Source organism: Streptomyces celluloflavus (genome assembly GCA_000720995.1).
Lineage (GTDB): Bacteria > Actinomycetota > Actinomycetes > Streptomycetales > Streptomycetaceae > Streptomyces > Streptomyces celluloflavus.
In genome coordinates this window covers 1-57671 of record JOEL01000030.1, presented here as the reverse complement: position 1 = coordinate 57671, position 57671 = coordinate 1, and the positions used below count along the sequence as shown (strand labels likewise).

Below are 57671 nucleotides of genomic sequence, written 5' to 3'. Positions count from 1 at the left end.
GGTCGTCCTGGACGGGCTTGAGCGGCGCCGTCGCCCCGAACGGCGCGGCCGTCACCCGCATGGCCAGGACCTCGCGCAGCACGGCGGGAGCCGGGGCCTGCCCGCCGGCGGACCCGGCGGACGGGGCCGGTGCGGCCCGCCGCCACGCCGGGTACAGCCCGTCGGCCACCCGCGGATCCAGCGCGGCCAGCAACTGCGCACCGAGATCGGAACCCGCCCCGAAGAGCCGCGCCGGATCGCGGGAGAGCGCCCGCGAACCGGCCGGCGGGCGTACGGCGCGGGTGCGCAGGGCGGGGAGCAGGGCGGCCAGCGCCCGGACGGCGGCGGGGGTCCGGTCGGTACGGGGCGCGGGCCGGAAGGTGTCACCGACGGCGGGCGCCGCTTGTGTTGGGGCCGGAGCCGACGGGGCGCCCGGCGGCTCCGCGGCCGGTTCCCCCGACAGCTTCCCCGCCCGCGCCGCCAGCTCGCCGACCACCGCCGCCAGCTCCTCGAACCAGGCGGCGACCCGCGCGTACCCGGCGGCCAGCGCCTGCGCCTCCACCAGCCGCTCATGCGGCCCGGCCAGCCGCCCGACGAACTGCTCCGGGGTCGTGATGCCGGCCAGGTCCGCCCGCAGCGGCGCCAGCACCTGGACCTCGAAATCGGCGATGAACCCGCTGATCGGGCGCGGGTTCGGGTTCCGCGGGGAGGGCGGCGGCGGATAGCCCGGATCGTCCGGATCACCGGCGTCGGCCGGTTCGGTGATCCACACCCGCAACTCCGCCACCAGCTCCGTCAACGACGCCGGAGCCGACGCCGGCAGCCCGAGCCCCGTCACCTCCGCCGTACGGTCCGGCCGCACCGAGGCCACCGGGAGCAGCACCCGCTGCGCCCCGAAGTCGAACAGCAGCCGGTCGCCGACCGTGAGCCCCGTCTGCGCGCCCTCGACCAGCAGCTCCGGGCGGCTGCCGAGGTCGTCCGCGGTGAGCAGCGCGGGCCGCCGGCGCCGGACCGCCAGTTCGTTCCACGCCCACCGGGCCGTCAGGTCCTCGGTGGTCTCGAAGGTCTGCGACTCCTCGTCCGGACCCGCCGGCACGCTGTGGCTGCGCGCCCCGCGCGGGATCACCACCGGCAGATCGGCGGCGCGCGGATCGCGGTCCAGGGTGTACGCGAGCGAGGTGTCGGCGGCGACGCCCGGCCGCGGCCGGTGCCCCACCAGCCGCCCCAGCAGCGCCAGCGACCGGTGTTCGTTCGCCGTCCGCAGATACCCCTCCTCGGCGATCCGCTCGCTGTGGAACGTCAGCAGATCGCCCAGCACGGCCCAGGAGTCCAGCAGCCCGATCGACGGATCGTCCGGGGTGCGGACGGTCAGCCCGCGCAGCGCCGGGTAGGCGGGCGAGGCGAGCCGGTCGAGCATCGCGGCCAGGAAGGTGCCGTACGTGCCGACGCGGTAGTCGAGGGCGGTGCGGCCGGGCGGGTTGTGGGGCGGGGCGGGGGCGCGGCGCTCGTCCTGCCCCCCGTCGCACCCGCGGCCCCGACCGCCGTTCACCGTGTCGTGCTCCGTCATCGCCCACCCCCGAGTCCGATGACCAGCCGGCCGTTCTCGGGCCGGTCCGGATCGTTGTCGCACCGGGCGATCTCCAGCGGTCCGAGCCGCAGCACACCCGCCTCCAGTTCCCCTTGGTCCTCATGGAACAGCCTGCGCAGCCGGGTCACCGCCACGCTCCGTACGCCCGGCACCGCCGCGGCCACCGCGACGAGGCGGCTCAGCCGGACCGGCTCCCCGAAGGTCAGCGCGTCCGGATGGAAGAAGCCGAGCCGCCCGCCGGGGAGCGCCCGGCTGCCGAGCAACCGGGTCAACTCGGCCAGGATCTGCCCGTGTTGATGGCCGGGCACCGCGCAGACCTCCAGCGCGATGTCCAGCGGCACCAGCCGGGCCGGCCCCACGACCAGGTCGTGCCCGATCCTGCGGTACCCCTCCAGCGCGTACGCCACCGAGTCCAGCAGCGCGGGGGAGGGCTCCTCGGTCCCGTACGCGTCGATGGCGACCTGCGCCTCCTGCGCGCTGCCGGTCCACCGGATGTCCGCCGCCGCCCGCTGGACGCCGGGGAGCCCGGCCGCCAGTGCCGCGTAGTCGTCCGCCGTGACGGCCCGCAGCCGGGTCCGCCGGAGCGCGAGCGGCGCCAACTGCCGTACCTGCTCGACCGGTTCGGGTTCGGTGCCGCCCACGGCGGGCAGCGGATTGCGTACGCCCGCCACCGGCATCGGGCCGTCGGCGTCCGACTCCTCGGGGGCGCGGCGCAGGACGAGGTGGTTGATGGCCTCGGCGCCCACATTGCCCGCACTGCCGCCGCCGAGCCGGTAGCGCGGCCGGAGCCGGGCACCGGGCGCGGGACGGGCCCCGTACCGCCCGTCACCGAAACGCAGCGCGAGCCGGCCGTCGTCCGTCAGCTCCCCGACGAAGTGCCGGTCGCGGCCGCCGCTGGCGAGGAGGTCGCGGCGGGGGGTCCAGGTGACGGGTGTGCGGTGGTGGTGGGGGCGTACGGCCGGGGTAGCGGCGGTGTCGGCAGCCGTGTCCGCGTCCGCATCCGCCTTTGGTGCTGCCTCCGCCGCCACTTCCGTACTCGCCTCCGTCAGGCGTACGGCCGGGAGGGCCTGGCGCGGGTCCTGGCGGACGGCGGCGGCCGGGCCGTGCAGCACCGGCTCCGCCGGGTCCAGACCGGTCGCGTACGCGGGCCCCCACGTATGCGCGATCTCCCACGCCGTACGCCCGTCCAGCACCGTGCCCGCCCGTGCCCGCGCGCCCAGCACCGCCAGCCGCCGCAGCTTCGCCGCCAGCAGCCGGGGGCTGCGGTGCAGCAACTCCCGCAGCGCGCGCACCGGATGGCGGCGCAGCTCCAGCCGCTCCAGCACCTTCAGCCCGAACAGGACGGTCAGCTCGTCGATCTCGGCCTCCCCGAGCCCGTCGTGCTCCCGGGCGTCGCGCCACAGCTCCACCAGCCGCCCCCGCACCCGCTCCGGGATCGCCGCCAGCCGCTCCGCCTGCCCGGCCGCGAGGAACCGCGGCTCCGGGAACGGCACGCTCTGGACGACGGGGGAGCGGTGCAGTACGGGGCGGAAGCGCGGCACGATGCCCGGATAGACGGACTGCGCGAGCAGCGTGCGCAACGCCGCCGCCTGGGCATACGCCGTACCCGGCACCACCTTCTCGGTCCGCCGCCCGGCCGACTCCAGGCCGAGACCGGCCCGTACGGTGGCCTCCTCGCCGACGACGGTGAACAGCTCGCGGATGTCGTCGGGGGTGAGCGCCTGATGGGCGCCGGTCTTCTCGATGAGGCCGACGACGGCCCGCGCGGTGGCGTTGCCGCCGTCCTTCACATCGCCGCAGCCGAAGGCGGGCGGGCCGCAGGAGCCCAGGACGGCGGGGACGGGCGGGACGGTGACGGTCTCCCCCTCCGCACCCTCCCCGTCCGGGTCCCCGAACGTCAGCGAGCGCCCGTGATCCACCAGCACGACATTGCCGCGCGCCACGCTCACGTCCTCGACGGGCGCACAGTCCGGACCGCCCAGGGTGGACAGCACCAGCGGGAACGTCAGCGCGTCCGCCGGCGCCCAGGTCACCTCCAGCAGCGGCTGGTCGTCGAGCCGGTCGACGGATGGGGTGACGGACAGCAGCCGGACCGGCTGCCGGTGCGCCGGGTCCTGATCCCCGGGCGTACCCGTCCGCGCCCCCTTGACCTCCTCGAAGAGCAGCAGATCGCCGGGGGCGAGCCGGAGCGCACGTGTTCCGCGGCCCTCGTCCGTCCACTCGTCGCGCAGCGTCGCACCGGTGGCGCCCCTGGGCAGGACGCAGACCTCGCCGCCCCAGGTCCACAGCCGGATGGCATTGTGCTCGGGCCGCAGGACGAGGGGCCCGTCGGCGACCGGTTCGAAGACCTCCACCGCACCGCGCTCGTCCAGCACCGCCAGATCCCGGTCGTCGATGACGGTTCCGATCCCGGGGCGGTCGCGCGGTCCGTACGTCCCGGTGTCGACGGCGGCGAAACGGAAGTCACCGGGGAGCAGCGGCAACTCCTCGACGACGTTCACGGACACGAACGCCCGCGCGTTGCAGCCGTCGTGCATCGGGTAGTCGATGAGCCGCACATGCCGCCGTACGGACACCCGCCGCCGGGCCGTGTCGAGATATGCCTCGGTCGCCACCGCGTCCTGCTGATAGCTGATCTGGTCGGCGGTGTACGCGAGCAGCTCGACCAGCGTCACGCCCAGGTCGGCGGGGTTGCGCTCGGTCCAGTCGGGGGTGGCCAGCCGGAGCCGGTCCAGTACGAGCTGGCGCAGGGTGTCGTAGTCGCGCGCGGTGTAGTCGATGACCGGCGCCGGATCGACGGCGTCCGGGCAGTCGTCGGCCGGGGCGCCGTCCACACAGTCGAACGGACTCGGACAGTCCGCCGGGAAGAAGAACTCCTGGCCGAAGTACCGCTGGTCGAAGCCCTCGTACGGCTCGCTGCCGGGGCGCCCGTACGGGTCGGTTCCGACGAGGGAGAGCCGGTAGCGGGAGGTGTCACCGGTCCGGTCCAGCCGGACGAACAGCCGGTCGTCGAGTTCCGGATCCTCCTCCCGCTCGACGGATATCTCCAGCGCCGTCAGCCCCGATACCCGCCGCCCGCCGTCGATCCGGACGTTCTCCGGACGCAGCCCGTGCGGCGCCTTCCCGAGAAAGGTGACCGTCAAGGTCACCCCGTCGTCCGCGACCTCGACCTCGTCCACGCCGTTGAGCCGCGCCGCCCGGATACGTCCCCGGCGGCCGTCATCCGTCCGGCACGCCAACTCGCCTGTCGTGCCCTCCCGTTGCGTCATGCCTCGCCCCGCCCCTCGAACACTTCGTCACGCCGGCTCGCGGTGGCACGCACCACATAGCGCAGATACACCCGTACGACGTTCTCCTCGCTCACCACGTCCAGCGATTCGACCTCCATCAGATCGCCCAGCCACCGCTGCAACGAGGCTTGGACGGACAGCTCGACGGCCGAGGCCAGTTCCGGGCTGTTCGGCGTGAAGACGAGATCCAGCAGCCCGCAGCCGAAGTCCGGCCGCATCACCCGCTCGCCGGGACTCGTGAACAGCAACTGCTCGATCAGATCCCGGACATGCGCGTCGGTACCGGCCTGCGCGGTCCGCCCGCGCCGGTCGATCCGATAGGGAAACGCCATATCGGTACGGACGTGATGCCGTGTGGCCCTCATCGGTGGGACACCCCCTGGTGGCCGTGGTGGCTCTGGTGGGCCTGGTGGCCGTCGTGGTGGTGATGGCTGTGGTCGCTGCGATCGCCCTGGTGCACCTGATGGCTCCGGTGGACGGAGGCCACGACCGGCGGGCCCTGTGGCACCAGCCCGGCGTTGAAACACATCGCCGCGGTGGTGTCCAGCAGTACCGGCACCCCGTCGATCCGTACGGCGTCGGCCGCCCGGTCCGGCAGCCAGCGCAGGCTGGTGCACGGCTGCGGCCGGCCATCGACGACCTGCGGGCACCCGCTGATCGTGAAGAGGTCCGCGGTGGTGGCCACCGGCGCGCCGTCGATCCGTACACCGTCCGATCCGCCGGCCGCGGTGGATAACGCGCGCCCTCCGTGCGGGCAGCTGATCACCGCACCTCCATGGACGAGATTTCCGGTCGCCACGTAGCACTCACTCCCCGCTCCGGTTATCGCTTCTTGGGCACGGTCAACCGGCCATCATTCACGTCGACTTGATCGCCTCTCAGCGAAATCGACGCACCGAGCCCATTGTTGATGTGGACACCCGTCGCATCGATCTTCACGTACGCGCCGCCCGGCGCCTCCAGCAGAATTCCGTTGCTGGGCACATCCGACATCACGATCTTGTGTTTCCCGGGCGTCTGTATCACGACGGGATGCGCCGTCGCGGGATCGGTCCGGGCATCCTCCGGCAGTTCCTCGCGCTGTCCGTACCAACACCCGGTCCATACCGGGAAACTGGGATCCCCCTGCTCGAATTCCACCCAGACACCCGCCCCGACGGACGGCACCACCACCTGTCCCGCCTGCTCTCCGGTGAACGGAAAACAGGGCAGCGCCCAGGTGGAGGTCTCATCCCCCAGCACATCCGGAACCTGAACTCTCAGCCGCCCGACGCCCATCGGGTCGTCATTGGCCGCCACCCGGCCGCGGAACTTGCCGAGAAAGCGGTTGTTCGATGCAGCAGCCATGCGCGGCTTCTCTCCTTATGGAACTCGTGGTCCCTATGGTCCTGTGGACCTCTGCTCGCGTGTGTTGCGTCGCGCTTGTGTGACGGCCCTCCGCGTACGAGCGGTGTGGGGTTATGGCTCCGCGGTGGGGGATTACGGCCGCACGGTGCCGCTGCGGGCGATCAGGCCCTCCCTCGACAGCGTGAAATTCTGCTGGTACGAACCGGGCCGCAGATTATGCGTCACCGTCTTCACGTAATAGTCACCGTCATACGTGACCCCGGCGCCCCGAACCCCCACCAACTCCCGTGGCCGCAGCACATATCCGTGCCGGGTGACATCCAGCGACCCGGAGCCCGAAATGGCATCGGCGCTCGTGGCGGCCCGCCCCAGGGCCTCCGCCTTCGCCAGCCCCGCATCCTTCTTCGCCGTCCCGCTCAGCGTCCGCCGCTTGAGCGCCGGCGAACCCCGCAATCCGAGCGGCGGCCGCAGCGGACTGATATCGGGCGGCGCCAGCAACGGAGCCTGCCGCGTCACCGGATCCTGCACCCGGGCCTGTGGTTCCTCCCGTGCCGTCCCGTCATAGGCGAACGTCAGCTGATCCACGGTCGAGTTCGCGTCCATATTCACGTTCAGGGCGTGCTGCCGCTGCCCGAGCCGCTGCTCCGGTCCCCAGAAAGCCGTCGACCTGCCCGGTACCGGACCCGGATCGAGATAGAACGTGTAACCGTTCGCCCGCGCCAGGTCATTCACATACTGGAGATCGGTCCCGGTCTGGTAATCGACCCGTACCTGCTCCCGTGGCGGCTGCGGGATCTGCTCCCGGATGATCCGGGCATCGATCCCGTAGTCGGCGTACTTCCCGAGAATCCGCTCCACCCGCTGCGAGGGCGCCAGATTGGGATACCGGTCCGTCCGCTCCTCCAGATCCATCAGCAGCGTCAGATCCTCCCCGGTCACCGTCAGCGTCGTCTGCCCCGGCTGATTGCTGGTCCCCACCTCATGGCGCACGATCACCCCGTCCAGCAGCACCACCGGCGTCCCCTGGACCGCCACCGTGAGGATCACCCGCGTCTTGGGATCGAAATACCCCTCGGGCAGCAACCGCTGCACGATGGCGCCCTTCTTCGTCAGGTCGAACGCGAGCTGAAATCCGCTCCGTTCACCCGCCGTACTCGTGATCTGCGCCGAGAGCAACGCCTCCACCACGTCCTGCGGGACCAGCCGCGCGAGCTTCGGCCCCAGATACAGCGAGAGATGAATCGGCCCCCGCCCGACCGGCTGGTCGTCACCCATTCCGCACCCCCGGTCCACCCGGTCCGCCAGGGAATCCACCCGCCAAGGGAACGGTTATCTCCGCGCCCGGCTCGTCCGTCAACTCCCGTGGATCCAGCACCGGATTGGCGTCCGCGATCCGCCACCACTGCCCCGGATCCCCGAAGTACCGCTGCCCGAGCTGATCCGGCCGCTCACCACCGCTCACCACATGCGGCACGCTCTCCTCGCCGGCGTCCCCCAGCGGCGGCAGCAACCGCCGCTTCGCATAACGCACTTCGGTACCGTCCGCCGCCCGGTACACCCCGATCCCGATCCCCGCGTACCGACTGCTCCGCGGATACGGATGCGCCCCGGGTACCTCGTCCAACGCCCGCTCATACGGCTCGATCACGTCTCAGATCCCCCTCCCCAGCCCCAGCTGCGCGAAAGTCCCGCCCCGCGCCTTCCGCGCCAACTGCTCCTTCTGCGCGAGATGCGCGAGATAGAGCTCGGCCCCCGGATGCCCCACCGGCAGATCACTCACCGTCAGCACCTTCATCCCGATACTCAACGAGGCCCGTATCGGATTGAGATTGACGTCGAACGCCGACTCGTTGACGGACAACTCCGTCAGCCGAACCGGTATGACCCGCTTACTGCCCCAGGTGAAGAGCGTGAGCGGCGTCTCGATGGGACTGATCTCGATGGTCCCTTTCTTGCTCAGCCTCGTCGCCGCCCGCAACTGGGCGGTGGTCGGCTGCACCAGCATCTCCAGCACCGCCAACTCCGGATGAATCCCGTCCGGCGCCGCTACGTCGAGCTGATCGGTGGCATCGATCTCCGCGGTGAACTTCCACGTCTCCTGCGCGGGCCCCTTGAGCCGCAACGCCTCATTCCGGTCCCCATTCCCGCTCCCCCCACCACCACTGTCCCCCTCACCCCCAGCCGCCTGCGGCGCCACGGACCGCTCCAGCGCATCCGGATTGAACTGCAGCACGATGACGCGCTGGGGGATACCGAGGTTGGGGTCGACGACCACTAATCCGGAGCGGATGGGTTTGGGGATGTCGGCGTAGCGGGTCATAGGCGGGCCTCCAGCCGTTCGCGCAGTTCCCTGTAGTCGTGCTGTGGGAAGATCTCGGGAAAGACTTCCAACATCCCGCGCAAATATCTGACCGTCTCGTCGAAGTCGCCACGGCGCAGGGAGATGTCCGTGTACAGATACTGCCAGCCGTATGTGCCCTTTGTGAGAAGCAGGGCATCGAGATACTGGCAGTAGGTGATGTCCATCTTGATGTATCCAGGTGGGTGCGGATTGTTTCCAATGTCCGCGATTGCGCTGTACCAGATCTCTAGTGTCGTGACGCCGGGATGAATCCTGATATATGTCAACTTGCCAGATCCGGAACGCGGCGTGTGATCAATGACCCGTAGTTCCGACAAGAACTGAAGCTGGAACTCTGTGGGGTCTGGGACCGTTGCGGGGCCGCCTTCCACCTGACTCAGTACGTCATGAAAGTGGAGGAGGTTGAACTCGCCGTAGAATTTTGACCGGCCTCCCTTCGAGGATGTTTCCCACTGCGCCCCGAGGTCGGTGAACCGTAGAGCGCAGCTCAAGAGCTCCGGGTCGATTTCGACATCCGCCCAGTTGTCGCTATAGCGTTGCACCGGGGGTAGCGATTCGAGCGTTTGCCCCAAATGCTCAGAACTCCCGCAAGTGGCCCGGAGGAGCGGGCTCGACCGGATCTCTTCCAGTGATTCAGCGTGTCGCTGCTCATTTGGAGCGAGGTTTCGCATGGCTATCAGCTTTCGTCGGTGTACCAGAAATCCTGCTGCCGCTAGAAGGTGAAGTATCCGTGGATTGCGCGCTGCTTCAGCCTTCTCATGGTCGCCTCGAAATTATTTAGCGACTTCCCTCCCTTCGACCTGTATCCCGCCAGCTTCGTTCTCATTTCCGCGAAGTCCTTGAATGTCCTCTCCTTCAGGACTGCGTTCACGTACATGGCTCCCGCCCTGTCGAGAGCCTTCCTCACTTCACCTCTGGGGGCGGTGTTGATGTTGACCGGGGGCGTGAGGGGGCCGACGAAGGACGGCGCCGGTGGAGGGTTGAAGTCCTTTACCGCACGCATCTGTGCAGGTTCCTTCATCCAGTCAGAGCGATTCTGCCCCGTGCCGCGACCTCTCCTTTTGTACATGCCCCAAGTGACTGTCAGCTGCTCAGGGAAGCCCTCTGGATACGTGTTTCCATGCGGGTACGCGATGCTACTCGGGCCTTTGTAGCGCTTCAGTGACGCCGTGTACCAACCTGGAATTGGTGGATTGTTCGTGGCGTTCTGTCCGAATGCATTCGCGGCATGCTTCTCGATGGTGTGGTAGAAGGGGGCATTGTCGGAGTTTCTGGCAGGCACGAAATTTGACGTTGCTGCAGCACCTCCCACCTCTCTCGGTATGAGGTGCATCCGGTCCCACTGCGGGATGCCCGGAGTCAACTTGTACCTCGTTAGGTAGTACCAGCCCTCGGTGTATTGCCCGCTAGGCTCCTGCCCGTATTCCCGTGCATATTCTGGATTGATGTACTTGGCATTAATTGTCGCTGCCGGTCGGATTCCGTTCTGTGGGCCTGGGGAAATTTCTGGGCGTGGAAGTTGTTGCTTCCGCAGGTAGTCGATGAGGTTCTGTGAGAATCCTCTGATGACGGGACGACTGGGGTTGAGTGTTGCGCGGATGCCGAACTCACTCCCACCTTCCTTGTCCAGGCGGGTCAGCCGGTACCATGCCCGCAGCTCGGAAAGAAGCCCCCGGAGCTCCTGATCGTTGATCCCGGGTTCCAGCCGCCCCTTCAGGATGGGCTGGAGTCGGGCGACGATTTCGTTCAGCCGGGCGTCCTTCGAGTCCTTCTTGTCCTCGTCCTTCTTTTTCCTGTCCTTCTTGTCCTGCTTCTCCTTGGCCGGGTCCTTGCCCTTCGGGTGCCCTTCCTTGGGCTTTTCGTGTCCCGGCTTCTTCGGGCCTTTGCCCTCGTCGTTGTGCTTGGGTTTCTTGGGGTCGTGCTCCTCGTTCGGCTTGTGCTTGGGGTTCTTGGGGTCTTCGCCCGGGTGTTTGTCCTTGGGCTTGTGGGGCTGGTCGCCTTCCTTGCCGGGCTTGGGTTTGGCCGGGGTGCCCTTGTCGTCCTTGTGGGTGGGTTTGCCGGGGCCCTTGTCCTCGTCCTTGGGCTTGTTCGGACCCTTCTCGTCGTCCTTGGGTTTGGTGGTGGGGTTCTCCCCGTCCTTGGGCTTGTTCGGGGAGTCTTCCTTCGGCTTGGGCTTTGGTTCCGGTTCGGGCTTGGGGCGGGGCTTGGGTTCCGGCTTGGGGCGGGGGGACGGGGTCGGGCGGGTGTCCGGCTTGTCGTCGGTGTTGGGCTTGGGTTTGCCGTTTTTGTCGTTGCCGGTGGGGTGTTTGGCGGGGGCGTGCTCGGGGCTGGGCTTGGCGGGGCCCGGTTCCTTGTCGGGGTGGCCGTGCGAGGCGGGCTTGGTGAGGTCGGGGTTTTCGCCGGGGCGGGGCTTGGTGGTCGCCGGGCGGGTGGCCGGGGCGCCGGGGGCCTTCGGGGCGGGTTCCTTGGACGGTTCCTGGTGACGGGGCTTCCTGTCGCCGCCCCGGCCTCCTGAGTCCTCGCCGGCCGCGCCCTTCCTGCCGCCGCCCCGGTCCTCCTTGCCGAAGCTCTTCCCGAGCCGGGCGGCGACACCCTTGAGCCGTTGGCCCACCTTGGCGACGTACTTGCCGATGCCGCTGAGCAGCCACTGGTAGAGGACTTCGAGAAGCGCGACCACACCGGACGCGACGGCCTTGGCGAAGAGGATGCCGGCGCCGCCGGCGCGGACGGACTTCAGCCAGTCCAGGACCATGGTCAGCGCGCGCAGGATCGCGCTCAGGGCGCCCCACGCCGTACGGATGGCGTCGATGACCGCCATCACCCACCCCGCGCCCGGGATCAGCTTGGCGACGACCTTGGTCATCACCAGATCGCCGATGATGACGGGAAGTTGGGGGAGTACCGCGTCCCAGGCTTCCTTGACGATGTCGTCGAGTTTGAAGCCGCCGTTGAGGAGCTTTTCGATGACGGCCTTGGGGACGCCGATGATCTCCTGGATCTTGTCCTTGAACCACTGCTTGACGGCCGAGGAGACCTCCGCGAACAGATGGTTCTTCGCGCCGTCCACCGCCGAGTTCTTGGCGCCGCTCAGCCAGCCGCCCGGGTCGGAGAGGAAGTCGACCGCGATGAGCATCCAGTCGCCGAGCGCGCTCAGCAGCTTGGAGGCGAAGTCCAGGACCGCCTTCACCGCGTCCATGACCGCCTTGACCGCGGCCTGAAGCAGCTGCTTGAGGATGTCCAGAATGCCGCTCAGCAGCTTGCCGATGGCGGTCAGCAGATCGGTGATGGCCTGCTTCAGCATGGCGGCGAGTTTGTTGACGAGGGCGATCGCGGCGGAGATGAGGTCCGTGATCAGCTTTCTGATCCGGCGGGCCAGTTCGAGGACCGCCCGCACCATCGACTTGGCGAATTCGATCAGGTCGTTGATGAGGCTCTTGATCGCGTCGATGACGGCTTTGCGTGCCTCGCGGATCCAGCGCTCGACCGTCTCCTTGAAGTGCTTGATGAAGCCGACGACCGCCTGCCGCGCCCTCTTGATGACGCCGACGATCGCATTCTTGATCTCGATGACCTTCTGTTTGATCCAGTCGAAAGCCTTGCTGATCCAGTTGCCCGACTCGTTGACACTGTCGTCGCGCTTCTTGTTGGCGTCGTCCTCGGCCTTGGTGTTCTCGTCCTGGATCTTCTTGTCGCCGCTCTCCTTCTCCGTCGTGACGTCCTTGTCGGTGTTCTCCTCCTTGTCCTTGACGTCCTTCCGGACCTTCTCGTGCCGCTCGGTCTTCTTGGTGCCGAGCTTCTGGAGTTCCTCGTCCTGCTCCTTGCGCCAGTCGGAGCGCTGGCCGGTGACATCGGCCATCGCCTTCTCACGCTCGCCCGCCTGGCTCTTGGTGTTGGCCGAGACCTCGGTGTCCACCTGTTTCTTGTGCTTCTCCTGCGCGTCGCGGAAGTCCCGGTCCTTCTTCTGGCGGCCCTCGGACATGCTCTTTCGGCCGTCGCCGAACGCGGCCTGGAACTGCGGCTCGCGCTCGTGCTCCGCCACCTCGGACGCGGCCTCCGGCGGTACGGCCCCGGTCGCCGCCTGCGCCTGCGGCGCACCGCCCTGGCCGCCCTGCTGCCCCGGCACCTTCGCGGCCATCCGCTCCTTGGGCGCGTCCGGATAGACCTGGTCCTCACCCATCGGGCGGCCGGCGTCGTCCCGGCCCGTCGCGACGGTCTCCTGGCCCTTGGTGTCGACGGCCGCGCCCTGTTCGTCGGCCTTTTCGCCGGCGGCGCCCTGCATCTGCACGCCCGGCGCCTGGCCCGCCTGGGCCTTCTTGAGCGCCTCGTCCTGTGTCGGCAGCCCCGCGAACTTGGCGGCCAGCTTCTGCTTGTCGACCTTGATGCCGATCCAGTTCGCGACCGTGGCGAGGCCGAACCCTAGGGCCATCTTGAAGGTCTGCCAGCCGCCCGGCTCCTCGGCCTTCTCCGCCTCGATCGGGCCCTCGGGCTCCTTGGCGCCCGTGACCTCGGCCTTCTTCTCCTCGGGAGCCTCCGACCGCTGCGCCGGGTCCTGGTCGTACTGCGCAGGGTCGCCGGCCTTCGGCTTCCCCTGGAGGGTCTGCGGCGCACCTGCCGGACGCTGCATCGAGGGCGGCGCCGCGGCGAGCGCCTTGTGGTCGTCGCCGACCGTACGGTCCACCGCGCCGCCCACCCCGGCCATGGCCTCAAGTGCCTTGTGCGGCTTGAGCTTTGCGGCCGTGGACAGTCCGGCCTCCGGCGATACGTTCGAGAGGTTCGGGGCCGGCCCGGAGTCCTTCTGGCTCTTCTTGACCGGGACAGCCGCACTGCCGCCGCCACCGCCACCTCCCGCTCCCCGGGGGGCGGGAGCCGGCGGGGCTGCCGCGGCCCGGTGCTCCGGTGCGGTCTGCGCGGCGGGCGCCCCGGGCGCGGCGGCGTCAGGAGCCGTACCACCCTGCTGCGCAGGGGCAGGCGCCGACGCCTTGTCCGCCGCCCCCTCCGTACGGGGCTCCGCCCCGCCCTTCGCCGTACTCCCGCCCGACGGCGCTCGCCGCGCCCCCGCCGCCGCGTCACCGCTCGCCCCGCTGGAGGTGTCCGCGTTGGATCCGCCGGAGACATGGCTGTCCCGGGCCGGTGAGGACGCCTGTGTGCCTGCCGCCGACGAGGACGCTTGGGCGCTCGCCGGCACCGCACCGTTGCCCGCCGGAGCGGCCTCGGCCGACTTCCCGCCTGTAGCGGTCGCACTACCAGTCGCACCACCCGCCGCGGACGTACCGCCGGCGGCCTGCTGAGAGCCCTTCTCCTGCCCGCCCCCCGATGCCTCGCCACCGGCCGGAGTGCCCTGTTCCTCCTTGGCCGCCTGCTCCCCGGGCCCGCCGCCGCTCCCCGCGGCGCCCGGTGCCTCCGCCACCTGGACCTGCGCGGCGACGGGTCCGGCCGCCGGGTCGGCGCCGCTCTTCGGGTCCTTCGGTGCCGCGCCCGGCCCCATCCGCGCCGCGGCGGTCCGATCCGGCGCCAGTGCGTCGTCCGGCCCGCCTCCGGGGCCGTCCGCTTCGTACACGTCGTCCGACGGCCCCGTATCGGCGGGCCCGTCGGCGTCGGCCGTGTCCTCCTCGGGCCCGGCCTCCGCCGCGTCCTCGGCATCCTCCGCGTCCCGCTCGGCCTGCACCTTGTCCGCCCGGGTCGGCGGGGGAGCGGGGAACGACGGGAGCGCCGCAGCGGCGGACGAGGCGGGATCCAGCGTGTCCGCGGTCGGTACGGCGGACACATCGAGGTCCTGTGCGGGCAGATAGTCGTCCGGCTGGAGCGTGACGTCCCAGGCGCTCGGCTCCCCACCCCCGACCTCCACCTCCGATGTGCTGCCGGCCCCGAACGGATCCTCGTCGGGCGCCTCCTCCGGACCGTCGAGATCCTGGCTGCGTACGCCGTCCAGCGTGCTGACCGCCCCGGGCGGCTGCGTACCGGGGCCCGCCGCCATCGGCGAGCCCACGGGCTTGTCCTGCCCACGCCTGTCCTCGGGGCGCAACTGCTGCCCCGCCACCAGCGGATCGACCGCCCCCGGGCGGTTCTTGGCGGCGGACTCCTCCTTCCCCGCGACCGGGGTGCTCTGCTCGTCGGCGCCTTCCTTGCCCTCTTGGGCGCCGGCGTCCTTCTTCTCACCACCCTGCTGTCCGCCCGCGGACGGCCCGGCCGCCGACTTCCCGTCCGAGGACTGGCTGCCCGGGGACTGCCCGTCCGAGGACTTCGCACCCCCGGCCGCGCCCTGATCCGCGGCCTGACCTCCCGAAGCCGATGACGAAGCCGATGACGAAGCCGAGGAAGGACCCGAGGAAGGACCCGACGACGGCCCCGACGACGGCCCCGAAGACTGCTGCCGCGCCCCGCCGCCCGGCGCCCCGGCCTGCGTCCCCGTGCCCTCCGGCCCGCCCCCACCCTGCGGAGTGCTCCCGTCCTCCCGGGTCCCCCCGTTCCGCGGCGTACTCCCGACGGCACCCTCCGCCTCCGGCCGGTCCCTCTCCGGCCCCGGCGCCACCGGCGGCCGCTGCTCCTCCTCCCGGCGCTCCTCGGCCGCCCGCCGCTCGCTCTCGCGCGTGAACCGCAACTCCTCGGCCGGATCCGCCTCGACGGCCGGCGCGTCGAGCGAGTTCTGCTCCACGTCGTCATCGGCCTCGATCTCCGCGACGAGGTCGAGCACCCGCTCGTGCTCCGAACTGAGCAGCCTGCTCTCCAGGCGATCGAGGACCGTGTCCTGCAACTCCTCGGGTAGACGGGCGAGTTGCATACGGGTGCGCTTCGACCGGTCCTCCGGATCCCCCCGAAGCGACCGCACCACCCCGTTTGCCAGCCGGTCCACCAGCGTGGCCGGATCCACCAGCTCCGCCCGGCGCCGGTCCGCGTCCACCGTGGCGTACCGCAGCCACCCCGGTGTCGACTGCCCCGGTGCGACCTCTGCCGCCGGGTCCTCCTCGCGTACGGCCCCGAGCATTGCGGCCCGTACGGACTCCTGCGCCGCCGTCTCCGCCTCCCGTTCGACGGACTCCTGCGGCAGGCTGACCGCGCCCAGGTCGCGGCCCGCGCGCAGGGCGCCCAGGCCGTGCGGGTTCTGGACGGTGTGCAGCAGTTCGTGCGCCAGCAGCCGCTGGCCGTCCGCCGTCCCCGGCCGGTAGGTGCCCTCGCGGAAGAAGATGTCCCGGCCGACGGCGAAGGCGTCCGCGCCCATCAGTTCGGCCAGTTGCCCGGAGTCCCGGTCGGTGTGCAGGCGGACCTGGCTGAAGTCGTGGCCGAGCTGCTCCTCCAGCTCCCGGCGGACGCTCAGGTCCAGCGGCTGTCCGGCGCCGCTGACGATGTTCTTCGGCTCGGGCGCCCGTGACCCGGCGCGCTCCTTGCGCTTGCGGCGCTTCTCGCCGCGGGCCGCCCGGTCGTCCCGGGCCGAGGACTGCGTCGTACTCATCGGACCTCACCCCGCCCCGCGAGCCCCGCGTGGACGGCGCGGGCCAGCGCCTCGCCGATCCGTACGGGAGAGGTGGTGGCGGGCAGCGGCGGCAGCCCGGCCAGCCCGTCCAGCGTGACGCCCGCCCCGTCGGCCCCCAGCGGCGCACCGCGCTCCCGTACGAGCCGGGTCAACTCGCCCTGGAACGCGGCCGATACGCGCTCCGGATCGATACGGGAATCGAAGCCGTCGAGGACCAGTTCGCCGATGTCGATACGGAAGGTCTGCGAGGCGGGCGTCGGGCCCTGCGTCCGCCCGCGCCCGTTCGCCGCAGCCTCGCGCGCCGCTTTCCCGGCAGCGCTCCCGGCTCCGCTCCCAGCCTGGTTTCCGGCCTCGTTCAGACCCATCCGTGGACCTCCGACGGCGTCAAGGAGCGTTCCAGCTTCAGGTATTCGGTGCGGGCGGCGGCCAGCATGTGGCGCATCTGGAGGTGGTCGCCCTCTTCGGCGGCGAGGAAGGCCCCGGAGAGGGCGATATTGCGGATCGAGCCGCCGGCGACGGTGAGTTGGGCGAGCAGCGCCGGATCGATGCCCTTCATGGGGGCCCGCGCGGGCAGCACCCGGCGCCAGATCTCCGACCGTTCCCGCTCGCCCGGGAAGGGGAAGTCGACGACGAAGCGGATCCGGCGCATGAAGGCGGAGTCCAGGGCCTTCTTCATGTTGGTGGTGAGGACGGCCAGGCCGCGGTACGCCTCCATGCGCATCAGGAGGTAGCTGACCTCCAGGTTGGCGTAGCGGTCGTGGCTGTCCTTGACCTCGCTGCGCTTGCCGAAGAGGGCGTCCGCCTCGTCGAAGAGGAGCAGTGCGCCGCCCCGTTCGGCCGCGTCGAAGACCTTGCTGAGGTTCTTCTCGGTCTCGCCGATGTATTTGCTGACGACCTGGGAGAGATCGATGATGAAGAGGTCCAGGCCCAGTTCCTTGGCCATGACCTCGGCGGCCAGCGTCTTGCCGGTGCCGGAACCGCCGGCGAAGAGCGCGGTGACACCGAGGCCGCTGCGGAGCGTCTCGGCGAAGCCCCAGTCCCGGTAGACGGTGCTGCGCTGCCGTACGTGCGCGACGACCTCCTGGAGGATGCGCAGCTGGCGGTCGGCGAGTACGAGGTCGTCCCAGCCGGCCCGCGGCTCGATTCGGCGGCCCAGCTCGTCCAGGCCCATCCGCGCCTCGGTGAGCCCCGCCTGCCAGGCGAGTCCGGCGGCGTCCGGGGTCCCGGCGGACGGCAGATCGCGGCGCACGGTGGCGGCGGCGGACCGTACGACATGCGGTGGGAGCTGGAACTGGGCCACCAAGGACGCGAGTTGGCGGGTGGACAGGCCGGGGACGCCGGCGAAGGCGGTCGTCCACAGGCCCAGCTGTTCCTCGTCGGAGAGTTTCGGCACGGTGACGCGTTCACCGCGCGGCCGGCCGGTCCGGCGGGGTTCCGGGGCGGAGACGACCAGGGGGACGGCCGCGCCCGCGATGAAGGCGTCCGCGGCGGCGTGCTGCTCGCGGTCCAGCTCGCCGGCCTCGATCAGCAGGGCGGCGGGGAGCAGGATCGCCTCGCGCTGCCAGAGGCGGGCGAGCCGGTCGCGGTCCGCGGCGTCGGCCGGTATGTCCTCGGCGGCCATGGAGTACAGGCCGAGCCCCGAACGGCGGGCCGCGGCCGCGGCGATATCGGCGCGGGTGCGGAGATCGCCGCCGACCAGCTCGACGCGTAACGGGGCGTCCGGGCCGGCGCCCGCCCAGCCCGCCGCGACGCGGTGCGCGGCCACCTCGTACGACGGCGGGAGGGTCTCGGGGGCGGTGGTGCGGCGCAGCAGGCCGTGCAGCCTGGCATCCAGGTACGGCGAGCCGACGAGGAAGTGCAGGATCCGCTCGTCGAGGCGTAACCGGGTGGTGGTGAGCCGGGTCTCGTCCGCCAGCTCGATCAGCCGCCAGCGGCGCAGCGGGGCGACGGGGGTGAGGGCGGTCCAGTGCGGTTCGCCGAGGGCGGCCAGGGCGAGGGAGAAGGTGGGGTACGCGCGGGCGGGGTCGCCGGCGGCGGTGGCGCAGCGGGCGTCGGCGGTCGGGTCCAGCTCGGCGGCGGCGGTCAGCAGGACGATGTCGCGCTCGAAGGGGGTCAGACCGAAACAGGTGGTGAGGGTGTCGAGGGTGGGGGGTGTGGGGGCGGCCGGGGTGCGGTGCAGCTTGTTCGCGCCCGTCGGCTCATCCGCCTCCGTGGACTCGCCGGTGCCTGTCGGCTCGTACGCACCGGTCGCCTCGTCCGCGCTCCCCGTCGGCTCGCCCGCGCCGGCCGGCGCCTTCCTGCGGGCGCGCGCGGCATGGGCGTCCAGGCGCGCCAGTACGGACCGTACGGCCGCCGCCAGTGCCGCGCCGTCCGCGTCGCCGGCCGCCCCGCCCGGCGGCCTGCCGTCGCCGCTGCCCATGTCCTTCGCCGCCCCCGTTCCCCGCACCGGGCCTCAGCGCTCCTTGCCGTCGTCGGTACGGCTCGAACCGGCCGAACCGCCCGAACTGCCAGACCCCCGCGAACTGTCGGATCCCCGCGAACCGGCCGAACTGCCCGAACCGCCCGACCCCCGCGAACCGTCGGATCCGCCCGACCCGCGCGAACCGCCCGCCTCGTCGGTACCGACCGCCTTACGGGTACGCGTACGGGGACGCGGGCGGGAGCGGGCGCCGGAACCTTCGCTCGCGGCGCCGGACGCGGCCGGTTCACCGCCCGCGGCCACCTTCTTCACCGTCCGCTTCGCGCCCCTCCTCACGGCGCCTGCCGAAGCGTCCGTACCTGCCGAAGCGTCCGTACCTGCCGAAGCCTCCGCCGACGCCGACCCGTCCGTACCCGCCGAAGCCCCCGCACCCGCCGAACCGTCCGCCGACGCCGCCGCCTCCGCGCCCACCGCGCCCTCCGCACCCCCCACCAGAGGAATCACGGGCGCCACCTCCGGCACCACCGTCACCTCCGGCCGCCGTACCGGCCTGGCCGGCACCGGCTTCTGGTGTCCGTCGAGCAGCACCAGCGACGCCTGGTACACCACCGACAGCGCATACGGCGTGTTGTTGAGCATCCCCCAGAGCTTCGAGGTCTCGTCGACGTCCATCTGCGTCGGGGTGAAGCGCACCTTCTGGGGCGACTCGGCGAGATCGCTGCCCGCCAGATAGGGCCGCCGGGCCGCCTCCTCGATCAGGTCCTGCGGCAGCACCGGTATCTCGTGCAGTGTGCGGACCACGCTGCCGATCAGCCGCTGCCCGACCAGCTCCGTCTCCTCGCCGTACGCGCTGATCAGGAAGTTCAGGTCGACCGCCGCCGCGGACCGCTTCAGCAGGGTGCCGTCCGAGGCCCGGGTGACCAGATCGCTGTTGCCCATCGAGGAGTTGTGCGTGACCTGGTAGAGGAAGACCGTGATCGTCGGGTCGGTCGGCGGATCGGACGGCGGTTTACGGGTCTCCACCGAGACGGCCATGTCGATCTCGGGGTGGAGGTTGTGCTCGATCAGCAGCGCAAGGGCCTGGGTGACCGTCGCGACGGCGAGTGCGTTGCTCATGACGTCAGTTCCTCTTCTCGTCGCGGGAGAGGTACTCCGCGAGGCTCAGCGACGGCCCCCGGCGTTCCGTACGCGTCGGCCGCCCGCCCGCCGCGGGCCGTTCCGGGCCCGCCGCGCTGACCTCCAGCCGCCCGATCTGGATGTGCACCACCCGCTCGGCCGGACGCTGCCCCCGCCGCCCGGCAGCCGTGGCCCGCGCGGCGCCGCGGGCCGCCGGCGCCTCGTCCGTACGCGGCCGGAGCGCCGGGGTGACGGCGCGCGGCCCCGCGTCCGGGCCGGGCCGGACAGGCGCGGACGCCGCCGTGGGCGCGGGCCCGTCCCCGTCGGCGGGCCGCGTCCGCAGCGGTGGACGGACGGCACCACGCGCGGCGGGCCGAGTCCCGGCCGCCGGTAATACGGCAGGCGTCAACAGCACTTCTGCGTACGGTGGTTGAGGCGATACGACATCGGGTTCGTCGCGCGCCGGTGCCTCGCCGCGCAGCACGGTCTCCCGCTCGCTCGTCCTGACCTCCCGCTCGTACCGCACCTGTGGACCGGCGGGCGGTGAGGTCCGCGCCGCCGCGCCCGGGTACGGCGGCTCCGGTCCGTCCGGTGGTACCGCCGGGCCCGGCAGCGCCGTCACCCGCTCGAACGGGCCCGGCAGCCGTGGCCGTACGAGCGCGCGCCGGCCCCCCGCGGCCCCCGGAAGTCCGTCCGGGGGCGCCGGGGCGTGCCGCGCCAGCAGGCGGCCGAAGTAGTCGTCGGGTTCGTCAGGCATCCGCGCACAGCTCCAGGTAGTAGCGGCGCCGCTGCGGGCTCAGGGCCAGGATCTCGGGCTCGCTCCAGCCGTAGGCAGAGGCGAGCAGATGGACGTCCAGGAGCACCTCGCGTGCCCACGCGTCCAGTTCGGTCCACAGGTACGCGGCGATGTCCAGCTCCGCCGAGGTGGCCGCGCCGCACTCCGGGCAGGCGATGGCCAGCGTCAACTCGGCGCCGGGGTCGGCCGCTTCGGCCGCCTCGGCGAACCGCTTCAGCACCCGGCCCGGGAGCCGCCGGACCTCGGCCGCCGTCGCCACCCGGCCGCCCCGTACCGCCGAGACCACGCACCGCGCCGCCAACAGCCGCCGGGCGTCCGTGGCGTCCGTGGCGTCCGTGACGGCCGTGGCTTCCGTGGCGACGGCCGCGAGATCCGCGGCGCCGGGCAGCCGGAACTCCACCACCCAGTCCCCTTCCGTCACCCGTAGCCCGCCCTCGGGCACCACCGGACGCACGGCGCCCAGCTCCCCGGCGTCCAGGTCGAACTCCATCGCCGCCCCGCACTCCGCGTCCGCGCAGTCGAGCGTGACCTGCATCCGGTCGCCGAACAGCGCCCGGCGCAGCGCGAAGAGATCGGCCGCCCGCTCCCCGAGCGGTACCGACAGCAGCGCGTCGGTGTCCGCCCCGGGGCGGGCCGCCCGGTGCAGCAGCAGGGCCCGGCCGCTGCCCTGCCGGGCCAGCCCGGCCTCCCAGGTGGCCAGCAGTTCCGTGGGCCCGGTGACCGTCATTCCTCACCTCTGGTGCCGTGACTTCACCTGCCGTACGGACCGGCTCAGGCCGGATTCGTGAACGACGGTTCCTGCGGTTCCGGCACCTCGTAGTCCCGCTCCCAGCCCTCGCACTCCAGCTTCAGGCTCTGGATGGCGACCGCGTTGGCGTTGGCGTCCAGCTCGCCCAGGACCTGGTACTCGCTCGGCCAGGCCCGGTAGATCTTGTGCGAGACGGCGACCTGCCCGGCCTCGTTGAGGACCTGGATGACGAGGTCCTTGCGGAAGTCGGCCAGCGACACCTCGGAGCCGAGCCCGGCGCCGACCTGCCAGACCTTGTTGGCCCAGCGGTCGAACTCCGGGTCGTGGGTGACCCCGCGCTCCAGGGTGATGCCCTCGAACTCCGAACGGCCCGGTGATTTACGTGGCGAGCTGGGGTCGCCGCCGTTGCGGTGCTTGACGACCTCGGTGGTGCGCTTCAGCGGGCTGACCTTGCTGATACCCGCGACCGTACGACCGTCCCACAGGACCAGGAACTTGAAGTTCTTGTACGGGTCGAAGCGATGGGCGTTGATCTGAAACTCAGCCATCGGATTCCTTCACGTCCTCTGCCTGCATGTTCGCTGTCTGCACGTCCTCTGTCCGCACGGCCGGCCGCTGCCCCGGCCGCCCCGCCGCCCTAGCCGTCGAACTGCCCGGCCAGCTGCTGGATCGTGACGATCACGAACTCCGCGGGCCGGACCGGCGCGATGCCGACCACGACATTGACGACACCCCGCTCGATGTCCGCGGCGGTTGTGGTGTCCTTGTCGCATTTGACGAAGTACGCCTGGCGCGGGGTGCCGCCCTGGAACGCGCCCTTTTCGAAGAGCGAGTGCAGATAGCCCGAGACGTTCAGCCGGATCTGCTGCCACAGCTGCTCGTCGTTGGGCTCGAAGACCACCCACCGCAGACCGCGCAGCAGGCTCTCCTCGATATGCAGCGCGAGCCGTCGCACCGGCAGGTACTTCCACTCGCTCTCCAGCGCGTCCGCGCCGTCCAGGGTGCGCGCGCCCCAGATCAGCGGGCCGGCCACCGGGAAGGTGCGCAGGCAGTTCACGCCGAGCGGGTTGAGCAGCCCGTTGTCCCGGTCGGTGAGCTTGACGGTGAGCGAGTGCACCCCGGCCAGCCGCGCCGCGGTACCGGCCGGCGCCTTCCACACCCCGCGCTCGCCGTCCGTACGGGCGATGACCCCTGCGACGGCGCCGGACGGCGGGAAGGAGCGCAGCCGCCCGGTGAGCGGGTCGGTGAGCTGGAGGTGCGGGAAGTACAGACCGGCGTGGTCGCTGCGGACCGGCGCGAACGCGGCGATCCCGGCACGGGCGGCGTCCACCCCGCCCCAGGCGGCGGGCGCGTCGACGAGCAGGAAGATCCGCCGCTCCCGGCAGAGCCGTTCGGCCGCCGAGAGCACCGTGAGCATGTCCTCGGTGGACTCGTACGACGCCAGCTCCGGCAGCGCGAGCAGGTTGACGTCGGGCTCCTCGCGCAGCGCCTGGAGGCCGCTCTTGCGGGCCTCGCTGCCGATGAGGTCGCGCGGCCCCGGAGGTTCGCCGTCCGCACCGCCGTGGAGCGGGAAGACCGGCGGGCTGACGGACGCCTCCAGACCGAGGTCGTTGGCGCATTCGCCGAGGAAGCGCACCACGTCGCGGGGGTCGGTGGACCCGGCGACCACCTGGATACGGCGCCCGAAGGCGATGACCTCGGCGCCCGCGAAGGCGTGCTTGCCGGGGGCGTCGGGCAGCGCGCGCAGCTTGTGTTCGAGCAGCAGCGCCAGCTCGGCGACATCGCAGGGCGGCGCGCCGTCGCAGTCCGGGTCGTAGAGCGTGAACTCGCGCTCCACCTCTCCGATCTTCACGGTCAACTCGACGTTCAGATCCGGGAGTTCGTGGTGGAACGCCTTCGAGACCGTGCCGGAGGGGTCGGGCCGGTCCTCGCCGACGGCCTCGACGCGGATCAGCGCCGAGTCCGCGTTGATCACGGTCTCGGCGTACCGGCCGTGGCCGGGGTCCATGGACAGGCCGGAGAACGTCTCGTGGACGGTGCCGTGCGCGTCCAGGATCCGGAGGTCGAAGGTCTCGTGGGGGTGCGGGGTGTCGTGGTCCACGGCCAGCCGGAGGCCCGAGCCCCAGCTGCCCGGCTCCTTGGCGTGCACCTCCAGCACCGGGCACCGGCTGTGGCCCTCGGTGGACTCCAGGGTGGCGCAGGCTTCCTTGCCGGTGCCGGCCTTGGTGACCCGGACGATCACCGCGACGGTGCCGCCGTTGCCGAAGAACTGGTGGACGGCGTAGCCGACCGGGCTCCGTGCGGTCAGCCCGCCGAAGCGGCGCTCGAATTCGGCGAAGCTGGTGACCCGCACCGGCCGGTTGAGCGGGCCGCGCCGGGTGTGGCCGATGAAGGCGGTCACGGAAGTCGTGACGGTGGTGATGCTGTGGACGCTGCTGGGAAGCTCTTCGACATAGACGCCGGGATAGGTCGTTTGTGTCGGCATTCCCCCTCCAATCCCTTCAGGCACCGAGTGTGCGGACACCAAGAAATCGGGAAAGGCCGAGAAAAGGGGAGGGCGGTGGGAGCGGACGAGTCCGCGGTCACCCCCTGCCGACCGCGCCGCCCCCCGGCACCCATCAAGTTCCCCCGTCTGTATCCGGCGCGGATCGATCTGCCGACCGGTCTGCACGGGACCAAGCCCGAAGCTTGTGACTCTTGATGCGTAAGTGATGCGCAATTTCTCAACGCAGTCTGTGCCGTGGGGAGTTGGGCGGTCAAGGAGTCATTCGGACACCCCGTGCGGAGGTGTTGTGAGGGTGCGTTGCACGTTCTTCTCCAAGGGTTCGCCGCGCCACCCGAAGCGGAACCGGGGGTGTGCGATAGGGGAGCCCGCGCGGGAGCCGTACGGGATCTGCCGCACCGGATACGGCGGACGGCGTACGGCGCTCACCGGCGCGGGTGGCGCGGGCGGGGGTGCGGGTACGGCCGGGCCGCCATCGAAAGCCGGCCGGGGACCCGTCCGCGACCGGCCCATGGCAGGTCCGGGAGGGGCCCGGCCAAAGGATCTGTGACTGTTATCACCGCTGGAGTGTGATCTGTGATTTAGGGACCTAGGTCCTGCGGCGATAACCTGCAAGACGGACATGCCGCGTATCCGGTCACCGTGTACGCCTCCCCTGTGACAGCGCCGTCACGTTGCCCTTCGCGGCACGCCCATGCAGACAACGAACCGCGATCACTACGGCGATTCAGAGTAGACAAGGGACGGACGCGCGTGGACCTGTTCGAGTACCAGGCGAGGGACCTCTTCGCCAAGCACGGTGTACCGGTGCTGGCCGGTGAAGTCATCGACACGCCTGAGGCGGCGCGCGAGGTGACCGAGCGGCTGGGCGGCAAGGCCGTCGTCAAGGCGCAGGTCAAGGTCGGCGGCCGCGGCAAGGCCGGCGGTGTGAAGCTGGCCACCGACGCGGCCGACGCGGTCGCCAAGGCGGACCAGATCCTGGGCATGGACATCAAGGGCCACACGGTCCACAAGGTGATGCTGGCCCAGACCGCGGACATCGCGGAGGAGTACTACGTCTCCTTCCTGCTGGACCGCACCAACCGCACCTTCCTCGCCATGGCGTCCGTCGAGGGCGGCGTGGAGATCGAGGTCGTCGCGGAGGAGAACCCCGAAGCGCTGGCCAAGATCCCGGTCGATGCCAACGAGGGCTGCACCCCGGAGAAGGCCGCCGAGATCGTCGCCGCCGCGAAGTTCCCGGCCGAGATCGCCGACCAGGTCGCCGATGTCCTCCAGAAGCTGTGGACCGTCTTCATCAAGGAGGACGCCCTCCTCGTCGAGGTCAACCCGCTGATCAAGTCCGGCGACGGCAAGATCATCGCGCTGGACGGCAAGGTCTCCCTCGACGAGAACGCCGACTTCCGCCAGCCCGAGCACGACGCGCTGGAGGACAAGGCGGCGGCCAACCCGCTCGAAGCCGCGGCCAAGGCCAAGGGCCTCAACTACGTCAAGCTCGACGGCGAGGTCGGCATCATCGGCAACGGCGCCGGGCTCGTCATGAGCACCCTGGACGTCGTCGCGTACGCCGGTGAGAACCACGGCAACGTCAAGCCCGCCAACTTCCTCGACATCGGTGGCGGCGCCTCCGCCGAGGTCATGGCGAACGGCCTGGAGATCATCCTCGGCGACCCGGACGTCAAGTCCGTCTTCGTCAACGTCTTCGGTGGCATCACCGCCTGTGACGAGGTCGCCAACGGCATCGTCCAGGCCCTGGAGCTGCTCAAGTCCAAGGGCGAGGACGTCAGCAAGCCGCTGGTCGTGCGCCTCGACGGCAACAACGCGGAGCTGGGTCGCAAGATCCTGTCCGACGCCAACCACCCGCTCGTGCAGCGCGTGGACACCATGGACGGCGCGGCCGACAAGGCCGCCGAGCTCGCGGCTGCGAAGTAAGGGACCAGGACTCCACACCATGGCTATCTTCCTCACCAAGGACAGCAAGGTCATCGTCCAGGGGATGACCGGTGCCACCGGCATGAAGCACACCAAGCTGATGCTCGGTGACGGCACCAACATCGTCGGCGGCGTGAACCCGCGCAAGGCCGGCACCTCCGTCGACTTCGACGGCACCGAGGTACCCGTCTTCGGCAGCGTCAAGGAAGCGATGGAGAAGACGGGCGCCGATGTGTCCGTCCTCTTCGTGCCGCCGGCCTTCGCCAAGGCCGCCGTCGTCGAGGCCATCGACGCCGAGATCCCGCTGGCCGTCGTCATCACCGAGGGCATCGCGGTGCACGACTCCGCCGCCTTCTGGGCGTACGCCGGCGCCAAGGGCAACAAGACCCGGATCATCGGCCCGAACTGCCCCGGTCTGATCACCCCCGGCCAGTCCAACGCCGGCATCATCCCGGGCGACATCACCAAGCCCGGCCGCATCGGTCTCGTGTCCAAGTCCGGCACGCTGACCTACCAGATGATGTACGAGCTGCGTGACATCGGCTTCTCGTCCGCCGTCGGTATCGGTGGCGACCCGGTCATCGGCACCACGCACATCGACGCCCTCAAGGCGTTCGAGGCCGACCCCGACACCGACCTGATCGTGATGATCGGCGAGATCGGCGGCGACGCCGAGGAGCGCGCGGCCGACTTCATCAAGGCCAACGTCACCAAGCCGGTCGTCGGCTACGTCGCGGGCTTCACCGCGCCCGAGGGCAAGACCATGGGCCACGCCGGCGCCATCGTCTCCGGCTCCTCCGGCACCGCCCAGGCGAAGAAGGAGGCCCTGGAGGCCGCCGGCGTCAAGGTCGGCAAGACCCCGTCGGAGACCGCCCGCCTGGCGCGCGAGATCCTCGTCGGCTGACGTGCCCTCCCGGCGCCGCCGGATCCGTCCGGCGCTCACGGCCGCGGGCCCGTACCCCCCAGGGGTACGGGCCCGCGGCCGTTTTGCCTACCGGAACTCCGGGATGAGGCGGGCGCCCGGCGGCAGGTTCTGGACCACCGCCTCCTCCGGGGAACCCGGTCCGCCCGGCCGCGGCTCGCCGTCGTCGCCGGTCCATTCGCCGGGGGTGGCGTCCGCGTCCGGCACGGCGGAGGGCAGGGTCGCGACGGGCACCTCGGGCGGCGGGGTGTAACCGTCCGGCGCGATGATCAGCACCAGCCCGGTCACGGCCGCGAGCAGCCCGGTCACCCCGAACGCGCCACGGGTGACGCGCCGGGTGCCGCGCTCGCTGTCGGCCCGTACCGTCCGCGGGGCCGCCGGCGTCACCTGCTGTGCGACGGCCAGCTGGGTGAACCGGGTGTGCAGGATCTCGCCCTGCCGCACCGGCGGCAGCTCGTAGAGCTCCAGTTCCGGCCGCCGCAGCGCGACCCAGGTGCGCGCATGGGTCAGCCGCCCGGCCGCCGCGGGCGTACTCGCCTCGACCTCGGCCGCCATCTCGTACAGCCCGAGCCCCACGCCGTCGTGCAGCACCAGCGCGCGGCGGTACGGGGCGGGCAGCCGCAGCAGCGCGTTCAGCAGCGCGCGGTCCTCGGGCCGGGCGGGCGGCGGTTCGGGCGCCTCGCGCACCGGCTTCTCGGGGACCCGGTGCCCGGGGCGCAGCCGGTGCCACGGCGACAGCGCGTAGTCGTACGCCGCCACCCGCACCCACCCCGCCGGGTCCGGGTCCACCGCCACCTCCGGCCACCGCTGCCACGCCAGCCGGAACGCCCACTCGACCGCCTCCCGCGCGAACCGGGGCCGCCCGGTGAGCAGATACACCTGCCGTATCAGCGTGACGGCGTGCCGGGTGTAGAGGGCGTCGAACGCGGCGCCGGCCGGGTCGGGGACGGGGGGAGCGGCGGCGGGCGACGGTGCCGCCGCCGGCTCCGGTCGCCGCCGCCGCTTCGCACGGGTCCCGGCGGCCGCGGCGGTCCTGCGCCCTGGCTCCTTCCCCCTCTTCTCCTTCTTTTCTTTCTTCTCTTTCCGCTCCCACCGCTCGCTGTTGTCGGCCGGGTGCCGTTCCGGGGTCGGGCGTGCAGCGGTGTGCGGTGGCGACTGGCGGGCCTGTTGGGCCTGTCGCGACCGCTGCTGGGTCCGCTGCTTGCGCTGAGTCATGCCTCCCGCTCCACTCAGACGTCCGACAAAATGCGCATAAACATATATTGCGCGACACGTCGGTCAATCGCTCACTGCATGGTGGAAACGGGTGTTGTTGGCAGCATGGCGCCGTGAGCGATGTGAGTCCGTTGACCGATCGTGGCCCGACGCTTTCCTCGCAGGGCCGAACCGCCGCGCAGCGCTCCTCCGCCATCGGCGCCGCCCTCATCGGCGGCGTGCTGGCGGCCGGCCTCGGGCTGGGCGCGCTCGCCGTCGCCGTACTGCTGGTCTGGATCGTGGCGCCCTACCCCGACGGCGACCCCTCCGCCGCGCTGCACATCGCCGCCGACCTGTGGCTGCTCGCCCACGGCGGCGACCTCGTACGGCCCGGAACGCACGCCGGCCCGGCCGTCCCGGTCGCGCTGACCCCGCTGCTGCTGACCGTGCTGCCGGTCTGGCTGCTGCACCGGGCGGCCCGCCACACCCTGGCGACGGCGGACGAGGACCGCACCGACGCGGCGGCCGGGCGGACCGGTGCGCTCGCCCGGCTCGGCGGGCTGCTGGCCGGCTATCTGCTGGTCGCGGCCGGTGCGGTGCTCTACGCCTCGACCGGCCCGCTGCGCGTCGTACCGCTCAGCGCCCTGCTGTGCGTACCGGGCACCGCGCTCGTCACCTTCGCCGGCACCGCCTGGCACGTCCTGGGGGGTACCGGGGTCGGCCTGCGGATCCTCGCGGTACGGCGTATCCCGGCCGGCCTGCGCAACGGTGTACGGGCCGTCGTCGCGGCCCCCTGGCTCGCCACCGCGTGCCGGGCCGCCACCGCCGCCACCGCCGCCCTGCTGATCGCCGGTGCGCTGCTCACCCTCCTCTCCCTCGGCCTGCACGCGGGCGAGGTCCGCCACGGCCTGCTGCGGCTGGCGACGGACTGGGCGGGACGCTGCACGGTGCTGCTGCTCTGCCTCGCGCTGTTCCCGAACGCGGCCGTCTGGGGCGCCGCCTACGGGCTGGGGCCGGGCTTCACGGTCGGCGCGGGCAGCCTGGTCGGGCCGCTGGGCACGGCCGGCCATCCGCGGCTGCCGTACTTCCCGCTGCTCGGCGCGCTGCCGGACGCGGGCGCGGGCCGCCCGCTGACCTGGGCGGTCGCCGTGGTGCCGATGGCCGCGGGGGTGCTGCTCGCCCGGCGGGTGGCACATTCCGCATCGGGGGTCGGCACCGCGCCCGGACCGGACGCCCGGACCGGGCCTGCCGCGGGGGACGGGTCCGGTGCGGCGGGCGGTGCCGGTGCCGGGCCGGGCGGCGCGTACCGGCCATGGGGGTGGTGGACGACCGCGGCCGCGGCGGCGGCCGGGGCCGCCGGCTGCGGAGTGGCGATGGCGGTGCTCGCGGCGGTGTCCGGCGGGGCGCTGGGTACCCGGGCGCTCGCCGGCTTCGGCCCGGACTGGTGGTTCACGGGCCTCGCGGCGGCAGCCTGGACGGCGCTGATCGGCATCCCGGGCGCCCTGGTGCTCCGCGCGTCCGGCCTGCGCTCGGCGGACGGGGTGGCCGATGGGGGCGGGGATGGGGACGTGGACGGGCATGGGGACGGGAAGGCCGGGCGGGCTGGGAAAGGCGGGCGGGCCGGGGAGGCCAAAGAGGCCGGGGAGGCTGGGGGGAGCGGGAAGAACCGGAAGGCCGGGAGGGCTGGGAAGGCCAAGGGGAGTGCGGGGGCCAAGGAGGGCGTGCGGGCCAAGCGGGCCAAGGTGGTTGAGCGGGCCAAGGCGGTCGGGAAGGCCGGGGGTGCGGTGCGGGCCAAGGCAGTTGGGAAGGCTGGGGGTGCGGTGCGGGCCGCCGGAGTCCGGAAGGCGGCGGGCCGGTTCCGGCGCCTCTCCCGGTCCCTGGTCCCGTTCCGGCGGCGCCACCGGAAGCCGGCCGCCGAGGCGGTGTCCGGCGCGGCGACCGTTCAGCCCGTACCTGCCGCTGTGATCGCGCGGGCCGTACCTGCCGCCGCGACCGTTCAGCCCGTACCTGCCGCCGCGACCGCGCGTGCCGTACCCGCCGCCGTGGCCGTTCCGCCGGTACCCGTCGCCGCGACCGCGCGGGCCGTACCGGCCGTACCGTCCGTCCCGCTGATCCCCGCCCCGTCCACCGGCCCCAAGAAGGGCGCGGCCTCGGAAGCCAAGGACCCGAAGGCCAAGGCCACGGAAGCCGAGACCAAGAAGGGCGCGGTCAAGAAGAGTGCGGTCAAGAAGGGAGTGATCAAGAAGGGAGTGATCAAGAAGGCCGCAGCGAAGACGGCCGCAGTGAAGACGGCCGCCGCGGCCAAGAAGGGCACGGCCAAGAATCTCGTAACCAAGAAGGCCGAGCCCGCGGATAAGAAGCGCAAGAAGACCACGCCCGAGGGGGCGAAGCGCAAGAAGGCCGAGCCCGAGGGGGCGAAACGCAAAACGAACGAGCCCCCGGCCGCGACCGGCACCGACCACCGGCCCGGCCGCCTCCGCGACCCTCGTACCTGGCGACCGGTCCGCCCCGCATTCCGTCGCCGCGCAGCCGCCACCGCCCCACCGGCCACCGCATCACCGGCCACCGCCCCACCGTCCGGCACGACGCCCCCCGCGGCCCCGCCCGAATCCGTACCCAAGCCCCCGCCCCAGGTCCGGCCCTCGGGCGCGACCGGTGAACCCCCGGCCGACGCTCCCTGAAGCCGAGGCCGAAGCTGAAACCGAGGCCGAAGCCGACCGGCCCCCGGTCTACTGCTGTGGGGTCAGCAGCGGGCGCAGCTCCTTGGGGAGGAGGTTCTCGCAGGACTTGCTCGCCGACTGGGTCAGGGAGTCGTGCACGCAGGTGAAGTAGTCGCGGTAGACCAGCTGGACGGTGAAGGTCGCGGCCACCATCACCAGCGCCACCGAGGCGACCACCAGACCGGCGATGGCCGCGGTCCGCTGCGGCCGGGAGGAGGCCGGTGCGGACGGCGCGCCGCCGGGCTGCCCCGGGGCGGCCGTGGGCGCGGGGTGGCCCTCCATCGCGGCGGTGGTCGCCGCCGCGGCCGACTTCTCGGGGTTCGGCTTGGCACGCAGGGAGCTGATGCCCCAGTAGATCGCCAGCGCGCCGAGCAGCAGGGACACCTCCGGCAGGCTGAAGAGCACGAAGAAGAACGCCCACATACCGGCGAGCAGGGCGTAGCGCGCGCGGCGCTGGGACGGGTCGGTGGGATCCCAGCGCAGACCGCCGCCGGGCCCGCCCTGTCCGGGGCCGCCCTGACCGCCGCCCTGCGGTCCGTTGCGGGAACCGGGCCGGGACCCGAATCCGCCGCCCTGCCGGCCCGGCTGCCGGCTGCTCCACTGGCTGCCCCAGGTCGGGGTCGGTTCGTCCGACGGCGGCTTCTCCTGGTCGCCGTCGCCGTCGCCGTCCTTGCCGTGCGAGGCGGCGCGGCGCGGCCGCCATTCCTGGTCGGGGGTGCCGGCCGGCGGTGCGGCGAAGGGGTTGTCCTGGTCGGGAGCGGAGGGGGCGGGGCGCGTGGAGGCATCCGGGGCGCCGGTGGTGTCCGGGGCGGGTGAGTCCGGGGAGGACGACGACTTGCGCTCACGTGGCAGCAGAACCACCCCGGGCGCGATGGCGGGCTGGGGGTACCTCCCAGCGGTAGCCGGGGGAGGGAGGAGGAGGGCCGCGCGGCGGCGTCGGTCCGGCATCTGGAGTGTGTCTTCCCCTTGTCTTGGCCGACCGTCCGGCGGGTGGGCCGGGCGGACGATTACCACGAACTGCATGCGTTCTCACGCCCGACGCTACCTCCCGCGCCCGCCCCCGTCCCGTGGGGGCCGTCCGGAGTGCCGGTATCGTTGCTGACGGTCGGCGCCTTCGTAGGGTTCCCCGTATTCACGCGACCCATGGCTTCGTACGACCGTACAAATCTCCCGGGCGGGCGCAGGTCATCCGCAGGGCAGCATCCGGCAGTGACCGTCCGCAAGAGCTCCATCCGCAACCGCAGTCATCCGCAAGGCAGCAGCACCGCGCGAGAAAGACCCCCATCGTGGCTCCCGCTTCCCCCCCGCCCCACCCGGACTCTCCCGCCTCCCCGGCCCGGCTCGTCGTGCTCGTCTCCGGTTCCGGGACGAACCTTCAGGCGCTGCTCGACGCCATCGCCGACGAAGGGGCGGCGGGCTACGGGGCCGAGATCGTGGCCGTGGGCGCCGACCGCGCCGGTATCGCGGGGCTGGAGCGCGCCGAACGGGCCGGGCTGCCGACGTTCGTCTGCCGGGTCAAGGACTACGCCGACCGTGCCGCCTGGGACCGGGCGCTCGCCGAGGCGACCGCCCGGTACGCGCCCGACCTGGTGATCTCGGCCGGTTTCATGAAGATCGTGGGCGCGGAGTTCCTCGCCCGCTTCGGCGGTCGCACCGTCAACACCCACCCGGCGCTGCTGCCGAGTTTTCCCGGTGCCCACGGCGTGCGCGACGCGCTCGCGTACGGCGCGAAGGTCACCGGGTGCACCGTCCACTTCGTCGACGACGGCGTCGACACCGGCCCGATCATCGCCCAGGGGGTGGTCGAGATCCGGGACGAGGACGACGAATCCGCGCTGCATGAGCGCATCAAGGAAGTCGAGCGAACGCTGCTCGTCGAGGTCGTGGGGCGTCTGGCCCGGCACGGCTACCGCATTGAGGGACGAAAGGTACGTATCTCGTGACCGCCACCGAAGGTACGAAGCGGCCCATCCGCCGCGCGCTGGTCAGCGTCTATGACAAGTCCGGTCTGGAGGAGCTGGCACGGGGGCTGCACGCGGCGGGCGTCCAGCTCGTCTCGACGGGCTCGACGGCCGCGAAGATCGCCGCCGCCGGGGTGCCGGTCACCAGGGTCGAGGAGGTCACCGGCTTCCCGGAGTGCCTCGACGGCCGGGTCAAGACCCTGCACCCCAAGGTCCACGCCGGCATCCTCGCCGATCTGCGGCTGCCCGACCACCAGCGCCAGCTGGCCGACCTCGGCGTCGAGCCGTTCGACCTGGTGATCGTCAACCTCTACCCGTTCCGGGAGACCGTCGCCTCCGGCGCCACCCCCGACGAGTGCGTGGAGCAGATCGACATCGGCGGCCCCTCGATGGTCCGCGCCGCCGCCAAGAACCACCCGTCGGTCTCCGTCGTCGTCAACCCCGCCCGCTACGACGACGTGCTCAAGGCGCTCGCCGACGGCGGCTTCGACCTCGCCGCCCGCAAGCGGCTGGCCGCCGAGGCGTTCGCGCACACCGCCGCGTACGACGTCGCGGTCGCCTCCTGGTTCGCGGACGGCTACGCCGGCTCCGACGACTCGGGCTTCCCCGAGTTCCTCGGCGCCGCCTACGAGCGCAAGAACGTCCTGCGCTACGGCGAGAACCCGCACCAGGGCGCCGCGCTGTACGTCGACGGCACCGGCGGGCTCGCCGACGCCGAGCAGCTGCACGGCAAGGAGATGTCCTACAACAACTACACGGACACCGACGCCGCCCGCCGCGCCGCCTTCGACCACGCCGAACCCTGCGTCGCGATCATCAAGCACGCCAACCCCTGCGGTATCGCGGTCGCCGCGGACGTCGCCGAGGCGCACCGCAAGGCGCACGCCTGCGACCCGCTGTCCGCGTTCGGCGGCGTGATCGCCGTCAACCGCCCGGTCTCGCTGGCCATGGCCGAGCAGGTCGCGGAGATCTTCACCGAGGTCATCGTCGCGCCCGGCTACGAGGACGGCGCGGTCGAGGTGCTCGCCCGCAAGAAGAACATCCGGGTGCTGCGCTGCCCGGCCGCACCGTCGGCCGCCGTCGAGGTCAAGGCCATCGACGGCGGGGCGCTCCTCCAGGTCGCCGACCGGCTCCAGGCGCCCGGTGACGACCCGTCGACCTGGACGCTGGCCGCCGGTGAGGCGCTCTCCGCCGAGGAGCTGGCCGAGCTGTCCTTCGCCTGGCGGGCGGGCCGCGCGGTGAAGTCCAACGCGATCCTGCTGGCCAAGGACGGCGCCACGGTCGGCGTCGGTATGGGCCAGGTCAACCGCGTCGACTCGGCGAAGCTGGCCGTCCAGCGCGCCGGTGCGGACCGCGCGCGCGGCGCGTACGCCTCCTCCGACGCGTTCTTCCCCTTCCCCGACGGCTTCGAGGTCCTCGCCGAAGCCGGCGTCAAGGCCGTGGCCCAGCCCGGCGGTTCGGTCCGCGACGAACTCGTCGTCGAGGCCGCGCGGAAGGCGGGCGTGACGATGTACTTCACGGGGACGCGGCACTTCTTCCACTGAGCAATGCCGGGCGGGGGAGGGACGGCACCGGCCGTCCCTCCCCCGCCCGCATGTCCTCCCCCGTCACCTTCCGCCGGTACGGCGAAGGCCCCCGGTCCGCCGGGCGGCGGTGGGGGCCTTCCGCCGGACGGGCCGGCTGCCGTGGTGCGGGGGTGGTCAGTAACGCGGCCGGCTGAACCAGGCGTTGCCGTCGTCCTTGGACACGAAGACGATGACCAGAATGCCGAGCGCGGTGTGGATCAGGCCGATGGGGAACAAGAGGAAGCTCGCCAGGGTGTTGGCGACGCCGAAGACGATGGTGGCGATGCGGACGCCGCTGCTCCCGTTGGCGAACTGGAGGCCGAGCGTGATCGCGGCCACCGAGAAGATCACGATGAGCACGATGGCCGCGATCAGCATGCCCTTGCCGAGGCTCAGCGCATCCGAGGTGTCGGTGGTGTCGGCGCCGTACGACGAGAGGTTGCGCGACGCCTTGCTGATGCCGCTCAGCCCGATGACGGCGATGACGAGGCCGATCAGGTTCAGGCCGGTGAGGACGAACAGCATCACGCGGGCGGCCTTCACCCCGCCCGGCATCTCGGTGGGGTACGGCATCTGGGGCATCCCGCCGCCCGGGTAGGGGCCGTACGGCGCGGGCTGCTGCTGCGGATATCCGTATCCGGGCTGCTGGCCCTGCGGCTGCTGGCCCTGCGGCGGACCGTAGGGGTTCTGGTTCGGGTAGCTCACGAGCGGTGTCCTTCGGGCATGTCGAGCGGCCGGCGCGGAGTGGCTTGCGCCGATATCAGCGAAGTAAGGGGACGGTAAGAACAAGTCTCGCCATGATCGGCGGGGCGCCTCCCGGCTGTCCACCCGAGATCCCTGGCGGACCCGCGTTCGTGACCGGGTTCATACGGCGAAGGCCCCCGCTCGCCGGTGGACGGACGAGCGGGGGCCTCGGTGAGCGGGCGGGGCCGGCTCACTTGGAGCTGACGACCACCGAGCCGATGATCTTGTCCGCGAAGGTCTGCGACTTCTCGTCCCAGAGCGGCCACCAGTAGCCGAGACCGCAGAGCGGGGCGTCCAGGAAGTGGCACAGCTTGCGGACGAAGGCCATACCGAAGCCGAGCGGCTGACCGGTCGCCTCGCGCACCACCCGGATGTTCAGGGCCTTCTTGCCCGGCGTCTGGCCGGTGGAGCCCTCCTTGGCGATCAGGAATATCCCGCCGGCCAGCAGGAGCAGCCCGCCGAGGGACATCAGCACGAGCGCGCCGACCGGGGCGCCCGTACTGGCCGCCGAGGCCGAGTTGTAGGCGTCCGTGACGCACTGCGTGTCCTGGCAGTGCGAGGTGTCCGGGAGCGAGGCCACGGCCGAGGCGCCCGTCATGAAGAGCCCGACGATATAGAGGATCGTCGGCAGCAGACCCACGATCAGGTAGTCGAGGAGCGAGGCGCCGACCCGGGCGCCCCAGCTCGCGTACCCCTGCGGCATGCCCATCCCCATGCCCGGCATGCCCTGCTGCGGATAGCCCTGCTGCGGGTAGCCGTAGGGCTGTGCGGGCTGCTGCTGCGGGTAGCCGTAAGGCTGGCCGGGCTGCTGCTGCGGAGCGCCGTACGGCTGCTGCTGCGGCGCCTGCTGCGGATAGCCGTAGCCCGGCTGCGGCTGCTGCTGCGGGGGCTGCTGGCCGTACGGGCCCGGCGGCACCTGCGGGGGCTGCTGGCCGTACGGATTGTTGGGGTCGCCGAAACTCATGTGGTGTTTTCCTCCGTTGGTCAGTGGGGGACGGCGCGGCGCGTCTCGGAGGAAAAGCAGATTTCGCTGGCCCGCCCCCGATTGATGCCTGCGGCACTGATCGGCAATCCTTCTAGCCGCGGATTGATGTTGTCCAGTCAAGAGGGTCACAAGAAGGTCAGCTGTTGTGTAAGCGCAATGATCAATTCCGCTTACCTGCCCTGATTGGAACGGGACCACCCTCATCCGGGAGGATGGGGGGATGAGCGCCCAGATTCTCGATGGCAAAGCCACCGCCGCAGCGATCAAGTCCGAACTCGTCGCCCGTGTGGAGGCGCTGAAGGCCAAGGGTGTGCACCCCGGTCTCGGCACGGTCCTGGTCGGCGACGACCCCGGCAGCCGCTGGTACGTCAACGGCAAGCACCGCGACTGCGCCCAGGTCGGCATCGCCTCCCTCCAGCGCGAACTGCCGGCGACGGCCACCCAGGAGGAGATCGAGGCGGTCGTCCGGGAACTCAACGAGAACCCGGAGTGCACCGGTTACATCGTCCAGCTGCCGCTCCCCAAGGGCATCGACGCCCACCGCATCCTGGAGCTGATGGACCCGGCCAAGGACGCCGACGGTCTGCACCCGACGAACCTGGGCCGGCTGGTGCTGGGCACGCCGGGCCCGCTGCCCTGCACCCCGTACGGCATCGTCCAGCTGCTGCGGCGGCACGGCGTCGAGATCAACGGCGCGCATGTGGTCGTCGTCGGCCGCGGGATCACCATCGGCCGGCCGATGCCGCTGGTGCTCACCCGCAAGTCCGAGAACGCCACGGTGACCCAGTGCCACACCGGCACCCGCGATCTCTACCAGTACCTCCGGCAGGCCGACATCATCGTGGCCGCGGCCGGGGTGCCGCACATCATCAACCCGGAGGACGTCAAGCCGGGCGCGGCCGTCCTCGACGTCGGCGTCAGCCGCGACGAGCAGGGCAAGATCGTCGGCGATGTGCACCCGGGCGTCGCCGAGGTGGCCGGCTGGGTCGCGCCGAACCCGGGCGGTGTCGGCCCGATGACCCGCGCGCAACTGCTGGTCAACGTCGTCGAGGCCGCCGAGCGCGCCGCCGGCTGAGCCGGACGACGAAACCGGAGCCGGACCAGGACACGGAGAGGGACTGCCAGCCATGGGTGCCGAAGCGCATTCGGACGGAGCGTCCGAGCCGCAACGCTCCTCGCGCCGCTTTCAGCTGACGAGGGACACCGCGCGGCCGGAGGGCGGTGGGCGGGCCGCCTCCGGCGACCACCCCGCGCCCGCCCGGCAGTGGCCGCTGCTGACCGTCATGGGCGGGGTCGCGGTCGGACTGCTGATCGTGGCGTTCGACGCGTTCCGCGTCGGGACGATCCTGATCGGGCTGTCCCTGCTGGCCGGGGCGGCGCTGCGGTGGGCCCTGCCGTCGGTCGGGATGCTGGCCGTCCGCTCCCGCTTCACGGATCTGGCGACGTACGGAGGGCTCGGCTTCGCCATCGTCATGCTGGCGCTGATGGCGCAGCCGAAGCCGTGGGTGCACATCCCGTTCCTGGACGATCTGGTGCATTTCACCGTCCGGTAGCCGCGCCGTGTGGGGACTGTCCAGGAATCACGACGTCGAGTATCTTGATGACGAGATAAATCGAGGCTGAAGAACACCGCACCGGATGCCGCCGATCTCCCGCCGACGCCGTCCGGGGGGTGTCCCCACACGCGAGAGGGACGTGCCACCTCATGGCCAAGATCAAGGTAGCCAACCCCGTCGTCGAGCTCGACGGCGACGAGATGACCCGCATCATCTGGTCCGCCATCAAGAACAAGCTGATCCTCCCGTACCTCGACATCGACCTGAGGTACTTCGACCTCGGGATCGAGCACCGTGACGAGACCCGCGACCAGGTGACGGTCGACGCCGCCCACGCCATCAAGGAGCACGGCGTCGGCGTGAAGTGCGCCACCATCACACCGGACGAGGCGCGGGTCGAGGAGTTCAACCTCAAGGCGATGTACCGCTCGCCGAACGGCACCATCCGCAACATCCTCGGCGGCGTGATCTTCCGCGAGCCGATCCTCATGGAGAACGTGCCGCGCCTGATCCCGGGCTGGACCAAGCCGATCGTCGTCGGCCGGCACGCCTTCGGCGACCAGTACCGCGCCACCGACCTGACGGTCCCCGGCGCGGGCACCCTCACCCTGACCTTCACGCCGAAGGACGGCACCGAGCCGATCGAGCTGGAGGTCCACGAGTTCCCCGGCTCCGGTGTCGCGCTGGCCATGTACAACCACGACGAGTCGATCCGCGACTTCGCGCGCGCCTCGTTCCGGTACGGCCTGGCCCGCGGATACCCGGTCTACCTGTCCACGAAGAACACGATCCTCAAGAAGTACGACGGCCGCTTCAAGGACCTCTTCCAGGAGGTCTTCGACGCCGAGTTCAAGGACGACTTCGACGCCAGGGGCCTGACCTACGAGCACCGCCTGATCGACGACATGGTCGCCTCGGCGCTCAAGTGGGACGGCGGCTACGTCTGGGCCTGCAAGAACTACGACGGTGACGTCCAGTCGGACATCGTCGCGCAGGGCTTCGGCTCGCTCGGCCTGATGACCTCGGTCCTCATGTCGCCCGACGGCCGGACCGTCGAGGCCGAGGCCGCGCACGGCACGGTCACCCGCCACTACCGCCGGCACCAGCGGGGCGAGCAGACCTCCACCAACCCGCTCGCCTCGATCTTCGCCTGGACCCGCGCCCTCGCGCACCGCGGCAAGCTGGACGGCACCCCCGAGGTCACTCGGTTCGCACAGACCCTGGAGCGGGTCTGCGTCGAGACCGTCGAGAGCGGCCGGATGACGAAGGACCTGGCGCTGCTGATCTCCAAGCACGCCCCGTGGCTGACCACGGAGCAGTTCCTGGACGTGCTGGACGCCAACCTGAAGAAGGCGATGGCCGCCTGATCCGCCGGCCGCCGCCGCGGTCCGCCCTCCGTCCGTGCGCGGCGCACGGGTGGGGGGCCGCTTCGCGAGCGGACGCCGGTCCGGGGCGTACGGCGGTCGTCGCGCGTCGGCGGGGGTGCCAGACTGCTGGGAACAGAGGTGCGCGGGCACCGGAGTGCGGGAGTGACAACGGTGGGCGGGTGACTGGTGTAGCGGCGAGGGCAGGGCTGTTTCGGGCAGCGGAATCGGGTACGTCGGCGCAGGGGCGCGGATGCAGGGATACGGGGGGATTGGGGGAGGCAATGCCTCGCTGGAAGGAGCTACCGGAGGAACTCGACCCGCAGGTGCGGGAGTTCACCGGTCAGCTGCGCAGACTCGTGGAGCACAGTGGCCTGAGCCCGGCCGCCGTGGCGGACCGTACGGGCTACAGCAAGACCTCGTGGGAGCGCTATCTCCACGGCCGCCTGCTGGCACCGCAGGGTGCCGTGCTCGCGCTGGCCGAGGTGACCGGCGCGGACGCCGGGCATCTGCTGACCCTGTGGGAGCTGGCCGAGCGCGCCTGGAGCCGGTCGGAGATGCGGCGCGACGCCACCATGGAGTCGATACAGGTGGCGCAGGCGCGGTTCGCGCTGGGGGAGTACGCCCCCGATCCGGACCGGGTGCCCGCAGCCTCCCCGTCCGAGCCTCCGTCGCCGCCTTCGACTGTGTCCCCTTCGTCCCCTCCGCCAGCCTCGTCGCCCCCGCCCGCCGGGCGGACCGCGGACCCGGGGGCCCGGCAGCTCCGTCGGCAGCTGCGCCGGGAGCGGATGACCGTGTGGGTCGCCGGTGCGGCCGGGGTGCTGCTGGTCGCCGTCGGTCTGCTGCTGCTGGCGCTGAACCCGAGCGGCGGCGGGGGCAAGAAGGCGGCGGCCGCGACCGCGCCGGCGGCGTCGGCCCCCCAGTCGCCGCCGCCGAGCGCGCCGCCGGCGCTGCCCGCCGGAGTGCGGTGCACCGGCGCCGACTGCGCGGGCAAGGACCCGAACCGGATGGGGTGCAGCGGGCAGAACGCCGTCAGCCCGTCCCGGGGCGCGGCGGGCGCCATGCGGATCGAGGTCCGCTACAGCAAGGTCTGCGCCGCGGCCTGGGCGCGGGTCACCGGTGCGGCCCCGGGTGAGCAGATCACCGTCGGCGCGGACGGCCACAGCGCCACGGCCCGCACCGGGCAGGGCGGCGACGGCTACACCCCGATGGTCACGGTGTCGGGCGACCCGGCCAAGGTGACGGCCTGCCGCACGACGGCCGCGGGCCTGCGGCACTGTGCGCAGCCCGCAGCGGCGAAGAGCCCGGCGACCCCCTGAGAGCGGCCCGGCGCCGCTCCGGGACGGCCGGTGCGCCGGCGGCGCCCCGCCCGCGCGGGCCACGGCGGTCCCGCGACGACGCGATCCGGCCGTCCGCCGCCCGCGAACCGGCCGCGCCATGGCCGGGATTCGCCGTACGGCGCGGGCCCGCACAACCCGGGGGGATTGCCCGTGCGGATCCCGGGCATGCGCACGTTGACCCCCCACGGGTGCGACACAAGTCGGCGGTCGTCCGCGCTCCCCCCTCCATGCGCGGGCGGCCGCCGCACGCGTTCGTACGGATTTGTCCGGGGCGTGCGCGGGAGCACCGGCGGGCCTCCGCCGGACCGCCGCCGGACCACCGGTGAGGCGTGCCACACCGGCCCGTCGTCGGCGCCGGGCAGGGGTCCGATAGCCTGACGGCCGGGTCTCTCGATACCAAGAGACCTCGATAAATGGGCAGGGACACCCACCGCCACCCATGGTGGTCCGGGGGCTTGCCCCCAGAAAACGTCGCGCAGGAGATCGCCATGACCCGCACTCCCGTCAATGTCACCGTCACCGGCGCCGCCGGCCAGATCGGTTACGCACTCCTCTTCCGCATCGCCTCCGGTCATCTGCTCGGCGCGGACGTGCCGGTCAAGCTGCGCCTCCTGGAGATCCCGCAGGGCCTGAAGGCCGCCGAGGGCACCGCCATGGAGCTCGACGACTGCGCCTTCCCGCTGCTCCGCGGCATCGACATCTCGGACGACCCGAACGTGGCCTTCGACGGTGCGAACGTCGCCCTGCTCGTCGGCGCCCGCCCCCGTACGAAGGGCATGGAGCGCGGCGACCTGCTGGAGGCCAACGGCGGCATCTTCAAGCCGCAGGGCGCCGCCATCAACGCGCACGCCGCGGACGACATCAAGGTCCTGGTCGTCGGCAACCCCGCCAACACCAACGCGCTGATCGCGCAGGCCGCCGCGCCGGACGTACCGGCCGAGCGCTTCACCGCGATGACCCGCCTGGACCACAACCGCGCCGTCTCGCAGCTCGCGCAGAAGACCGGCACCCCGGTCTCCGAGATCCGCAAGCTGACGATCTGGGGCAACCACTCGGCGACGCAGTACCCCGACATCTTCCACGCCGAGGTCGCCGGCAAGAACGCCGCCGAGGCCGTGGGCGACCAGGCGTGGCTGGCCGACACCTTCATTCCGACCGTCGCCAAGCGCGGCGCGGCGATCATCGAGGCCCGCGGCGCGTCCTCGGCCGCCTCGGCCGCCAACGCCGCCATCGACCACGTCCACACCTGGGTCAACGGCACCGCCGCCGGCGACTGGACCTCGATGGGTATCCCCTCGGACGGCTCCTACGGCGTCCCGGAGGGCCTGATCTCCTCCTTCCCCGTCACCACCAAGGACGGCAAGTACGAGATCGTCCAGGGCCTGGAGATCAACGACTTCTCGCGCGAGCGCATCGACGCGTCGGTGCGCGAGCTCTCCGAGGAGCGCGAGGCCGTCCGCGCTCTCGGCCTCCTCTGAGCCGTCCGAACCACCTGAGCCGGCTGCCGGATCCCTGACCCGGTCTCCGCCCGGCTCCAGCCACCGGGCGCCCCCGCCGCCGCCCGCCCCGCCCCCGGCTCCCGGGCAGCCGGCCACGACACCACCTTGGGCCAGTGAGACCACCCGGCTGCTGTGCGCCGGCACCTACCTGGACGACGGGTTCCGCGACGCGGTCATCGACGAGCTGTATGTGCACGCCGAACGGTTCGCCGCGCCGTCCCTGGGCATCGACGCGGCCCGGGTGCTGGCGCACGCCCTGCGCGCCCGGCGGCTCCAACTGGGCTGGGCCGCCGCCATGTTGGCGCTCTGCGTTGTGACCGTCCCGCTGTCCTCGGGCCTCACGCTCTCCTATGTGCTCCCCGTCGTGCTGATCGGACTCGCCCGCATCGTCCGCCGGGCGCCGATCCCGCTGTGGATCGCCGGCACCCTCGCCTTCCTCCTGCGCTGGTACGGGCGGCTGACGCTGCTCGCGTATCTGGTGTTTCTGCTGGTCGCGCTGGTGGGCGGCGTCGGCGCCGGGCTGGGGCTGGTCACGCTGGTGCCGGGCGTTCCGTCGGCGGGCGGCCTGGGCGGCGGTGCGGACTTCGGGTACCCGGGCGGTTCCGGCCAGGGTTCCGCCCTGGCGGCCGTCTGGATCACCCTGCTGCTGTTGCCGGCGCTGGCGGTGCTGGTCGGCCTGCAACGGGGCCAGTTCGCCCGGGTGTTGGCGGGCGAACTGGCCAGGGAGCGGTTCCCCGATGTGGCGGCCGACCCCGCGGAGCGGGCCGAGGGGCTCCGCTTCCGGCGGCTGCGGGACCGGGTGCGGACCGAGCAGCACGGGCCGCTGGTGATGTACCGGGCCGCCGACCCGTTCTGCGGTGCCGGTACCCCGTACAAGACCTGGTCCCTGCCGGTGGAGCTGGTGCCCGGGGACGGCCGGGAGGCCGAACCGCTGGACAACGCCGCCATCCTCCGGCGCATCGTCCCGCTGGTGGCCGCGCTGCGCGAACCGGCACCGCACGGCTCACCACGGGCCGCGGCCGCGGTACGGGACCGGCTGCGCGGTCTGGAGATCGACGAATGCGTCTTCCTCCCTGCCGACGGGCTGCCGTCCCGCGAGGCCGCCCCGTACGCGCCGGCCGACTTCGAGGCGCACCGGGCCGCCGCGGTGGAGGAGGGCGGTGAGACCCGGCGGCACTTCCTGCGGATCCGGGTCGGCGGCTGGCAGGAGGGGATCGTGACCACGGTCTTCGTCCGGGTGCACACCCAGGGCGGGATGCTCATGCTGGAGGTCGCCCCGCATGTGCTGTGGCCGCTGCGGCAGCTCTTCCAGGACGCCGACCGGCTCGCCCACGAGCACCGGCACCACCATGTGTTCGGCAAGACCGTCTGGGCGCTGGTCCGTGCGCCCGGCGCCCTGGGGCGCGCGGTGGCCACGCTGGTACGGGGCCTGCGGTCGGTGTGGCGGCTGGCCGACGGCGGGTACGCGGCGGCGCTGCCCGACGGCCCCGGCTGCTCCGTACGCGAACTGGGCTCCGCCGGTGAGGGATCGCTCTTCCAGGAAATGGACGTCGCGCGCTATCTGCGGACCGTCCAGCACCGCGTGGCGGCGGGGGTGATGACGGCCCTCCAGGAGGCGGGCTATCGCACCGAGGAGTTCGAGCAGCGGATCGTCAACGTCGCCGACGGCGGGGTCTACGTCGAATCCGCACAGGGGGCCGTCGGCATCGGCGACCACAACACCATCACCCACAACGACCGGCGCGGCACCGGATCGCCGGGGCCGAAGGGGAGGACCAGGCGTGGCGACAGCTGACGGACGGGGCGACGGCATCCACATCGGCAGTGTGCACGGTGCCTTCGCCATCGGCGACCACAACACCGTGACGCACCACGAGGGCGGCGGCGCGCCCGTACCGGACCCGGCACAGGAGGAACTGCTCCGCGCGGTACGCGAACTGCGCGACGATCTGGCCCGGGTGGTGCAGAGTCCGCAGGTCGCCGCGTTGAGCACCGAACTGGCCGGCACCGAGACGGAGATCGCGGACACCGGCGCGGCCGGCCCCGGCCGGCTGGCCCGGCTGCGCACGGCGCTGGCCGACGCCGGTTCCGTCGCGGGCCTGCTGGCGTCCGGCGCGGCGGTCGGCCAGGCGGTCGCCGCGCTGGTGGGAGGCTGACGATGACGGGCGGCGGGGCGCACTGGAACGACGAGACGCAGAGCTGGCAGGCGGGCCCGCCGCGGCCCGCCGCGCCGCCGCCCCGCCCTCCGTTCGCGCCCGGCCCGGCGGATGGCGGGTGGACCGACGGCCCGCCACCGGCGGATACCGGCTCTCCGTCCGGGTCCGCCGGGCCGCCGCCCGCGGCCCCGCGAACGACACCCCGGCCGACGACACCCCGGCGGACGGCGGCGCTGGCCGCGGGCGGGGTGGTGGCCGTGCTCGCGGCGGGGTTCGGCGGCTGGCTGCTCTGGGGGCACGGCGGTGACGCGCCCGTCACCGCCCGCCCGCCGGTCGCCGTCGCACCGGTCACCCCGAGCGGCGACGGCACGACTCCGGCCGTCGGTGGCCGCACCGGGTCCGCCGCCCCCTCGTCCCCCGGCGGCTCCGCGGATCCGTCCGCCACCGGGGTGCCGGACGGCTATCAACTCGTCCACGACGACAAGGGGTTCACCACGGCGGTGCCGACGGGCTGGCGGCGCAGCGTCCGCAAGGACGGCGTCTTCTACACCGCGCCGGACGACCACGGCCTGGTGCAGATCTTCGAGGTCACCGAACCGGCCATCACCCCGCGGCAGGCCCTGGCACAGGCGTCGGCATCGCTCTCCGGCAGCCCCGGCTACGCACAGGTCAGCCTCGGACCGCTCGGCTATCCGGCCCCGGACGCCTACCAGTTGGTGTACGCGTACGACAGCGATCGGCTGGGCCGGCGCGTCCAGGTGGCCGACTGCGCCTTCACGGCTGCCGACGGCCGCCAGTTCGCCCTGCTCGTCCTCGGCCCGGCCACCGACTGGCCGCAGCAGGTGGAGACCCAGCGGATCGCCCTGACCTCCTTCGCCCCGACGGGGTGAGGCGGACGGCGGCGGGGACACCAGGCCGGGCCGTCGACGGCGGCGGCCCGCCCGGGTGTCCCCGCCGTCAGGGCAGAGGTCAGCTCAGGACCAGCGCGAAGTGGCTGACGGCGCCCGCGGCCAGGACCAGGAAGACCAGCGGGAAGGAGATGTTGTGGAAGACCCGGGTCCGTATGTGCGCCACGACCGCGCCGATGTAGAACGCGACCAGTCCCACGGCCGCCGCCAGCCCGAGGAGGGGCAGTCCGGCGAACCCGGCCACCAGCCCCACCGCACCGGCGCCCTTGAGGGTCGCGAGGTAGGGCAGCGCGGCGGGCCGCAGGCCGACTTCGGCGGAGTTCGCCAGGACGAACTCCGCCCGTGACAGGTCGGCGGCCACGATGAACACGTTGGCCACGACGCACAGCACGGCGATGACGGCCATGGTCCCCTGGATCACGCCGGTCATCCGGTGTACCGCCCGATCATGTGCAGCGTCGCGGGCGGGACGGGCGCACCGGCCCATTCGGCGATGCGGGCGCGGAAGGCGCCGGCCTCCGGGACGGCCAGGAGCGGGTTCGGGGCGCCCTCGGGAATCCGGAGGGTGAGCAGGAACTCGGCGCCGTCCCCGACCCGGGCGGCGCCGTACTCGATGCCCTCGGGCGCCGCGTCGTGGACCGCCGCGAAGAGTTGGCGCACCGCCTCCTCGACTTCGGGAACACGTTCCGGTTCGGTGCGGAATCGGACGATCTGTACGCTCATGGCGGATGCTCCTACGTGCACGAGTGCGTCGTTCTGTGGTTGACCGCCCCTCCTGACGCCCCGCGCTCCCGAAAGGTGACCACCCACGTGGAACTGATCGAAGATTTTCAGGCCGCGCGACCGCGGCTGCTCTCCCTCGCCCACCGCATCCTGGGCTCCCTGCACGACGCGGAGGACGCGGTGCAGACGACCTGGATCCGCGCCCGGACGGCCGACTGGGCGGCGGTCGACAACCCCGAGGGGTGGTTCACCACCGTGACCGCGCGGCTCTGCCTGGACCAGCTGCGCGCCCGGGACCGCCGCGGTGAGCTCCCGCTGCTCGCCGAGAGCATCCCGGACGCAGAGCTCGCCGCCGACGAGGAGTTCCTGCGCCGCGAGGATGTCTCGCGCGCGCTCCTGGTGCTGCTGGGCCGGCTCACCCCGGCCCAGCGCGTGGCCTATGTGCTGCACGACCTGTTCGCCGTGCCGTTCGACCAGATCGCCACCGTGCTGGACACCGCACCGGCGAACGCGAAGAAACTGGCCAGCCGCGCCCGGCTCCGGCTCGGGGCGCCCGGCGCCGAGCCCCGCGAGACCGCCGGCCACGCGAGGATCGTGGACGCCTTCCTCGCGGCGGCCCGGGGCGGTGACATCGACCGCCTCGTCGCGCTGATGGCGCCGGGGGTGGTGCGGACGGTCGACCCCCGCCTCGTGCGCGAAGGTGCGGCCACCGAGGTGCTGGGCGCCCGGCAGGTGGCCGAGGAGACCAGGTACTTCGCCGACCGGATCCACGCGAGCGTCCCGATGCTCGTCAACGGCGGTCCCGGGGCGGTGATCGCGCCGGGCGGCCACCCCCTGGCCTGCCTCCGTTTCGCGATCGCGGACGGCCGGATCGCCAGGTTCGAGATCACCCGTTTCCGGCCGGACGACAGCGTGCGGCGGTTCTCCGACCTGCCCTGACAGGGGGACGGAAGAGCGGCGGGCCGCGGCCCGCCGCCCCGCCGCGCGCTCAGGTGCCCTGCATCTGCTCGTTCAGCGCCGAGATGTCGAGGGTGACGCCGGGGGCCGGGATCTTGACCGGGACCGGCCGGCCGAAGTCGCTCAGCAGGATGGTGCCGGTCTCGTGGTCGGAGGCGGCGGTGAGTTTGCGGGGGTAGTGCGGGCCGTCGATGGCGACGTAGAGGGTCTGCGTGGCGCCGTCGTTCTTCCTGGTCAGGGGCAGGACCCGGGTGCCGTCCTGGACGGTCGGCGCGCCCTTGGTGAGGGCGGGGGCGGGTGTGGCGCCCGGGGCGGGCGGGTGCTCGGGGACCGCGGCCTGCCGCTGGAACCCGGCGAGATCGCAGGCGCGGGAGAGCTGCTGGAGGAACGGGTCGTCGGTGGTGCCGTGCAGATAACGGTCCTTGAACGTGTCGGCGGCCGCGGTGCCCCGGCTGCCGGGCAGCTGGCTCTTCCAGAAGGCGGCGTCCGGCTTCATCCACACCTGGTCGCCGCGCTTGACGAGGTCGATCCGGCCGAGCGTCCCCCGGCTGATGGTGCCCGCGCAGTTGCCGGCCCGGTCGAGGGTGAGGTCGAGCTTGGTGGGGTCGGCGGTGTTCTCGGTGCGCAGCCGCAGGGACTGGGCGGTCACCAGCTCGTGGAGCGCGTTGTCGGAGATCTGCTGGGCCGACTCGCCCGCGAGGTCCCCCTCGCCGCCGGAGCCGGACGCCGCGGCCAGGCCCGTGCAGGCGACCACCCCGAGAAGGGCTGCGCCGCAGGTCAGGGCGGTGATCGCGGTTGCGGAACGGTGTCTGTTGGTCATCTCGGCACCTCCGGCCCCGAGGGGACGTACAGCTCTCCACGGTACGGTCCAGCGGTTTTACGCGCATATTGGGTGTGTTTTGTGTGAGTCAGATCACTTTCCATGAGTGGGTGGACATAGGTAGGGGGCTTTCGGGGAGGGGCCCCGGTGCTGGTGGGAACCGGCATGCGCACACAGGTAAGCGGAAGGCAGAACACAAGTGTCGGCAAGCGAGACCATTCACGTAGACGGGGTGTGGCTGCCCGCCGCATCCGGCGACACGCGGGAGGTCCTCGACCCCGCCGACGCGACGATCATCCAGCTGGTGGCCGAGGGCGGTGCGCAGGACGCCGACGCGGCGGTCGCGGCCGCCGCCCGTGCCTTCGACGGCGGCGCCGGCGTCTGGCCCCGTACCCCCGTCGCCGAGCGCGCCGCCCTGCTGCGCCGGGTCGCCGACCTGCTCCAGCGCGACCGCGAGGAGATCGCCCTCATCGAGAGCCGGGACACCGGCAAGACCCTGGAGGAGGGCCGGGTCGACGTCGACGACGTCACCAACGCCTTCCGGTACTTCGCCGACGTGGTGACGAACGAGAGCGGCGGGCGGGTCGTCGACGCCGGATCGGCGGATGTGCACAGCGTCGTCGTGCACGAGCCGGTCGGTGTCTGCGCGCTCATCACGCCCTGGAACTACCCGCTGCTGCAGGCCAGTTGGAAGATCGCCCCGGCCCTCGCGGCGGGCAACACCTTCGTGATCAAGCCCAGCGAGGTCACCCCGCTGTCGACCGTGCACCTCATCAGGCTGCTGGTGGCGGCCGGACTGCCGGCCGGGGTCGCGAACCTCGTCACCGGCGCGGGCGTACCGGTCGGCGCGCGGCTCGCCGAACACCCCGACGTCGACCTGTTCTCCTTCACCGGCGGCCTGGTCAGCGGCACCAAGGCCGGGCAGGCCGCGGTGGCCGGCGCCAAGAAGATCGCGCTGGAGCTCGGCGGCAAGAACCCCAATGTGGTGTTCGCCGACGCCTGCGCGACCGAGGAGGGCTTCGACACCGCCGTCGACCAGGCGCTGAACGCGGCGTTCATCCACAGCGGGCAGGTCTGCTCGGCCGGCGCCCGGCTGATCATCGAGGAATCGGTGCGCGACCGTTTCGTCACCGAACTCGCCCGCCGCGCCGAGCGGATCAAGCTCGGCCGCGGCACCGAGGACGGCGTCGAGTGCGGCCCGCTCGTCTCGCAGCAGCAGCTCGACAAGGTCGAGGCGTACGTCGCCTCGGCGCTCGCCGAGGGCGCCCGGCTGCGCTGCGGCGGCGCCCGCCCCGAACCCTCCGAAGTGCGGCCCGCCACCGGCTACTTCTACCCGCCGACCGTGCTGGACGGCTGCCACCGCGAGATGACCGTCGTCCGGGAGGAGACCTTCGGGCCGATCCTGACGGTGGAGACCTTCACCACCGAGGACGAGGCGGTCGCGCTCGCCAACGACACCGAATACGGCCTGGCCGGCGCCGTCTTCTCGGCCGACACCGCCCGCGCCCGGCGGGTCGCCGCCCGGCTGCGGCACGGCACCGTCTGGATCAACGACTACCACCCCTACCTCCCGCAGGCGGAGTGGGGCGGCTTCGGCAAGTCCGGCATCGGCCGGGAACTGGGCCCCACGGGTCTGGACGAGTACCGCGAGAGCAAGCACATTTACGAGAACCTCCGGCCCGCACCCGTGCGGTGGTTCGCCGGCTGACCCACCCGGTGGCGGCGGGCCGCACCGCCCGCCGCCACCCCGCCGGACCCCCTCCGCCCCGCCCGCGCGCGGCGACCGCCACCCCCGGCGCCGCGCCACCACCGCCGTACCGCGGCGGCTCGCGGCAGCTCACGCAGCCCACGCACCGTGCAGAAGGAGCACCCCTCATGTCCCCCTCTTCGTCCGCACCCGCGCCCGCGCCCCGCCCGTCCCGGACGGTCCGGGCCGACTACGTCGTCGTCGGCGGCGGCACCGCCGGTTCCGTCATCGCCTCCCGGCTCACCGAGGACCCCGCCGTCAGCGTCGTCGTCATCGAGGGCGGCCCCACCGACATCGACCGCGACGACGTGCTGACGCTGCGCCGCTGGCTCGGTCTGCTCGGCGGCGACCTCGACTACGGCTACACCACCACCGAGCAGCCGCGCGGCAACTCCCACATCCTGCACAGCCGCGCGAAGGTGCTCGGCGGCTGTTCCTCGCACAACACCCTGATCTCCTTCAAGCCGCTCCCCGGCGACTGGGACGAATGGGCCGAGGCGGGCGCCGCCGGCTGGGACGCCAAGGCCATGGACCCGTACTTCGGCAAGCTGCGCAACCACATCGTCGCGGTGGACGAGAAGGACCGGAACGCCATCGCCCGCGACTTCGTCGAGGCCGCGCAGCACGCCCTGGACGTACCGCGCGTGGAGGGCTTCAACAAGCAGCCGTTCCACGAGGGCGTCGGCTTCTTCGACCTCGCCTACCACCCGGAGAACAACAAGCGCTCCTCCGCGTCGGTGGCCTACCTCCACCCGCACATCGAGGCCGGGGACCGCCCCAACCTCCGCCTGATGCTGGAGACCTGGGCGTACAAGCTGGAGCTGACCGGCGACCGGGCGACCGGGGTGCGGGTGCGCACCAAGGACGGCGCGGAGATCCTGGTCGAGGCCGGGCGCGAGGTGCTGGTCTGCGCGGGCGCGGTGGACACCCCGCGGCTGCTGCTGCACTCCGGTATCGGCCCCCGCGAGGACCTGGAAGCGCTCGGCATCCCCGTCGTACGCGACCTGCCGGGCGTCGGCGAGAACCTCCTCGACCACCCCGAGTCGGTCATCGTCTGGGAGACCGACGGGCCGATCCCCGACAACTCCGCGATGGACTCGGACGCCGGGCTGTTCGTGCGCCGCGACCCCGAATCGCGCGGCCCGGACCTGATGTTCCACTTCTACCAGATCCCGTTCACCGACAACCCGGAGCGGCTCGGCTACGAAAAGCCCCCGCACGGTGTGTCGATGACGCCGAACATCCCCAAGCCCAAGAGCCGCGGCCGGATCTACCTCACCAGCGCCGACCCCGAGGTCAAGCCGGCGCTGGACTTCCGCTACTTCACGGACGAGGCGGATGACGACGGCCGGACCCTGGTCGACGGCATCAAGATCGCCCGGGAGATCGCCAAGACCGAGCCGCTGGCCGGCTGGCTCAAGCGCGAGGTCTGCCCCGGCCCCGAGGTCACCTCCGACGAGGACATCAGCGAGTACGCCCGCAAGGTCGCGCACACCGTCTACCACCCGGCCGGCACCTGCAAGATGGGCGCCGCCGATGACGAACTGGCCGTCGTCGACCCGGAGTTGAGGATCCGCGGACTGACGGGCATCCGCATCGCCGACGCCTCCGTCTTCCCGACCATGCCCGCCGTCAACCCGATGATCGGGGTGCTGATGGTGGGGGAGAAGTGCGCCGAACTGCTCCACCGGGCACCGGAGAAGGGCGGTGATGCGTGATGGCGAACCTCACCGCCGACGCCTCCGACGTACCCAAGTCCCGTACGGAGCAGGGCAGTTCCGGGCGGCCGGATGCCGCGGACCCGGCCGGGCAGGGCGACCGCGACGTCGTCTTCTCCGTCCGCCACCTGTGGAAGGTCTTCGGCCCCGGCGCCGACCGCATCCCCGACGACACCTCCGTCGCCGGCCTCTCCGCCCAGGAGCTGCGCGAGCGGACCGGCTGCACGGCCGCCGTCCGCGATGTCTCCTTCGACGTCCACAAGGGCGAGGTCTTCGTCGTCATGGGGCTCTCCGGCTCCGGCAAGTCCACCCTGGTGCGCTGTCTGACCAGGCTCATCGAGCCGACCAGCGGCGGCCTGGAGATGGACGGCGAGGACGTCCGCGCCATGGACCGCGGCACACTGCGCGAACTGCGCCGCCGCCGCGCCTCGATGGTCTTCCAGCACTTCGGCCTGCTGCCGCACCGCACCGTCCTGGACAACGTCGGCTACGGCCTGGAGATCCAGGGCATGGGCCGGGCCGAACGCCGGGAGCGCGCCACCGAGATGGTGGCGAAGGTCGGCCTGGCCGGACTGGAACGGCGCCGCCCCGGACAGCTCTCCGGCGGTCAGCAACAGCGCGTCGGGCTGGCCCGCGCGCTCGCCGTGGACCCCGAAGTCCTGCTGTTCGACGAGCCGTTCAGCGCCCTCGACCCGCTCATCCGGCGCGATATGCAGGAGGAGGTCGTCCGCCTGCACCGCGAGGAGGGGCGGACCATGGTCTTCATCACGCACGACCTCGCCGAGGCGCTGCGGGTCGGTGACCGGATCGCCCTGATGCGCGACGGCAAGATCGTCCAGCTCGGCACCCCCGAGGAGATCGTCGGCTCACCGGCCGACGACTACGTCCGCGACTTCGTCCGGGACGTCCCGCGCGAACAGGTGCTGACCGTGCGCCGCGCGATGCGCCCGGCCACCGACGGCGAGGCGGGCGAGGGACCGGCGCTGAGCCCGGACACCCTCATCTGCGACGCCATCGAGGCGGTCGCCCGCTCCGGCGGCGCGGCCCGCGTCATGGACGGCGCCCGCTGCCTGGGCATCGTCGACCACGCCTGCCTGCTGAACGTGGTCGCCCGCATCGACCGCCCGCACCGCGGCGAGGTGGCCGCCTGATGTACGCCGCCGCCCCCCGCCGCGGCGCCGTCCGCGCCGCCGCGCCCGCCGCCCCGCCCCGCCCCGCGGCAGGCGTCACCGCCCGGCTGCGCACCGCGCTGCTGCGCCACTGGCGCGAGGCCCAGCGCGCCGCCGCGCGGAACGTACCGGCCGGCACCGTGAAACGGGGCCGCGCATGAGCACCGCCGCGCCCCCCACCACACCCGGCCCGCTGACCGCCGCCGACGGCGGCCCCCTCCGGACGGCACTGCGCCACCGCGGCCTCGGCAAGCTCCTGCTGCTCGCCGTCGCCGCGGCGGTCCTGGTCCCGCTCGTCCGCGCCACCTGGCCCGGCGCCACCTGGCCCACCGGCCTGACCGTCGACCTGTCCGGCCCGCTCGGCCGGACCAGCGACTGGATCATCGACAACCGCGACAGCCACCCGCTGTTCGTCTACGTCCTCGGCCACCTCAGCAACGCCGTCGTGCTCTCCGTACGCGCCGTCTACCTGCTGCTGCTCGCGCTCGGCTGGACCGGTGTGACGGCCGGCGTCACGCTGCTCGCCTGGCGCGTCGCGGGCCTGCGCATCGCCGCGACCGCACTGGTCTCCTTCGCGGTCAGCGGTCTGCTGGGCATGTGGGTGCCGACCATGCAGACGCTCGCCCTGATGGTCGTCGCGGTGCTCGCCTCGGTCGTCGTCGGCGCGCTGCTCGGCCTGGCCGCCGGGCTCTCGGACCGGGTGTTCCGCCTGCTGCGGCCCGTCCTGGACACCATGCAGGTGCTGCCCGCCTTCGCGTATCTGCTGCCCGTCGTGCTGGTCTTCGGCATCGGCGTACCGGCCGCACTGCTGGCCACCGTCGTCTACGCGGCCCCGCCGATGGCGCGGCTGACCGCGCTCGGCCTGCGCGGCGCGGACCCCGGTGTCCTGGAGGCCGTCTCCTCGCTCGGCGCCACCGGCCGGCAGCGGCTGCTGACCGCCCGGCTCCCGCTGGCCCGCAAGGAACTGCTGCTCGGCGTCAACCAGACGATCATGATGGCGCTCTCCATGGTCGTGATCGCCTCGATGATCGGCGCGGCCGGCCTCGGCGACCGCGTCTACCAGGCACTGGCCTCGGTGGACGTCGGCGCCGCGCTCGCCGCCGCGATCCCCATCGTGCTGCTCGCCATCGTCATGGACCGCACCACCGCGGCGGCCGGCGCCCGGCTCGGCTCCCCGGCGGACACCACCGGGCCGAAGGCGCTGCGCGGCCCGCTCGCCTGGGCCGGTATCGCCGTACTCACCGCCGTCCTCGCCGTCGCCGGGCGGCTCGCCGGCTCACCGGTCTGGCCGGCCGGCTGGACGGTGGCCATCGCCCGCCCCGTCAACGACGTCAAGGAGTGGATGGTCGACCACCTCTACTCCGGCGTCCCCGTCGTCGGCGGCACCGCGGACTGGGCCGCGCACTTCACCGACTGGGTGCTCAACCCGCTCCGCGACGGCCTGACCGCGCTGCCCTGGTACGGCGCACTGCTCATCGTCGCCGCACTGGCCTGGCTCATCGGCACCTGGCGCACCGCCCTGACCGCCGTCCTCGCGATGGCCGCCATCGGCGTGCTCGGCGTCTGGAAGCCCGCCATGAACACCCTCTCCCAGGTGCTCGCCGCCCTCGCGGTGACCCTGGTGATCGGCTTCGCCGTGGGCATCGCGGCCGCCGGCAGCCGACGCCTGGAGGCGGTGCTGCGGCCCGTCCTGGACGTCATGCAGACGATGCCGCAGTTCGTGTACCTGATCCCGGTCGTCGCGCTGTTCGCCGTGGGCCGCGCCCCGGCCGCCGCCGCGGCCGTCGTCTACGCGCTGCCCGCCGTCATCCGCATCACCACCCAGGGCCTGCGCCAGGTCGACCCCGGGGCCGTGGAGTCGGCCCGCTCGCTCGGCGCCACCCGCCGGCAGCTGCTGCGCCAGGTCCAGCTCCCGCTGGCCCGGCCCGCGCTGCTGCTGGCCGTCAACCAGGGCGTGGTCCTCGTCCTCGCCGTCGTCATCATCGGCGGCCTGGTGGGCGGCGGCGCGCTCGGCTACGACGTCGTCACCGGCCTGGCCACCGGCGATCTGGCCCTCGGCCTGGTCGCGGGCGTCGCCATCGTCTGCCTGGGGCTGATGCTCGACCGGGTCACCCAGCCGACGGCCCGCCGCACGGCGAAGGGAGCCTGACCATGTCCTCGACCCCCTCCGCGACACCTGCCACGGCCGCCGCCCGGCGCGTCCGCCGCCGCACCGCCGCCGGCAGCGCACTGCTGGCCGGGGCGGTGCTGCTCTCGCTCACCGGCTGCGGCAAGGCCGATATGACCAAACAGGCGTCGCCGTTCGCGGCGGCCCAGGGCGCCAAGTCCGTCACCCTCTCCGTACAGACCTGGATCGGCGCCCAGGCCAATGTCGCGGTGGCGAAGTACCTCCTGGAACACGAGCTGGACTACCACGTGGACACCGTCCAGGTGGACGAGATCCCCGCCTGGGACGCGCTCAGCCAGGGCCGGGTCGACGCGATCCTGGAGGACTGGGGCCACCCCGACCAGGAGCGGCGCTACGTCCAGGACAAGAAGACGATCACCGCGGGCGGCGGCAACGGCGTCACCGGCCACATCGGCTGGTTCGTCCCCAAGTACTGGGCCGACGCCCACCCCGAGGTCACCGACTGGAAGAACCTCAACAAGTTCGCCGCGCAGCTGCGCACACCGGAGAGCGGCGACAAGGGCCAGCTGATGGACGGTTCACCGTCCTACGTCACCAATGACAAGGCGCTGGTGAAGAACCTCCACCTCGACTACGAGGTCGTCTTCGCTGGCTCCGAGGCGGCGCAGATCACCCAGATCCAGCAGTTCGCCAAGGAGAAGAAGCCCTTCCTGACGTACTGGTACCAGCCGCAGTGGCTCTTCAACCAGGTGCCGATGGTGGAGGTGAAACTCCCCGCGTACACCGACGCCTGCGCGGAAAAGGGCGCGAAGGACCCCACGACCGTCGACTGCGCCTATCCGACCACCCCGCTCCAGAAGTACTTCAACACCGACTTCGCCCAAAGCGGCGGTGCGGCCGCGGCCTTCCTGAAGTCCTTCACCTGGACCAAGGAGAACCAGAACGACGTCTCCGAGATGATCGCCTCGGACGGCCTCTCCGCGGACGAGGCGGCCAAACGCTGGGTCGAGAAGAACCCGGACGTCTGGAAGCGGTGGCTGCCCGGGAAGTAGCCGCGGAATCAGCCGTACGCGGAGTGCGCGGCCGCCCGGCGTGCGGCGTACCGCCGGGCACCCCGGGCGCGGGCCGTATTCCTTTGGTCATACGGCCCGCGCCCCGGCTCCTTCTCAGGGTGCACGGTGCGCGCCGTGCACGTGCCGATAATCGAGAGCATGTCCTTTCTGCCGCCGCCCGGTCCGCACCGCGCATCCCGGGAAAACACCACGTGGCGCCGGAGCTGGCTGCCGCTCACCGCGGAAGCGGGCACGGCGGTGTGCTACCTCGTGGCCGTCTCCAGCGGCGACTTCGGTTTCTTCGGTGCGCTGCCCGCGCTGCTGCGGACGTTCCTGGGCTGCGCCGCGGTCGCCCTGCTGCTGCTCCGCCGCAAGCTGCCCCTCATGGCGCTGCTCGGCCTCGGCTTCCTGGCCGGGGTGCTGCCGACCGTCGGACTGCTGACGGCCGTGGCCGCCTTCACCGCGGCGCGGCGCACCGACGATCCGCGCTACCGCGGCGGCGTCCTGCTCGCCGCGGCCGGCCTCCCGGTGGTCATCAGCACGGTCGGCACCCTCGTCCTCGGCCACGGCGGCTGGCTGGCCGGTTTCGCGCTCGGCGCGGTGGTCGGCGGGGTGGGCGTGCTCATCCCCGGCCTGGTCGGCAGCTCCGTCGGCCAGCAGGAACGCCTGCTGCTGGCGCTGCACGACCGCGCCGCGGCCGCCGAGGAGGCCCGCAGGATCGCCGACAGCGCCTCCCGGGTCGAGGAGCGCTCCCGGATCGCCGCCGAGATGCACGATCTGGTCGGCCACCGGCTCAGCCTGATCTCGCTGCACACCGGCGGTCTGGAGCTGACGCTCGCGGCCAGGGCCCCCGAACTCACGGAGGACGCCGCGCAGATCCGGCTGGCGACCCGGGACGCGATGCGCGAACTGCGGGAAGTGCTGGGCGTGCTGGGCCCGTTGGGGCGTGACACCGGAACCGAGGCGTTGACGGACGCCACCGGCACCCGCACCGACATCGACGCGCTCGCCGAGGAGTCCCGGGCCGCCGGTATCCCCGTCGACTTCACCTGGCACGGTGCCGACCTGGACACCCTGGAGCCGCGGGTCCGGCGCGCCGTGCACCGCGTGGTCCGCGAGTCGCTCACCAACGTCCACCGCTACGCGACCGGCGCCGTCGTCGAACTGGCCGTCACCCGCACCGACGACCGCGTCGGCGTACGGATCCGCAACGGCGCCCCGCCCACCCCGCCCGAGGCCGCCACCGGCCTGGGCACCGGCCGCGGCCTGACCGGTCTGCGCGAGCGGGTCCGGCTCCTCGGCGGCGAACTGCACACCGGGCCGACCCCGTCCGGCGGCTTCCTCGTCGAGGCGGTGCTGCCCACCCGCCCGGACGCCGCCGCCCCGGCCGACGGCGACGGCCCGCCGCCCGGCGGTGTCCCGGCCGCCGAGGTGTCCCGGCGCTCGGGCGCACTGCCGGACGCGGCGCGCCAACCGCCCGGTATGCCGCGCCAACTGCCGGGCGCACTGCGCAGGTTGCCCGGTGTTGTGCGCCATCTGCCGGGCCTGGCGGCCGCGGCACTGGGGCTCGCCGGGGTGGGGGCGATGCTGTTCTTCGGCCTGACGCTGGTGCAGAGCTCCCGGCCGGTCCAGGAGAGCCTGCCCGACCGTACGGTGCGTACGGGTATGACCGTGCCCGAGGTCCGGGCGGTGACCGGCGCGGACAGCGACCTGGTCCGCGCGGCCGCGGCGGGCCGCGAACCGGCCCGTTCGCCCGGGACGAGCTGCCTGTTCCCGTACCGGACGGACGTGGGGAAGGACGGCCGGCTCCCGATCACCCGATACTGCTTCCGCGACGGCATTCTGGTCGAAATCACCGAATTCACCGTCCCGCTGGCCCCGGAAGGCCCCCCTGCCACCGGACGCCCCACCCCGGCACCCGACACCCGCCACGGCGGCGACGGACGGACCTGACGACACCTGTCGCGGCCCCCTCCCGCGCCCGCCCTCCGCCGCCCCGCCACCACCCGCATCGCCCGCCCCCACCGCCCCACCGCCAACGGAGAGCCCGATGAACACGACGCCGCCCGCGCACACCCCGGCCCCCCACGACAAGCCCAGGATCCGCGTCCTCCTCGCCGACGACGAGGAGATGATCCGGCACGGCGTCCGGCTGATCCTCCGGCACGCCGAGGACATCGAGGTGGTCGCCGAGGCCGCCAACGGTGCGGAGGCGGTCGAGATGGCCGGGCGGCAGCCGGTGGACGTCGCGCTGGTCGATATCCGGATGCCGGTACTGGACGGGCTCGCGGCCATCGGGCAACTGGTGCTGCTCGACCCCGCACCGCAGGTCGTCATGCTCACCACCTTCGGCGACGAGGAGAACGTCATCCGCGCCCTGCACGCCGGCGCCGGCGGCTTCCTGCTCAAGGACGAGGGGCCGCAGGAACTGATCAACGCCGTACGGGCCGCGGCGGCCGGCGACGCGGTGCTCTCACCCGGCGTCACCGGCCACGTCGTCAAGCGGATGCTCCAGGGCGGCGGCCGGATCGGCGCGGCCACCACCGGCACCCCCGACCAGCGGCTGGCCGCCCTCACCGACCGCGAACGCGAGGTGCTGACGATGCTCGGCGCCGGACTGCCGAACCTGGAGATCGGCCGCCGCCTCGACATCGGCCTCGGCACCGTCAAGACCCATGTGGGCCGCATCCTGGAGAAGACCGGCACCGGCAGCCGGGTACAGGCCGCCCTCCTCGCCCACCAGGCGGGGCTGATGGGGTAACGCGGGCTCCGCACCCCTGACAGGCCGCTGCCCGGCCACGAACCGTTCCTAAACAGTGTTCAGGAGTGGCATTTGCTGCCAGCTCCCGGAACTGCGCGCGTCCCGAACGGTGTTGGATGCGCTGGTCTCCCGCGTTC

General features: G+C 72.3%; 45 protein-coding genes and 1 pseudogene (1 of these 46 running past the window's edge). 22 read left to right on the top strand and 24 right to left on the bottom strand.

The features are described 5' to 3' along the window. The 17 genes from IH09_RS24120 to IH09_RS24040 all read right to left on the bottom strand — a co-directional run. Positions 1-1546, bottom strand: the 5' end (the start) of a protein-coding gene (locus IH09_RS24120; protein ID WP_052859568.1) for a putative baseplate assembly protein. 2363 nt of this gene lie to the left of the window's left edge; the window shows 1546 of its 3909 coding nt (coding positions 1-1546); the start codon lies at positions 1544-1546; its stop codon lies off the left edge, out of view. Next, positions 1543-4836, bottom strand: a complete 3294-nt coding sequence (locus IH09_RS24115) for a putative baseplate assembly protein (protein WP_052859567.1) — start codon at positions 4834-4836, stop codon at positions 1543-1545. Before IH09_RS24115 ends, IH09_RS24120 begins: the two co-directional genes overlap by 4 nt. Continuing rightward, positions 4833-5222: a GPW/gp25 family protein gene (locus IH09_RS24110; protein ID WP_052859566.1), complete on the bottom strand. Its 390-nt coding sequence runs from the start codon at positions 5220-5222 to the stop codon at positions 4833-4835. Before IH09_RS24110 ends, IH09_RS24115 begins: the two co-directional genes overlap by 4 nt. Continuing rightward, positions 5219-5656 carry a hypothetical protein gene (locus IH09_RS24105; RefSeq protein WP_318279534.1) on the bottom strand — a complete coding sequence of 146 codons (438 nt, stop codon included), beginning with the start codon at positions 5654-5656 and terminating at the stop codon, positions 5219-5221. The genes IH09_RS24110 and IH09_RS24105 overlap by 4 nt, the downstream gene beginning before the upstream one ends. Before the next feature lie 23 nt (positions 5657-5679). Continuing rightward, positions 5680-6204 (bottom strand): phage baseplate assembly protein V, encoded by a 525-nt coding sequence (locus tag IH09_RS24100; RefSeq protein WP_052859565.1) that lies wholly within the window; start codon positions 6202-6204, stop codon positions 5680-5682. A 132-nt stretch (positions 6205-6336) separates the two neighbouring features. Then, on the bottom strand, positions 6337-7479 hold the full coding sequence (locus IH09_RS24095) for a hypothetical protein (RefSeq protein WP_052859564.1): 1143 nt from the start codon (positions 7477-7479) through the stop codon (positions 6337-6339). Then, a complete protein-coding gene (locus IH09_RS24090; RefSeq protein ID WP_052859563.1) occupies positions 7472-7852 on the bottom strand; it encodes a hypothetical protein in 381 nt (126 codons plus the stop codon). Before IH09_RS24090 ends, IH09_RS24095 begins: the two co-directional genes overlap by 8 nt. A 3-nt stretch (positions 7853-7855) precedes the next feature. Further along, positions 7856-8524 (bottom strand): hypothetical protein, encoded by a 669-nt coding sequence (locus tag IH09_RS24085; protein WP_052859562.1) that lies wholly within the window; start codon positions 8522-8524, stop codon positions 7856-7858. Further along, complete coding sequence (locus IH09_RS24080; RefSeq protein ID WP_190233389.1) at positions 8521-9237, bottom strand: hypothetical protein; 717 nt, start codon at positions 9235-9237, stop codon at positions 8521-8523. Before IH09_RS24080 ends, IH09_RS24085 begins: the two co-directional genes overlap by 4 nt. A gap of 41 nt (positions 9238-9278) precedes the next feature. Further along, positions 9279-16013, bottom strand: a complete 6735-nt coding sequence (locus IH09_RS24075; protein WP_110952547.1) for an eCIS core domain-containing protein — start codon at positions 16011-16013, stop codon at positions 9279-9281. Continuing rightward, entirely contained in the window at positions 16010-16399 is a 390-nt protein-coding gene (locus IH09_RS24070; protein ID WP_240150410.1) for a hypothetical protein, read from the bottom strand. The genes IH09_RS24075 and IH09_RS24070 overlap by 4 nt, the downstream gene beginning before the upstream one ends. Then, positions 16390-18453: an ATP-binding protein gene (locus tag IH09_RS24065; RefSeq protein ID WP_052859560.1), complete on the bottom strand. Its 2064-nt coding sequence runs from the start codon at positions 18451-18453 to the stop codon at positions 16390-16392. Before IH09_RS24065 ends, IH09_RS24070 begins: the two co-directional genes overlap by 10 nt. 33 nt (positions 18454-18486) lie before the next feature. Next, positions 18487-19569, bottom strand: a complete 1083-nt coding sequence (locus tag IH09_RS37820; RefSeq protein ID WP_110952546.1) for a DUF4255 domain-containing protein — start codon at positions 19567-19569, stop codon at positions 18487-18489. Between the two features lie 4 nt (positions 19570-19573). After that, positions 19574-20326 carry a hypothetical protein gene (locus IH09_RS24055; RefSeq protein ID WP_052859559.1) on the bottom strand — a complete coding sequence of 251 codons (753 nt, stop codon included), beginning with the start codon at positions 20324-20326 and terminating at the stop codon, positions 19574-19576. Beyond that, entirely contained in the window at positions 20319-21092 is a 774-nt protein-coding gene (locus tag IH09_RS24050) for a T4 family baseplate hub assembly chaperone (RefSeq protein ID WP_052859558.1), read from the bottom strand. Before IH09_RS24050 ends, IH09_RS24055 begins: the two co-directional genes overlap by 8 nt. 44 nt (positions 21093-21136) lie before the next feature. After that, positions 21137-21661, bottom strand: a complete 525-nt coding sequence (locus IH09_RS24045) for a phage tail protein (RefSeq protein WP_052859557.1) — start codon at positions 21659-21661, stop codon at positions 21137-21139. An 89-nt stretch (positions 21662-21750) separates the two neighbouring features. Continuing rightward, on the bottom strand, positions 21751-23598 hold the full coding sequence (locus IH09_RS24040; protein WP_052859556.1) for a phage tail sheath family protein: 1848 nt from the start codon (positions 23596-23598) through the stop codon (positions 21751-21753). Positions 23599-24369: 771 nt separating this feature from the next. Between IH09_RS24040 and sucC the strand changes: the two genes are divergently transcribed. Beyond that, entirely contained in the window at positions 24370-25545 is a 1176-nt protein-coding gene (gene sucC / locus IH09_RS24035; protein ID WP_052859555.1) for an ADP-forming succinate--CoA ligase subunit beta, read from the top strand. 19 nt (positions 25546-25564) lie between these two features. Next, positions 25565-26449 (top strand): succinate--CoA ligase subunit alpha, encoded by an 885-nt coding sequence (gene sucD / locus IH09_RS24030; protein ID WP_052859554.1) that lies wholly within the window; start codon positions 25565-25567, stop codon positions 26447-26449. Between the two features lie 87 nt (positions 26450-26536). Here sucD and IH09_RS39285 read toward each other — a convergent pair whose 3' ends face one another. Beyond that, positions 26537-27682 (bottom strand): SigE family RNA polymerase sigma factor, encoded by a 1146-nt coding sequence (locus IH09_RS39285; RefSeq protein WP_052859553.1) that lies wholly within the window; start codon positions 27680-27682, stop codon positions 26537-26539. 113 nt (positions 27683-27795) lie between these two features. Here IH09_RS39285 and IH09_RS39280 point away from each other — a divergent pair, with 113 nt between their 5' ends. Further along, complete coding sequence (locus tag IH09_RS39280; RefSeq protein WP_190233388.1) at positions 27796-30342, top strand: cell division protein PerM; 2547 nt, start codon at positions 27796-27798, stop codon at positions 30340-30342. Positions 30343-30390: 48 nt separating this feature from the next. Here the strand turns inward: IH09_RS39280 and IH09_RS24015 are convergent, their stop codons facing one another. Next, positions 30391-31329: a hypothetical protein gene (locus IH09_RS24015; RefSeq protein ID WP_110952545.1), complete on the bottom strand. Its 939-nt coding sequence runs from the start codon at positions 31327-31329 to the stop codon at positions 30391-30393. 338 nt (positions 31330-31667) lie between these two features. Here IH09_RS24015 and purN point away from each other — a divergent pair, with 338 nt between their 5' ends. Together purN and purH are read left to right on the top strand one after the other, a co-directional pair. Further along, positions 31668-32324, top strand: coding sequence for a phosphoribosylglycinamide formyltransferase (gene purN / locus IH09_RS24010; protein WP_052859550.1), 657 nt, complete (start codon positions 31668-31670; stop codon positions 32322-32324). Beyond that, positions 32321-33886, top strand: coding sequence for a bifunctional phosphoribosylaminoimidazolecarboxamide formyltransferase/IMP cyclohydrolase (gene purH / locus IH09_RS24005; protein WP_052859549.1), 1566 nt, complete (start codon positions 32321-32323; stop codon positions 33884-33886). Before purN ends, purH begins: the two co-directional genes overlap by 4 nt. A gap of 156 nt (positions 33887-34042) precedes the next feature. Here the strand turns inward: purH and IH09_RS24000 are convergent, their stop codons facing one another. Both IH09_RS24000 and IH09_RS23995 read right to left on the bottom strand, forming a co-directional pair. After that, positions 34043-34612, bottom strand: a complete 570-nt coding sequence (locus tag IH09_RS24000) for a hypothetical protein (RefSeq protein WP_052859548.1) — start codon at positions 34610-34612, stop codon at positions 34043-34045. A gap of 229 nt (positions 34613-34841) precedes the next feature. After that, positions 34842-35615, bottom strand: a complete 774-nt coding sequence (locus tag IH09_RS23995; RefSeq protein WP_052859547.1) for an RDD family protein — start codon at positions 35613-35615, stop codon at positions 34842-34844. 241 nt (positions 35616-35856) lie between these two features. On the opposite strand from IH09_RS23995, the gene IH09_RS23990 reads away from it, so the two are divergent. The 8 genes from IH09_RS23990 to IH09_RS23955 all read left to right on the top strand — a co-directional run bounded on the left by IH09_RS23990 (position 35857) and on the right by IH09_RS23955 (position 44441). Then, complete coding sequence (locus IH09_RS23990) at positions 35857-36711, top strand: bifunctional methylenetetrahydrofolate dehydrogenase/methenyltetrahydrofolate cyclohydrolase (RefSeq protein WP_052859546.1); 855 nt, start codon at positions 35857-35859, stop codon at positions 36709-36711. 52 nt (positions 36712-36763) lie between these two features. Next, positions 36764-37189, top strand: coding sequence for a DUF3017 domain-containing protein (locus tag IH09_RS23985; protein WP_052859545.1), 426 nt, complete (start codon positions 36764-36766; stop codon positions 37187-37189). Between the two features lie 152 nt (positions 37190-37341). Then, entirely contained in the window at positions 37342-38559 is a 1218-nt protein-coding gene (locus tag IH09_RS23980; protein WP_052859544.1) for an NADP-dependent isocitrate dehydrogenase, read from the top strand. A gap of 281 nt (positions 38560-38840) precedes the next feature. Beyond that, positions 38841-39875 carry a helix-turn-helix domain-containing protein gene (locus IH09_RS23975; protein WP_052859543.1) on the top strand — a complete coding sequence of 345 codons (1035 nt, stop codon included), beginning with the start codon at positions 38841-38843 and terminating at the stop codon, positions 39873-39875. Positions 39876-40384: 509 nt separating this feature from the next. Continuing rightward, positions 40385-41374, top strand: a complete 990-nt coding sequence (locus IH09_RS23970; protein ID WP_052859542.1) for a malate dehydrogenase — start codon at positions 40385-40387, stop codon at positions 41372-41374. A gap of 211 nt (positions 41375-41585) precedes the next feature. Continuing rightward, positions 41586-43190, top strand: a complete 1605-nt coding sequence (locus IH09_RS23965) for a hypothetical protein (protein ID WP_318279533.1) — start codon at positions 41586-41588, stop codon at positions 43188-43190. After that, the gene (locus IH09_RS23960) at positions 43177-43551 is read left to right on the top strand and encodes a hypothetical protein (protein WP_052859540.1); all 375 of its coding nucleotides are present in this window, start codon (positions 43177-43179) and stop codon (positions 43549-43551) included. Before IH09_RS23965 ends, IH09_RS23960 begins: the two co-directional genes overlap by 14 nt. Before the next feature lie 2 nt (positions 43552-43553). Next, on the top strand, positions 43554-44441 hold the full coding sequence (locus tag IH09_RS23955) for a hypothetical protein (protein WP_052859539.1): 888 nt from the start codon (positions 43554-43556) through the stop codon (positions 44439-44441). A gap of 79 nt (positions 44442-44520) precedes the next feature. On the opposite strand, the gene IH09_RS23950 is transcribed toward IH09_RS23955, so the two are convergent. Both IH09_RS23950 and IH09_RS23945 read right to left on the bottom strand, forming a co-directional pair. Continuing rightward, the gene (locus IH09_RS23950) at positions 44521-44889 is read right to left on the bottom strand and encodes a DoxX family protein (RefSeq protein WP_052859538.1); all 369 of its coding nucleotides are present in this window, start codon (positions 44887-44889) and stop codon (positions 44521-44523) included. Continuing rightward, a complete protein-coding gene (locus IH09_RS23945) occupies positions 44886-45182 on the bottom strand; it encodes a hypothetical protein (protein WP_052859537.1) in 297 nt (98 codons plus the stop codon). The genes IH09_RS23950 and IH09_RS23945 overlap by 4 nt, the downstream gene beginning before the upstream one ends. Before the next feature lie 87 nt (positions 45183-45269). Between IH09_RS23945 and IH09_RS23940 the strand changes: the two genes are divergently transcribed. Further along, positions 45270-46121, top strand: coding sequence for a sigma-70 family RNA polymerase sigma factor (locus tag IH09_RS23940; RefSeq protein WP_052859536.1), 852 nt, complete (start codon positions 45270-45272; stop codon positions 46119-46121). Positions 46122-46170: 49 nt separating this feature from the next. On the opposite strand, the gene IH09_RS23935 is transcribed toward IH09_RS23940, so the two are convergent. Further along, positions 46171-46959, bottom strand: a complete 789-nt coding sequence (locus tag IH09_RS23935; protein ID WP_052859535.1) for a hypothetical protein — start codon at positions 46957-46959, stop codon at positions 46171-46173. 199 nt (positions 46960-47158) lie between these two features. Here IH09_RS23935 and IH09_RS23930 point away from each other — a divergent pair, with 199 nt between their 5' ends. The 8 genes and pseudogenes from IH09_RS23930 (at position 47159) to IH09_RS23895 (ending at position 57534) form a co-directional block, all read left to right on the top strand. Continuing rightward, complete coding sequence (locus tag IH09_RS23930) at positions 47159-48667, top strand: aldehyde dehydrogenase family protein (protein ID WP_052859534.1); 1509 nt, start codon at positions 47159-47161, stop codon at positions 48665-48667. 196 nt (positions 48668-48863) lie between these two features. Continuing rightward, a pseudogene (locus IH09_RS23925) lies at positions 48864-50424 on the top strand (GMC family oxidoreductase); the annotation flags it as partial. Next, complete coding sequence (locus IH09_RS23920) at positions 50424-51575, top strand: quaternary amine ABC transporter ATP-binding protein (RefSeq protein WP_052859532.1); 1152 nt, start codon at positions 50424-50426, stop codon at positions 51573-51575. The pseudogene IH09_RS23925 and the gene IH09_RS23920, both read left to right, overlap by 1 nt. Beyond that, positions 51575-51754 carry a hypothetical protein gene (locus IH09_RS23915; RefSeq protein WP_052859531.1) on the top strand — a complete coding sequence of 60 codons (180 nt, stop codon included), beginning with the start codon at positions 51575-51577 and terminating at the stop codon, positions 51752-51754. Before IH09_RS23920 ends, IH09_RS23915 begins: the two co-directional genes overlap by 1 nt. Continuing rightward, on the top strand, positions 51751-53742 hold the full coding sequence (locus IH09_RS23910) for an ABC transporter permease (protein ID WP_052859530.1): 1992 nt from the start codon (positions 51751-51753) through the stop codon (positions 53740-53742). Before IH09_RS23915 ends, IH09_RS23910 begins: the two co-directional genes overlap by 4 nt. Before the next feature lie 2 nt (positions 53743-53744). Next, positions 53745-54773, top strand: coding sequence for an ABC transporter substrate-binding protein (locus IH09_RS23905; protein WP_052859529.1), 1029 nt, complete (start codon positions 53745-53747; stop codon positions 54771-54773). A gap of 159 nt (positions 54774-54932) precedes the next feature. After that, entirely contained in the window at positions 54933-56726 is a 1794-nt protein-coding gene (locus tag IH09_RS23900; RefSeq protein ID WP_052859528.1) for a sensor histidine kinase, read from the top strand. 97 nt (positions 56727-56823) lie between these two features. Beyond that, positions 56824-57534: a response regulator gene (locus IH09_RS23895; protein ID WP_052859527.1), complete on the top strand. Its 711-nt coding sequence runs from the start codon at positions 56824-56826 to the stop codon at positions 57532-57534. The last annotated feature ends 137 nt before the right edge of the window (positions 57535-57671 follow it).

Bases quoted from the DNA above. Each gene is read 5' to 3' on its own strand.
- IH09_RS39285 (WP_052859553.1), bottom strand. From the start codon at position 27,682: ATGACTCAGCGCAAGCAGCGGACCCAGCAGCGGTCGCGACAGGCCCAA.
- IH09_RS23980 (WP_052859544.1), top strand. From the start codon at position 37,342: ATGGCCAAGATCAAGGTAGCCAACCCCGTCGTCGAGCTCGACGGCGAC.
- IH09_RS24015 (WP_110952545.1), bottom strand. From the start codon at position 31,329: ATGCCGGACCGACGCCGCCGCGCGGCCCTCCTCCTCCCTCCCCCGGCT.
- IH09_RS23915 (WP_052859531.1), top strand. From the start codon at position 51,575: ATGTACGCCGCCGCCCCCCGCCGCGGCGCCGTCCGCGCCGCCGCGCCC.
- IH09_RS24100 (WP_052859565.1), bottom strand. From the start codon at position 6,204: ATGGCTGCTGCATCGAACAACCGCTTTCTCGGCAAGTTCCGCGGCCGG.
- IH09_RS23920 (WP_052859532.1), top strand. From the start codon at position 50,424: ATGGCGAACCTCACCGCCGACGCCTCCGACGTACCCAAGTCCCGTACG.
- IH09_RS24045 (WP_052859557.1), bottom strand. From the start codon at position 21,661: ATGGCTGAGTTTCAGATCAACGCCCATCGCTTCGACCCGTACAAGAAC.
- IH09_RS23895 (WP_052859527.1), top strand. From the start codon at position 56,824: ATGAACACGACGCCGCCCGCGCACACCCCGGCCCCCCACGACAAGCCC.
- IH09_RS23900 (WP_052859528.1), top strand. From the start codon at position 54,933: ATGTCCTTTCTGCCGCCGCCCGGTCCGCACCGCGCATCCCGGGAAAAC.
- IH09_RS23945 (WP_052859537.1), bottom strand. From the start codon at position 45,182: ATGAGCGTACAGATCGTCCGATTCCGCACCGAACCGGAACGTGTTCCC.
- IH09_RS23970 (WP_052859542.1), top strand. From the start codon at position 40,385: ATGACCCGCACTCCCGTCAATGTCACCGTCACCGGCGCCGCCGGCCAG.
- IH09_RS24065 (WP_052859560.1), bottom strand. From the start codon at position 18,453: ATGGGCAGCGGCGACGGCAGGCCGCCGGGCGGGGCGGCCGGCGACGCG.
- IH09_RS23905 (WP_052859529.1), top strand. From the start codon at position 53,745: ATGTCCTCGACCCCCTCCGCGACACCTGCCACGGCCGCCGCCCGGCGC.
- IH09_RS24050 (WP_052859558.1), bottom strand. From the start codon at position 21,092: ATGACGGTCACCGGGCCCACGGAACTGCTGGCCACCTGGGAGGCCGGG.
- IH09_RS24115 (WP_052859567.1), bottom strand. From the start codon at position 4,836: ATGACGCAACGGGAGGGCACGACAGGCGAGTTGGCGTGCCGGACGGAT.
- IH09_RS23995 (WP_052859547.1), bottom strand. From the start codon at position 35,615: ATGAGTTTCGGCGACCCCAACAATCCGTACGGCCAGCAGCCCCCGCAG.
- IH09_RS24040 (WP_052859556.1), bottom strand. From the start codon at position 23,598: ATGCCGACACAAACGACCTATCCCGGCGTCTATGTCGAAGAGCTTCCC.
- IH09_RS24110 (WP_052859566.1), bottom strand. From the start codon at position 5,222: ATGAGGGCCACACGGCATCACGTCCGTACCGATATGGCGTTTCCCTAT.
- sucD (WP_052859554.1), top strand. From the start codon at position 25,565: ATGGCTATCTTCCTCACCAAGGACAGCAAGGTCATCGTCCAGGGGATG.
- IH09_RS23935 (WP_052859535.1), bottom strand. From the start codon at position 46,959: ATGACCAACAGACACCGTTCCGCAACCGCGATCACCGCCCTGACCTGC.
- IH09_RS23910 (WP_052859530.1), top strand. From the start codon at position 51,751: ATGAGCACCGCCGCGCCCCCCACCACACCCGGCCCGCTGACCGCCGCC.
- IH09_RS24055 (WP_052859559.1), bottom strand. From the start codon at position 20,326: ATGCCTGACGAACCCGACGACTACTTCGGCCGCCTGCTGGCGCGGCAC.
- IH09_RS23985 (WP_052859545.1), top strand. From the start codon at position 36,764: ATGGGTGCCGAAGCGCATTCGGACGGAGCGTCCGAGCCGCAACGCTCC.
- IH09_RS24075 (WP_110952547.1), bottom strand. From the start codon at position 16,013: ATGAGTACGACGCAGTCCTCGGCCCGGGACGACCGGGCGGCCCGCGGC.
- IH09_RS24070 (WP_240150410.1), bottom strand. From the start codon at position 16,399: ATGGGTCTGAACGAGGCCGGAAACCAGGCTGGGAGCGGAGCCGGGAGC.
- IH09_RS24080 (WP_190233389.1), bottom strand. From the start codon at position 9,237: ATGCGAAACCTCGCTCCAAATGAGCAGCGACACGCTGAATCACTGGAA.
- IH09_RS37820 (WP_110952546.1), bottom strand. From the start codon at position 19,569: ATGAGCAACGCACTCGCCGTCGCGACGGTCACCCAGGCCCTTGCGCTG.
- IH09_RS23990 (WP_052859546.1), top strand. From the start codon at position 35,857: ATGAGCGCCCAGATTCTCGATGGCAAAGCCACCGCCGCAGCGATCAAG.
- IH09_RS23950 (WP_052859538.1), bottom strand. From the start codon at position 44,889: ATGACCGGCGTGATCCAGGGGACCATGGCCGTCATCGCCGTGCTGTGC.
- IH09_RS24085 (WP_052859562.1), bottom strand. From the start codon at position 8,524: ATGACCCGCTACGCCGACATCCCCAAACCCATCCGCTCCGGATTAGTG.
- IH09_RS23955 (WP_052859539.1), top strand. From the start codon at position 43,554: ATGACGGGCGGCGGGGCGCACTGGAACGACGAGACGCAGAGCTGGCAG.
- IH09_RS24095 (WP_052859564.1), bottom strand. From the start codon at position 7,479: ATGGGTGACGACCAGCCGGTCGGGCGGGGGCCGATTCATCTCTCGCTG.
- IH09_RS23975 (WP_052859543.1), top strand. From the start codon at position 38,841: ATGCCTCGCTGGAAGGAGCTACCGGAGGAACTCGACCCGCAGGTGCGG.